Here is a 57,671-nt window from a genome sequence, read left to right as displayed (position 1 = left end):
TCCGATAGATTTAAATAACCATGCCATGGATGATTTTAGATATTCTGTTAATTATTTTGTAAAAAACTATTTGAATTGAGGTGATTAAGTGAAGATCATCGAAAATATAAAAAATTGGTTTAGAAAGGCGGGTGATAGTTTGACTGGAAATAATGAATTACAAAGTATCATTGATCATCCCAAAATAGCAATGTCGAAAGATGAATATGAGCGCATTAGGAAAAACAAAGCTTTCTATAGCAATGATTTCCCTGACGTTGAATATTACAATGCTGAAAGACAAAAGGTCACTCGGAAATATAGTTCAATCAATGCAACTAAAATTATGGCCAGTGAACTTGCAAGCCTAGTATTTAATGAAGGCTGCACGATAACTATTGATGACGAAGGCGCACAAGAATTTCTAAATGATATCTTTAAAAAATCAAAGTTCACTAAGAATTTTCGTGAAGAACTAGAAACCGGCTATGCAATTAGTGGTTTAGCATTAAGACCGTATGTTGATCCAAAAACTAATGAAATAAAAATTTCATATTGTTCTGCTGATACTTTTTATCCGTTAAATAGTAATACCAATGACGTGTCAGAAGCTGCAATCGTTACTGTTTCACAACAAGCAGAAGGTCAAGACACGATTTATTACACATTAATAGAATTTCATGAGTGGATGGATAATGGCAAATATTTGATTACTAATGAGCTGTATCGTTCTAAAAGTTCCAGTACAGTTGGCAAACGTGTACCGTTGACTTCAGTAGATAAGTTTGAAAATTTGCAACCTAATGTTTTTATTGAGGGGTTATCACGGCCTTTGTTTGTTTATATAAAACTTGCCGGAAAGAACAACTTGTCACTAGGCTCACCGTTAGGCATGGGTGTTGCTGATAATGGGAAAGCACAGCTTAATAATCTAAATGATACTTATGATCAGTATATGAACGAAGTAAGAAAATCAGCATCTAAACTACTTGTCAGCGATCATTTCATTCGAACGAGAATTGATGACAAAGGGCATCCGATTAGATACATGGATCCGGATACCGATATTTTCCAACTACTCAAAGGCGATTCTGATGAAGTCAAGATCACCGAATTTGTTCCTACTTTGAGAACAGACGAGTTTATTAAAACAATGAATTTTATTTTACAAATTGCTGAAACTAATGTCGGTTTTTCTCCAGGGACATTTTCTTTTGATATTAAAGAGGGAATTAAGACAGCAACAGAAGTTGTCTTTGAAAATTCAAAAACGTATCGAACGAGAGCAGACAATGTACTTTTAATTGAGGAAGCTTTAAAAGAATTAATCGTCACTATTTTTGAATTAGCTCAAGCTTATGACTTATATAAAGGGAACTTATCCTTTGAAATCAATGTAGATTTTGATGATGGTGTGTTTACTGATAAAGACACGAAGTTAGATTATTATATCAAACTACTGGACAATAAATTGATGTCTAGAAAATCCGCAATGATGAAAGCACTTAGTATGTCTGAAGATGAAGCACTCAAAGAGTTGGAAGAAATTAATTCGGACACTGTTCAATCTGTTATCAAAGAAAGTGGTCTTGGTGAGATTATTCAGGATCAATTAATGTTTGGAAAAACGGAGGTGTGATATTTGAGTGAGTAGAGCTGACCAAGATAGGTTAAACTGGCATTCTGCAGATTTAATTAATCGATATGAAGCAATTGAACTTGAAATATTTAAACAGATAGCCAATCGTTTGAAATCTAGAGGGACTGAAGGTATCAATGAATGGTATCTTGAACGAATGGCTGAAACTAGACTCTTCGATTCAAAGTTATATCAAGAGTTGGCTGAAGTAACAGGGATGTCTGAGGAATTAATAAAAAAGGCTGTCGAAGAAACCGCTAGGCAATCTCATAAAGATATTGATTATTATTTGAAGCAAGCTTTGCCGGTTACAGAAGAAATGAATAATCTTGACCAGATTATGAAGGCTTATCAAGATCAAGTTTTTATTAATTTAAATAATTATGTCAATCAGACACTGATATCTACTATGTTTGGTGAAGGTCCTATCATGAAAATGTATGAGAATGTATTGAATGATACAATGGCATCTTTTGCCAGTGGGAATATTACTTTAAAACAAGCAATCGAAAAATCTATTTTAGATTGGGCAAGTAAAGGCATTCCATCAGCATTTATTGACAGGGGTGGCCATACATGGAGCTTAGAACGATACGTTGATGTTGTCATGAGGTCCACACTTAATCGAGTATATAATCAAGTCAGAACTGATCGAATGGATGAGTTTGGTGTTCATACAGTGAAAATGAGCTCACTTTATGATGCCGCACCTAGATGTGCGCACTGTCAAGGGCAAGTATTGGATATGCGTCCGATAGTTCTTAATGACAGTGAGTATCCATCCATTTACGAATTTGGTTACGGAGAAGCTAGTGGGACTTTGGGGATTAACTGCCGACATTCTATATTTCCATTTATTCCAGGCGTAAATATTGATAGAGAGCCAACTATCAATCCAGAAGAAGCGATTGAACGCTCGAAAGTACGGGACAAGCAACGAGAAATTGAGCGACGTATTCGTAAAACAAAGAAAAATGTCATTGTTTTAAAGGAATTAAATAGTTCTAGCGTAGAAAAGTATCAATTATTGTTAAGGAAGCAGCAGGCTGAAATGCGAAAGTTGCTAGCAGGTGCAGACTGGTTGAGTCGTAATTATGGGCGTGAAAAAGTGATAACACCTAAAGAGGTATTAATGAGAGGTGGGTTTTAACGATGAGCCAAAGGTTTGAGTGCGGTAAGTGTGGAAAGATGACGAGGTTTAAAAAAAGGCAAAGCAGGTTAAAAAATAGAGTAGTTCATACTTATGCGCAGTGTGAATATTGTAAAGCTAAGGCAACAATTTGTTATACGGATCCTAAGGTAAGGGAAATGTTAAAAAAACAAAGAAGCACCAAGGGAGAAATGGAAAAGAAAAGTCTTGCTGAATCAATTACCGTTGCAATGAATCTATTGAAAAATGAGTACGAATAGTTTTGGTAGTAAAGCATAGCAATCGCTAGGCTTTTTATTTTTCGTCTTTTTAGCATTTGTAGACGTTAAAGAACAAAGCTCCAATCGTGGTCGTAGCCACGTAAAACAATCGAAAGGATGTATTGAAATGAAAAGAGAAGAATTAAAAGAATTAGGTTTGACTGATGAGCAATTAGAGTCTGTGATTGCGCTGCATGGCAAGACCACAAATGACTTAAAGACTCAAGTAAATGAGCTGGAGGGGGAGAGGAATCGTTATAAAGAACAACTAGATGCAAATCAAGCAGAGCTTGATACCTTGAAAGAAAAAGCTGAAGGTAACGAAGAGTTAACGACTCAATTAGCTGAGTTGCAAACCAAATATAATGAAGCTGAAACAGAAGCGGAAACTAAACTAGCGAATCAGAAAAAAGACTTTGCTATTCGCTTGGCGCTGAAGGAAGCTAATCCTGCAGATGAAGACATCGTATTGAATCTGTTAAATCAAGAAACAATCCAAGTGACTGACAAAGGCTTGTTAGGGTTAGAAGAGCAGTTGAAGACGTTACAAGAAGAAAAAGCTTTCTTGTTCCAACAAAATGAACCACAGAATACGGATCCTAAGCCGCAAATTTTCACTCCTGGCAATCCTAATGGGGGGGACGACAAGCCATTGGATCCATTTGAAGCAAAATTAGCAAAATATAATTAAGAAAGAAGGAATTAAATATGGCAGGAGAAAATAACAATCAAGCAGTACGTTCATATCAAAAACAATTCAAGGAGTTATTGCAGGCTGTTTACAAAAGACAAGCATACTTTAGTGAGTTTTTCGGTGGAGGATTAGAAGCCCTAGATGGTGTTACTAATAACAAAACAGCATTTTCCATCAAAACTAGCGATATTCCAGTAGTAGTAGGAACAGCGTATAACAAAGATGCAAATGTAGGTTTTGGAACTGGTACAGGAAAGTCCACACGTTTTGGTGATCGTAAAGAGATTATCTATACAGATACCGACGTGCCTTATGATTGGGAGTGGACATTCCATGAGGGGATTGATCGCCACACTGTTAACAACGACTTTGCTGCAACTATCGCAGACCGTTCCGATTTACAAGCTCAAGCCAAGGTTCAATTGTTCGACAATAAGGGTGGCTTGTTTATCTCAAAAGTTGCTGATAAAACAATTGAATTAGCTGAAATTACAAATGATGCAGTTTTAAAGCTATTTAATGATTTGTCAACAGAATATGTCAATATGGAAGCTATTGGAACTAAAATGGCTTGGGTGAAACCAGCATTATATAATGCCATTGTAGATCATCCAATCACAACCACTGCTAAACATTCTGGAGCTAATATTGATACTAATGGTTTGCTAACCTTTAAAGGGTTTGTCATTAAAGAAGTACCAGAAGTTAAGTTTCAAAGCGAAGAATTGGCTTATACGTCCATCGTTGGTGTTGGAAAACAGTTTACTGGGATCAATACGGCACGGACGATTGAATCTGAGGACTTTGATGGGGTAGCTTTCCAAGGAGCCGGTAAAGCTGGAGAATTTATTTTACCAGCGAACAAAAAGGCTGTTTTGAAAGTTAAGCTAACTGGTGGAACGGGGGAGTAGTACCGCCACAGTCAAGAGTGGCGGCAGTAGATTATAACAGCCTGACTAAAGACCAGTTAAAAGCTATTCTTGACGAACAAGGCATCAGTTATAAGTCTACAGACACTAAAGGCGAGTTAGTCGCTTTGTTAGGAGGTTAGATCATGAATACCTATCTAGCAGAAGAAGAATATAAAAAGATGGGGTTTGCTGAGATTAGCGATCCCTTTTCTTTTCGTGATCTACTTTTTAAAGCTGGATTAATTTTGGACAATATTACTCGTGATTATTATCAATTTGTTAGCTTTAATGATGATCACGAGTGGCGTGTGAAGAAGTTTAAACAAGCGGTTGGTTTGCAAATTGAGTATTTTATGCAAAACGAAGCCAATAGTACATCACAACTCAACGATAGGCCGATGAACGTCACTATTGGACGCACGACAATCTCTAGGGGAGGAAAAGCTCAAACTGTTGAAGGAAGTGAAGTCACTCTGCTGTGTCCTGATGTTCAGATGGTTTTAGAAGGTACCGGATTATTATTTCGGGGGGTCAGCTAATGTTAAAAGTAGATCCTAAAATGTTGGTTGACACCATCAAATACAGTGAATATCAAGGAACAGATGATGTTTATCAAGAAGCTAAGTATGCAGAACCAATCATAATTGATTATGTAAGGATTGATAGAAATCAAGTGTTCTCTCGTGATGCTACCCAAACCAAAGTAATAGCTGAAGCGGTGATATTTTGTTTTGCGAGTGCAACAGATCCTCTGCCTGAATTTAAGGAACAATCACTGATTATTTTTGACGGTAAAGAATATATACTCCAAAGAGTTATTACTAATAAAGAACCGTTTCAAAATGTCATCTTTAATTATGAGTTAGAGGTGTTGTGATGGTCAAAATAAAGGTAGACATAGCCAATATCGAACGCAAGCTGAGTGCAGGAAACCTGAAACGTGCAAGGGTTATTATGATGAACCAAATGTTGATGGATATGCAGCCATTTGTACCCAACGACATGGGAACATTGCAACAGACCGGCACGATTGGTGTAGACAGAAAGTCTTTGCATTGGGTGACGCCTTACGCTAAACCTATGTACTATGGCATGATTAAAAATCTGCATGGCGTTTATTTTATTAAAAATTGGACCACTCCAGGGACTGGTCCTTACTGGGATTTAAGAGCCAAGGGATTGTTTATGTCGGATTGGGAAAAAGTGTTCTTGAGGGGGTTAGGTCTATGACACAATCACTTGATTTTATTGAAGTCTTTACACGCAAACTTGGTGAGTTGAATTTAATTGCGAACCCTAAAACCGGTATCGTGAGTGAGACAGATAGTATAGCTACTAGCTTATTACCGGGAAGTCGGACTGTTGTAAAGTATTATGACGGTACCGAAGAAAAACAAATAAATGTTGAAGTTATGATTAAGACTAAAAGCATAAAACGAGCTATTCAAGATTTAAATACAATTTCCGAGTTTGTTGAGGAGTTAAAAAATCTTGAATCAAATAACCGTAGTTTTCAATTTATAAAGTTTATAAATTCAAGCGAACCTTTCCATAAAGCACAAGATGAGAAAGGTTACTGGCTTTTTTCTTTTAATACGCAAGCCCAAATAATTGTAGAGAGGAAGTAAAATAATATGAATGAAGAATTATTGAAGTTTTTTCTAGCTGAGGCTACGAAGTTTAAAGTTGGGAAAGACAAAGAAGAATTGTTCGATTTAGGTGGTGGGGTAGTTAATATCACACCAACTTTCGAGGAAGAAACAGAAGACGTAACTTACTATATCGGAGGGAAAGAGACCTATGTTACTGGTCTGAATTATCAAATTGATATTGAAGGTCATCGCCTTTATTCTGATGAAACGCAAAACTTTGTCCGCGAGAAATTAGTTAAAGTTTCAGATAGAGATTGCTATCTAGAAATTACTGAACCTGACGGACGTATCTTATCTGGACCAGCCACAGTCTTGAATATTGTACCTTTTGGCGGAGAAGCAGGTCAACGTCAGCAGTTTAACTTCTCAATTAAGTTCAAAGGAACACCTACCGACACACCGAAAGAAACGACTCCCTAATGCGCCCGGTCCAGTTGAAACCGGGGCATCAAATGATGAAGTACTAGGAGAGGAGATAACGGATGAACGAGATACTATTACCGATTAAACGAGATTATTTTCCAATTAAGTTGCAATTCGAAGATGGAAGTACTGCCACTGAAGAGTTCCGTTTTAGCTATTCTGATGAAAACATTAAACGGTTCTATAATGGTATCAGTGAAGTTACTGAAAGAATTGATAAAATAAGCGAAAAAGAAGCTGCAGATGTACTTGGAGAAATTAGTAAAGCTGATGAGTGGCTAAAGGAAGGCTATGATTTCATTTTGGGTCAAGGGTCGTATGAAATCATTAAAAAGCATCAGCCATCTATACTCAATCGAAAGGCCCTATATTTAACTTTGGTTGAGTTTATAACGAAAGCAATCAATGATTTCAAAGAAGAGCAAGATCGAAAAGAAGCTGAAATGTTTGAAATTGATAAGTAGGTGATGGAATGTTTTCTCTTTTTAGAGATTTTGACAATACTATCACCATTGATTCCAAAAAATATGAATTTGATTGTAGCTTTAACGTTGTGCTTGCTAATTTAGAACTTTCTCAAAATTCTAATATCAGTGATCAGTCGAAAGCTAGAGTAACCTTAAAAAATTACTTAGGTCTTTCTTATGATGAAATTGATCAATGGGATCTTAATGAACAAGCATTAATTTGTGCAGAAATTTCCAAAAAGTTATTTGGCAAAGCAAATGAAGAAATACAAACTACTGATTCAAACGTAGAAGATAAGTCGGTGTACTCATTCGTTGAGGATGCCGGCTTTATTTTTGCATCTTTTTTGAAAGATTATGGCATCAATTTGTTAAAAGAAAGAAACAAAATGCAATGGCATGAGTTCAAAGCTTTGTTTATCAGTCTTTCAGGAGATACAAAAATTGCAGAAGTGATGCAAATTAGATTGTGGAAACCATCAACAGATACACCAAAAGAACGTATTAAAGAAATGGAAGATCTTAAAAAAATCTACACTTTGAGATCTCCTCAAGACGAATTAGAAAGACAATTGATGGAGACTCAGTTGGAATTTGAAAAACAAAAAATGGCTTTAATGAACGAAGCAGAACGTGTTGCTTATGCTAAAAAAAGACTAAATGAGTTAAGAGAGGGGGTTAACTATGGCTGATGGCAGAGTTGTTATTGAAATAGAAATGGAAGATGGGTCAGTGGTTAAAGGTGTAGCTGATTTAAAAAAGCAGTTAGGCGGCATTCCACAACCAGCTCAAAAAGCCGAAAGCAGTATAAAAAATATGGTGACCTCTCTTGGTTTAGTTAAAGTAGCTGCAGCTGGATTGGGAGTTCTGAAAAATTCTCTAGATGCTGCAATAAGTCGTTTTGATACGATGGAACGTTTTCCTAAGGTGTTAGGAGCACTTGGTTTTTCTGCTGAAGAATCAGGAGTCAGCGTTGATAAATTAGCTGATGGTATTGATGGCTTACCAACAAAGCTTGATGAAGTCGTTTCTACCGCCCAGCGGATGACTGCTATTACTGGAAATCTCAATCGATCAACGGATGCTACTTTAGCATTGAATAATGCCATGTTAGCGAGTGGGGCTAGTACAGCTGATGCAAACAGAGGGATGGAGCAATATATCCAAATGCTATCCACCGGCCAAGTGGATTTACAATCTTGGAAAACTTTGCAAGAAACTATGCCGATTGGTTTACAAAAAACTGCTGAAGCAATGGGTTATGTGGGAGAGACAGCTCAACGAGATTTATATGATGCGTTAAAAGCTGGTGAGATTACATTTAGAGATTTTGAAAGCCAACTGATTAAGCTTGGTACAGGTACCGGTGAACTTGCCGAACTTGCGAAAGTAAACAGTGAAGGTATTGCGACTTCATTTGGTAACCTAAAAAATGCAGTATCTAAAGGCTTGGCTAACATTCTAAAAAGCTTTGATAATCTTTCCAAAGCAGTGACTGGTCAAACAATTGCTAAAAATATTGATGGAATGAAAGTAGTCATAAATGCTGCATTTAAAAGCATGGGAACCGCTATTGAATTAACTACTCCATTATTTAAGGTGTTTGCAAGTGTTGTTAAAGGAACGGTTTCTGTTGGGAAAACCTTATCTCCTGTTTTGATGGGTGTAGCAGTTGCCTACGGTGCTTTGAAAATAATTGATGGGATTAACTCCTTAATATTAGGAAATCATGCTGCTTTACAAATGGCAGCAATGAGTGGAAAGGCTTTGACAATTGTTACCAAAGGAAAAATGGCAGCACAGATTGCGGATACGACAGCGACAAAAGCAGATGTGATTGCTAAATCAGCACAAAATGGAGTCATTAGTATATCAACTGCTTTGATTGGTGTTTTAACTGGAGGGATCAGCGCTCATACGGTGGTTACGACTTTGGCTACTGCTGCGACAACCGCTTTTAGTACCGCTTTAAAAGTGATGACAGGTCCTATCGGTTGGGTAGTTGCAGGTATAGGTACATTAGTTGCTGCTGGAACTGCTTTATTTAAATGGTTAAATAAAGAAACTGAAGCGTCGAAACAACTAAATAAAGAGCAGTCTAAATTGGTTGATTCGACTCAGCAGTTAGCAGATGCCACCAAGCAAAATAGTATTAATAGAAAAGATGAAATAAGCCATTTAGAAAACAGCAAGAAAGCTTATCAAGATGTGGCAAAAAGTGTATCAGATTTGGCATCTAAGGAAAAGCTAACTGCCGGAGAAAAAAAATCTTTAAAGGAGCAGATTGAACAACTAAATCAAGCCTATGGAGATTTAAACTTACAGTATAGTGAAGAAACTGGCAATCTATCAATGTCAACGGAAGCTTTAAAACAAAAGATAGCAGCTTATGGAGATCAAGATAAGTTAATCGAATCACAACAACAACTACTTGATATTTCAAAAGAGCAAAATGAAGTTGACGCCAAAATCAAAGAGATTTCGGAACTGCGTGAGGAATGGAATCAAAAACTTGAAGACGGTGTTGTTAAGAAAAAAGAAGCAAAAGAGGCAACTAAAGAACTAGATGAACAGGAAACTATCTTAAAAGAAAATCAAGCAGCTCTTAAAGATGAATTTACTTCAACACAGGAAACACTAACCAATGCTATGAATTCAGTTACTGAGGCTACTGAAAATGGTGTGTTACGTCAAGTTGTGTCGTATGAATCACTGTCAGAAGCACAAAGAACTGCTGTGGATGGCATGCGAGAGAAGTGGCTTGAATATTCCGAAGCAGCGACTGAGATGTTTGATACTCTTAGCGACAAGCAAGAAATGTCTGTTGCACAGATGACTTCAAATATGGAAGAAAATCAACGTGTTATTAGCGAATGGGCGGATAACATAGCTATTTTGGCTGAACGTGGTGTTGATGAAGGACTTTTGAATAAACTACGTGATGCGGGTCCGGAATCAGCAGGACACGTAGCAGCAATGGTTGGCGCTTCAGATGAAGAGTTACAAAAAATGAATGAAGTATTTAAGAACGGAGGAACAACAGCAACCACTGCATTAAAAACTGCCTTTGACACAGAGGGGCAAGGTGTTAGCGCAAGCGTTGAAAAGATGATTACTGGTGTTTCAAGTTCTTTGAAAACTTCTATAGCCGCCGCTGACTTTAAGAGTTTAGGGAAAGAAGTGCCATCAGGAGTTGCTAAAGGTATTACTGATAGTACATCGGATGCTAAAGATTCGAGTGAAAAACTCGCCAAAGAAACCAGTTCTTCTTTTAAAAATGAATTAGCCATTCATAGTCCATCCAAAAAATTCATGGATTTTGGTAAAAACATCGTTCAAGGATTAACCAATGGAATTAATAATAATAGCTCAAATGCAAAATCAGCTATAACGAAAGTCGCTAATTCATTAAGAACTACATTCAATCCTTTACCAAGTCAGATGAGGTCAATTGGGGCCCAGATCATGTCCGGTCTTGCTAGTGGAATCTATGCCAATTCAGGAGTGGCAATCTCAGCTGCAAATAGTGTTGCTTCAAGAATTAAAGCAACTATTCAACGAGCAATGGATATTAATTCACCATCACGTTGGATGAAAAATTTTATTGGTAAAAACATGATGGTTGGTTGGGGAGATGGTATTGACTTATACTCCAAACTTCCAATTTCATCTATGCAAAAAGCGGTTAGTCAAATAAAATTACCGGCAATTCGAGCAGAGCAGGTCATAGGTAATGCTCCAGTATTTGCAGGTGTTGGACACAGTATTATTAATAACACGAATAATAATTACAATCAAAACCATAAATATCCACCGATATACATCGAGAATGTCTTAGAGGTTGACGGGAAAGAGATAGCACGGTCAACTGCACCATATACAGAAAAAGAATTGGAGAGATTTACAAAAAGGCGTATGCGAAAGGATGGTGATAGATAGTGAGTGATTTTAAAGTATGGTTTGGAGAGCTGGAAATCACTAAATATCTTCAAGTGACCAACCTTGATCGTGGCATTGGAATGACGGTGGAACCTGACCTTCAAAAGGTTGGTAATGCGGCAGGGAAGAAATTCCAGCAAGTGCAATTCCATGAAAAGACGATACCAATGGGGTTTGTCCTACGGTACGATTTGATTGCTAAGCGTAGAGAACTGGCTAAACTACTCATTGTATCTGAGCCAAAACCTTTGATTTTTAGTGATGAGCCTGACAAATATTATTTGGCTGTGCCGACTGGAGACATCAATGTTGCCGAAAAAAGCTTTCTCGGGTTTGGAGATATTGAATGGGTGATTCCAGATGGTTTAGCTCATTCTATTGATGAAACAGAGCTGGTATTACCAAATGATACAGATATTGTTGAAATCAACTATGAAGGTAGTGCGCCGATACCAGTCAGTTTTGAATTTAAGCACTCGACAGAGAACGGCTTTCTTGGAATTGCCGACTCTAACGACAATGCTGTACAAGTTGGGAATGCACTTGAGGTGGACGGTGTGGATGTCAACGCCAGCGAACGCTTGCTTTATGATGATTTTCTACCGCCAACTCGTAATAAATGGCGTGATAACAATGGTTTTATCCGATATGCAGAACATGTCAGCGCAGTTCAAAATGGCGTGCTACGCTTTGGGACAGACGCCAACGGCCGGACTAGAACGATCACTGACTCGTTTGGAGACACAGCGACTCATGATGGCTGGACAGGACCGTCTATCTACCGTGAACTTGATGTTGATACTAACGGATCTAAGACTGCTAAAGATTGGTGGATGAGGGCCTATACTCACTTTTATGCTCACAACAATGTCCGAGGCACTCAGGAGTTGGGATTTCAAGAAATCAACATCACGGACGCTGAGGGGAATTTTTTAGCCGGGATATTGTGGTGGAAACGAGCAAAGGGTACCGTCCGATCAACGTGTGAGTTTTGGGTTAAGCAACAATTAGTTTGGCGAGAAAATTCTGATCGGTGGAATGATTTTATCGGTCAAACCATCATAGAAAAACGGGGAGACACATTCACGTTTGCCATGGATAAACTGGAGCGAGGTAGTAAAAACACCAGTCAACGGTTTACGTACCGTGATCCTAGCTTAGCGGAAGTGGAAGCGGCCGGTGTGACTTATTGGAACGGTGCTTGGAAAACTGACTATCCAACGGATATGGCAATCTACGAGCTAGAACTTAAAAAGCATAACGTTGAGTATTGGCAGGATATTCCTAATATGTTTTCGCCGGGCGATAAAGTCAATGTGGCCTGCACGGATCGTAAGGTAGAAACCTACGTCAATGATGGCTTAAATGTGGATATCCAAGAAATGGCATCTAAACCGATTATGTTGGTTCCGGGAAAAAATGAGATAGGGATTGCCTATTCGGACTTTTCGGCAAGACCCGAAATGAAATTAACCTACAGAGAAAGGTGGTTATAATCATTGAAACCTTTACTGTATTTACAAACCATGAACTCAACATCCATCGGGGTCATGGCTGATTATTACAACGATAGCCATGTTATCAATGTAGAAAGCGGCAGCTCGACCTTTGATTTCGAGGTTGAGAAAACTAAAGAAAACGCTAGATTGCTATCGGAGACACGCTTTATCTCTTTTAGGGATGACAAAGGGAATGCTTGGAAGTTTAGTCTGTTTGGTAATGAGATTGAAGAGGATCACGATCGATACATTATTCGGACGGAAAATCTCGGCTATGAACTGATTAATAAAGTCATGAACAGATGGGAGAAATTTCCACAGCCTAATCCGTTTGAATATTACTTTAATTTATGCGCTCAAGGTACAGGATGGGAGATTGGTATCAATGAGATTTCCCACATGTCTAGAGTGGTGGAGTACGAAGGACGTGCTACTGCCAAAAAGCGAATCAATGAACTGTTGAACGCCTTTGACAATGCAGAGATTGATTATCAAGTCATCATGCATAACTCAAAAGTGATTAAAAAGGTAGCCAATATCTATCGTCAGCGTGGTAGAGAGCGATCAGATGTCCAGCTTGTTTATGGTGACACTGTCACCAATATTACTAAAACCGTAGACACAAGCGACTTAAGGACAGCTATTGCTGGAGTTGGGAAGGCTAAAGAAGGAAATGAAGATGTCTACTTTAGGGATATAGAATATGATGATGGCGACTTTTTTACTACAAAAGGCGCTGTCTTTTTACGCAGTCGCAAGGCTCACCAACAGTACGATGATAATGAGGCAGTGTACAACGAGGACTATTGGGACTATGACACGGACAATCAAGACACGCTGTTTAAACAGACTCTCGCTGAGTTAAAACGTCGAGTGCAGCCAAAAATCAATTATGAGGTTGACTTGGTGGAGGTGGACGAAAATCTAGAAGTCGGGGACTTTGTCAGTGTGATCGACCACGACTACAATCCGCCTCTTTACCTGAAAGCACGAGTGCTGGAGATTGACAAATGCTATTCCGAACCAAGCCGTAGCAAAGCGTTGTTTGGGAATTTTAGGATCGTGGAGTCGAGTATCGATGCCAGAATCAAGAAACTACAGGAGCAGTTAAATAGTCTTAAAATTGAGACTCCCTCCCTTTGGGTTAGATATGCTGACGATGATCAAGGGAACGGTATATCAGCTAGTCCGGCAGGTAAAAAGTATATGGCGGTTAAGACTGTCATCAATCAACCAGTGCCATCAGATGATCCGGCAGATTACGTAGGTTTGTGGATAAAAGTGGAAGGTTCTCAAGGGATTCCCGGTACTAATAAATATATATGGCGTAAGTATGCAGACACGGTCAGCGGTGGCGGTATGTCGGACTATCCGGATGGCAAAGCCTACATCGGTATGGCGTATAACAAGGACACACCAACGGCAAGTAATAATCCAAAAGATTACGAGTGGTTTTTAGCTAAAGGTAATGATGGCCAAGACGGCGCCAAAGGGGATAAAGGTGATCCCGGTGCCACAGGAAACACGGGTCCGAAAGGTGAAGATGGCACTGGCATAGCTGCAAGTAAAGTTACTTACCAAGCATCAATAGGAGGAACTAGTCCGCCAACAGGTGTTTGGACGACCGGTATACCTTCCGTGGGAGCTAATCAATATCTATGGACAAAGACGGAGCTGTCCTACACTGACGGAACTAAGACAGTGTCATATAGTGTTGGGAAAATGGGAGCTGATGGCAAGGATGGAGAAACTGGTCAACCGGGTGCAACAGGTCCGCAAGGGCCCGCAGGAGCAACAGGCAATGGCATCAAATCCATCGTGGAACAGTATTATATTTCAACATCACCCACCACTCAAACGGGGGGTGTGTGGTCTACCACAGTACCTAATAACGCTGATCCAACCAAATTTGTGTGGCGAAGAATATTAACTACTTATACAAATGGCACCACTAGCACATCTGCTCCTGCATTAGTTTTAGGTATGACAGGTAGTTATCCAATTATATCAGTGACAGAACCTGTCGGAGTAAGCGAAGGGCAGCAATGGTGGAGAACTGATGCTGTAGGTAACGTGACTGGATTTTATATCTTAAAGGGTGGCAAATGGCAAGCGCAGACCATAGAACAGTCATTGTTAAATATCGTTGAACTAAACGCAATCAAAATAACAAGTGCGGAGATAATAGCTAGTACCTTATCAGGGTCTAAATTTATCAACTCTGGTGATTATGCAGAGGGAAATGTTACCCTGAATTATGTTTCCGAAGATGTGGGAGTCAAAACGGTGACTTGGAAAATTGCAGGTGATCCGCAAAATGGAAAATTCACACAATCCCCAAGTGGGATGACGTCTATATCCTATTCTGACGCTACTAAAAACACTATATTATGGGATTGGGAAGCAGGTTCAGGTGGGTTCAGGGTATCAAGCGGCAGTGCTGCATCAAACAATCTTGTTCAGTCGGCTGTAAGTCCCATGGGAATTGCTATGCGAGACTACAGAGAGCCTTATGGTATCGTCAATCTAACGTATAAAGATTTGATGACTATCCCAACAACTGCCTTTTCGTCAGGGATGTACAAGTCAGGTTTTACTGAGTATGATTCCGGAGACGCCAACCAGCCAAGGTATAGCAGACAAAATAGAATTGTGCAGCTAACAGGTGCAATTAAACCGACGGTAGAAATAGCCGCAGGAGCGCAGGTGACATTAGCCACATTGCCCGTTGGTGTTAGACCTAAACAGTGGGTTAAGACAATTATGCAGGGATCCGGCATGAACAGATACCTATTGGATATTGATATGTCTGGAAACATGATTTTATCTCGTTATGGAGTAACATCCCAATCTGCAGCTGGCGTAGGGTCTTGGTTAAACATAGCTGTCATGTATGTGGCAGGAGATTAAAGGAGGGAGATAATTATTGGACTTTAAAAAATTTTGTGAAGAATTACTGGAATCTCAAAAAAATAAGAGGCTGTCAGATTACTGCTTGAAGCATTGGCATGGTGCGCTACTAGTTTTGGGAGAAGTCACACTGAAGATGGACCAGTTGGTAGAAATCGCACAAGCTATTGTTAATAATGAATTGTTGGAAGATGAATACTGGCAGTTGGTTAAAAAGTTTATATCTGAGTATGAGTCTACTTAAAAGTAGGCTATTTATTTTTTAATGGGGTGAGACATGTTTAATACGTTGTTAGAGCTAAACGCCTTGGTGCTGATACTTTTAGGAGTACCACTATTGAGCGGCTTATGGCAGATAGCTAAGTTTTTTAAAAATTATTTTGATAAAAAGAAGAAACAAAATCAAGAAATTGTTGATAGTATGACAGCAATTAGACGAATTGTGGAAGATCTTGAATCGAAGAGCAGACGAACGGAACAGATGGAAAAAATAAACTCTGAAGCTAATATCGCTATACTGCACAACAAAATTTACAAGACAGCTAGGGGATATATTGAGCGTGGCTGGGTGACAGTCGAGGAATTAAACGATTTAGAATGTCTACACACGTCATATAAGGAATATGGCGGTAACGGTACAGGAGATCGATTGTATAACAGTGTACTAGAGTTAAAAATTAAAGAATTACATTAGGAGAGTGGAAAAATGGAATTTGAAAATTATATTATTTTGATGTCGTTTTTAGGTAGCTTGGTGGTAGGTTTTGTGATTAAACACACAGCTATTTTTCACAAGCTAGCCAATGACTTTATACCTTTGATAGTAGCAGTTGTAGGGTCGGTTGTAGCGTGTCTGACACAAGGCGTTAACGTTGAGAGTATCATCTTTGGTGCAATCAGCGGATTGGCATCTACAGGGGCGCATCAGGCATTTACGAGGTTTATCAATCGTAATAATGAGGAGGAGCAACTTTAATCGGTTGCTCTTTTATTTTTGGAAAGGAAGTGTACTATGTTACCAATTCAAAGAAAAATATCGGCGTATAATTTTTATACCGGAAACAATATCCAGTATATCGTGATTCATGATGTCGGCACAGTTTCTTCTGCTAAAAATAATGTAGATTACTTCAGTGGAGGAAATAGAAATGCATCAGCTCATTATTTTGTTGATGATATCTCAATTTGGCAATCTGTTGAAGATAAAAATGGAGCATGGCACGTAGGCGATGGGTATGGAAAATACGGAATTACAAATACTAATTCTATTGGCATTGAAATGTGTTTAAAAGCGCCATTAACAGTAACTGATAAAACAGTGACCAATACGCTTGAATTGACAAGGCATTTAATGGGCAAGTACAACATCCCGGCTAGTCGAGTAGTTAGGCACTATGATGCCTCAAGAAAAGCATGCCCAGGATCGTTTAAAGCAAATAATTGGTCTAAGTGGATTGAATTTAAAAACAGACTAACAGGAGGAGAAGGTACAGTGTCTAATGATTACAAGTTAATACCAAGTGAGCCATACATGAACCATGTACCGAATATGGTAGGCGAGCAAAAAGACGGTAAGTATATTAAGGCAGTGATTAAAAAAGTACCTACCGAAAAGATGGCCAGCGGTATGGTTGGCTTTATCCGTGAGCATACTAGGGATTTACTGACCAACGGGAATGTTTTTGGTTTAGACTATCCTAACAAGCGGATGCTTAAGTTTGTTGGATTGACCCGGAAACAAGCTAACGACTGGAAAGCTGAGGTTACTAGGTTGGCTCAAGGGCAATATGTCAATTACTCAGCAAGCAACGTCAAGGTTGTTAATGCAGCTGACGGAAAGTCTGCTTGGATTGAGGTTGATAATATATCCAAAGATAACGCAGCCTTTAATCGTTTGAGAAACAACTTGCGTGCCAAGTATGCCCAAGAGCTGTTGGCAACAAGGATCAGCTACAAGAAAGAGTCTGATGGCACCTACACGGTGAGCGTGATCAACATTGAGACAATGGATCGAGCCACGGAAATTGTCCGCAGACTTAGAAGATGGCATCCGGGAGCGACTAACGCCTACAACGATGCCATCGCAATTTTGCAGTATTAAAACCAAAAGCCTATCTCTCACGAGGTAGGCTTGTTTTCAATTAAAATTTATTTATAACTTTCTATTAATGGATCTTGATAGAATATGGAATAATCATTGTATAAAACATTAATACTTTGATATTGAGGCATATCACCGCTAAAAGTTCCAAATATTTGAGAAAAAGTTGTTGATTCGCTGGGACCTAGCTCTAAATCCGATTCATAAAGTGGCAGATTGGTTTCACTACCCGAAATTTTCGAAGTATTAATAAGCGTTAAATTATTAGTTGAAATTTTTAATAGTTTATTTGAAATATTTGTTATGGTTATTCCAAAATACATACCACCTTTTCCGTTATCACCATCAGCAGCTATTTCAGCAATTAGATCACCTTCAGCAGGAATGCTAAGTTCTGGTGATTTGTTGATTGCTTCCTGAGTATTTGTGTTCCCCTTATATTTTTCATTTTCACTATTTAGTTTTTCATTTTCATCTTCTAATTTTTTAATATTTTCCTGCAATTTATCAACTTTTTTTTCAATCTTTTCCAGTTGTTGCATCTCTTTTTTTAAGGATTCAGTAGCTTTAATGTAATTAAATCCAAAAAATAGAGAAATACCGCTGAAAATTGCAACTATAAGCAATGTAAATATGTTTCTCCTATTCATGACTACGCTCCTTTGGGTTTTTGAATTAATTATAGCATGGTTGAGGAAATCTTTTGTGCTATACTTTTTATGGAGGTAGTAAAATGATCGAAAATAAGTATATATTACTATTGGAACAATTAGTCTTGGGGAAAATTGAAGAAATTCATGTCAATTAAACAGAAATGATGGTGTTTCTTGAAGCGTGGAAAGTACGTCCCGATAGAAAATCTATTGTGGGAGAAGCTGGACTAGGCGGAAACATCATTTACAGGTTCAAAAAAGAATAGTTAAAAAATATATCTCTAATTTTTAGATGTAACTTTGTTTTTTTTGTATTTTCTATGTTTTAATTTTAAAATAAAAAAACCACTCTTTCGAGTGGCTGATGAGCAATGGAAATAAGTTTAGCGTGAGTTGGGTTATTTTTTAAACTCATCGTAATAGTATACGTAAAATATTAAGATATATTTTTAAACATTGGATCTATGGTGCAAAATTTTCGTTGCACCACCAGTTGCACCCATAGGATACTATCTATTACTATCTAATACTATCAACGTTAAAAATTATTCTGTTAAACCAATTAAATACAGGTTAATACTATTTATCCAACTTTTATAACTCACTGGAAGGCAGTGTGGGCTAGACATTTTGTATAGGCTAGGAAAGGCTTAGTAAAGCCAATCCTAGCTTTTTTGTTTGCCTTCTTATAGAAAAACCTATCTGAAAACCTATCTATTTGTTAGAAACCTAAATAGTTTGCCAATTTTTGACTCGTGTTTTCAGCTTGTTGCGGTGTAACATGGCTATAAATGTTCATAGTCGTTTTCACATCTTTATGGCCAAGTCGTTTCTGAACTTCGTTAATCGTTGCCCCAGACTCAAACATTAGAGAGCAAGCTGTGTGTCGGAAACCATGAGGTGTGATAACTTCAAAGTCATGACCGGATTCCTTTGCTTTCTTGTATATCCAATCCAGCCAATCGTTAGCGACTTGCGGATAATACAAATTATTTGAAAGATTAGGAAAGAGCAGCTGTTTCTTTTTTGACGTGTTAATACCTAGCTTTAAAAAGTCTTGTTGCATGATATTAATCCATCTACGCATGATCTTAAGTGTTTCATCATCAAGACTAATCGTGCGGTAAGAACTCCTTGTCTTAGGGGTCTGTAAAATAATTTGATCATGCTCGTCTATGGCAATTGTTTTTCCAATCGTTATTGTTTTGTTGAAACTATCAATGTCTGAGACGTACAACGCAAGAGCTTCCGATTTTCTCATTCCGGTAATAGCAAGCAATCGAAAGAATGCCAGGTATCTGTAATTATCCAATGTTTCAACAAATTGAAGAAAATCTTTCAGCTGATCTTTATTATAAAAGTTCGGCTTTTTTTCTTGTTCTTTTCTTCTTGGTAAAATAGTTTTTTTCATAGGATTGGAGTCCATAAGTTCCATAGAAACGCCATAACTCATGACTTGAGCTGTTGCCCGGCGAATATAATGATATTGTTTATACTTGTCATGCCATTCATTCACACACTTTTGACAGTAGGCAACGGTGATTTTATCTAGTTTTAACTTACCAAACTTAGGGATAACATGACCTTCTATAAATCGCCTGTTAGTTGCTACTGTGGAAGGCTTCACGCTCTTTCGATGTTGCAGTAACCAATCATCATATAGTTCTTGAAAAGTGATACTACGCCTGTTTCTTGAAGCTTTAAGAATGCTTGCTTTCAGCTTGTCAAATTCTTGTGTAGCAACTGCTTTTGTATCAAAGCCTTTTCTAGTTGTTACAACTTTCTTTTCTGTAATCGGATCCGTTGCAATGTATCCGCTGAACTGCCATTTTCTCTTATTGTCTTTATCTTTGTATTGTTTAAATGTTGCCATTGTTTTTTTCCTCCTTGTTACTAGCTGGGGGCAAGTATCTAAGAGGTTTATTCCGTATAATCCGATATTTTAGATAAGTTTATTACTTGTTTTAAAGCTTCATTTTTTCCTACACTATTCAGTTTGTCAAAATACTCAATGAGCTTTTGTTTTGTTTCACTTTCAGTTAGAAAAATATTTGAATTATTATGGGAATTCATTTTTGAAGCAAGTTCATCCCAAGTTTTGGCATAGTCACCGTTATTTAAACCTAATCTTGAGTCACTTTCACCAGTAATATATGGGATTGAGGCGGTAAAAATCTCAGACATTTTTTCAAGCTTATCAACTTTGGGATTTCTCTCATTGTTTTCGTATCTCGACAAAGTGACGGGATTTACTCCAATCAATTTTGCTAGTTCATTTTGAGTTAACTTCGCTTCTTTCCTTAATTCTTGAATTCTATTCATAGTCATTAAACCTCCTTACAAAATATACTTTACCATTTTTTTAACCATTTGGCTATAAAACAGTTGACAATTTAACCAAAAGGCTATATAATCTTATTCAAGACAGCCAAAAGGCTAAAAAGAGAGGTGTGAATATGTTTGAAATATCTAAAGATTTATCATGGCAGGTAAGAAAAAAGCGGGCACTATTACGATTAACGATTTCAGAAGTTGCTTCTGAAATGGGCATATCTCGTCAAACTTTAAGGAAAATAGAATCAGAAGAATTAAAGAAAACAACCAAAACTGTTTTTGTAAAAGTTACCAATTGGTTATTAGAAGAACAAGAGGTGATCTAAATGAAACTTGAAGTCGATCTATCGGCAACGGTCGAGCAACAGCTTTCTAGGGTTGCTACAAGAGTTTGGCAACAAGCAATGAAAGAAGAATTTAGAAAATTATATTTTCCTGAATGGATGGATTTAGAAACGACAGCAAAATATTTGAATGTCTCACGATCTAATCTATCAAAATTTATCAAAGAATTAGATTTCCCGGTCAGTGTGATAGCAGGAACAAAACGATGTAACAAATACAAAGTTAATGAATGGATGGAACAGTTTGAATTATGAAAACGATGCTGGGGGCAAGTATTTAGGTGGGAATGCGGATGAGACAAAGATTGAAAGGAGTAGAAAATGCTAGATTTAGTTTTTACAGAAAGTAATAAGTTAGATGAAGAACCGTTTACTACTAGCTTAATCATTTCTCAATATGCAGAAGTTGAGCATAGGGCAATAAGACAACTGGCTAACAAGTACAAAGAGAAGTTAATTGAAATGGGTAGGATAACATTTGAAATGCAACCCTTAGAAACCAATGGTGGATTACAGAAAATCAAAAATTTCAAACTCAATGAAATACAGGCAACTTTTATCATTACTTTATTAAAAAATACAGAACCAGTCGTTCATTTTAAAGCAGAGCTAGCTAAACAGTTTTATCTCATGAAACAAGAACTTATAGAACGTCAACTGCAGCGTAAGAGTGGGAAAGTGGTTAGATTATCCATGACGGATGAAATTAAGCGTGCAGGCTTCACTAAGCCTTATCATTATTCAAACTTCACTCGATTGGCGTATAAGTCTGCAATTGGCTTTTCTTCCACAGAGATCAAGAAGGCAAGGAATATTCCAAAGGGTGGGATTATCGTTGATTTTCTGACAGCTGACGAACTGCAGGCAGTGAATGAGCGTGAGCAGCAGATTGCTACGTTATTGAGTTTAGGATTGGACTACAGGCAGATTCAAAAGATACTTGATAATCAAGGCGTGATTTATCAAACAACGCTAACCATCAAAAAGAAGGAGGAAATGCTTTGTTGAAACTTGTATGGGTCCCAAAGGAGTACAAGAACTTTTCTTTTAGAAAGTTACACCAAGAAATGGAAGAAACACTTGCAGAAGTCAAACGTCAGCAGAAAGCGAATGGCAAAATATATGCTGATTTGATGATACTTCAAAATAAGATTGCCAATTTAACAGAACAAGAAGCAAGACACAATTTATCGGTATTAATTCCATTTTTAGAATCACAATTATCTGATTTGAAAGAGGGTGATTAAATGTTTCGAGTGAGAAGAGTAGGGGCATTGTTAGGAGCATTTTTAGTCGGCGGGTGTATTGGTCATGTATCATCGATTGCTTTACTGATTTTAGCAACAATTTTAAGCGTGAGTTGGTTCATTGTTTATGACGATACGAGTTATCAAATGAAACGGGGTAGTTAAGGTGAAAAAAGGGTATAAAAAAAGTCTTTCCATTACTTTGGCGAGTTGGAAAGACAAGGCTGTTAGAATCCACATTCTACAAGCTATTTATGCCTTTATTATAGCGAAAGTATGATGTTTTTGCAAACTCAAATAAAGGAAAGAGGTTTTATATAGTGAAATTAGAAGGAAAAACAATCAGTAGCGAAAATTTACAGGATCAGTGTACCTCATTAACAAGCTGTTCCCATCAATTAAGTTTAATAAATAATTATTTATCTTGTTTAGCACTTCAACATATTCAAAGTAAAGATAGTCGGGAAGGTCATGCATATATTCTTCATTCATTATTCAATGAAAAAGGCTTAGACAACTTGATGGAAGTAATAGAATCAATTGATACAAAGATTGTTGAAATAGGTAATTATCTTTGTGATGTGGAGGAAATTATTAATGACTGATACAGGAAAAATTATTAAGGAATACGAACAAAAAGAAATAGACTTAATAAATAATTTGAATGGTGAATTAATTTCTATTATTCACTTATGGCAATTTATTGAAAATAGCACCTATCGCTTGGTAGATAAAAAAGATGCCTATGAAAAATGCGAAAGAAATTCTCAAAGTCTGTTAGCGTATGAAGCTTCTGTTTTAGCCGAGCCTTTAAGTGCCTTAGCATTTGAAATAAATTTGAAAATAAAACACTGTAAAGAAATCGTAGATCAATTTGATAAAGTGAGGTGCGAACATTGAAAAACAATCAATTATCTGTCATAGAAAAAGCGGTTTTATCAATGATTCCTCATGGTAAGAATAACCGAAAGCCATTAAAAGAAATTTCTGCAGGCATTGATTTAGATACACGTAGCATTCAAAGCATTATCAATCGTCTTGTGATGGTCTACCACATCCCTATATGTGCTTTAAGAGAAACAGGGGGTGTTTATATCCCATTGACGGAGGAAGAACGTCAAGAAGGTTTAAAGGGACTAAAAAGCCAAGCAAGTGATATGAACCGCCGAATTGAAATTGTAGAGAGTGTAGATTTGAATAAAAGGGTAATGGAAACAGAAAGAGAAGTGATTTCATGATTTACATTGGTAAGGTTAGGCCGTCTATTATGTGTGAGCCATTAGATCAAGAAATTATAGATTTTTTTAGTGGGTATCAACCACTTCAAATAAAAGTCTCTAATAATCAAGAAGAACAGACAAAAATTAAAACCATGAAAATAGATGGATTCATAGCTGGTGAAATGAGTTCTCTAATACGCAAGAATGACAATTTAATCAATCGGGATTGTTTGATTTTAGATTTAGATGATGTCATTCAATCAGAAGAAGGACTTGTCAAAGTTATCTTAGAAAAACTTAGCAAATATGAATACGTGCTTTATCCAAGCATGACCCATGGTATTAATGGGGTGCGGTATCGCTTAGTGATTCCTTTGGATAAGCCAGTAACAGAACAAGATTATAAGTTATTAGTTTACTTTTTTACTAATAAGGTGCTGGATGGGGTGATCCATAAAGCCGACCAATCCAATTTAACTTGGTCGCAAATTATGTTGTTACCCGTTTTAACGCAACATATCACTGTAGAACAGATACACATTCATAAAAGCGAAAGTAAGTTATCGGTTGAAAAAATCCTTAAAGCAGCCAAACGTTGGGAGAAAGATTATACTCCCGATACCGGAGGGGTACGCTCTTTTCGTCTTTATAAAAACGTTGGTCAATTCAAAAAAGGCGGTTCGAGATATCGCAACACTACGACTGAATTATTTGAAAGCCTAGTGAATGGATGTGATGTCGGCAATCGTAACAATCGTATTGCACAACTCACAGGCGGACTACTTGCTAGGGCGGTGGATGTGACAGCGGTCTTGGAATTAGTGAGGGTGGCTAATCAGTATTTTAATGAGCCGTTATCAGATAAAGAAGTGGAGGACACCTTTTATTCGATAGCGAAAAAGGAGTTGGGGGCTAGTTGAGCAAATTAATTGATTTACAAGAACTACAAAAACAACGTCAAAAATCTAATGATAGCCTTCCAGTTTGGGTGTTCTATGATGATAACCGCAATATGAAGGTGAGTGCTTCAAAGCTAGGCTATGAAATTATGAAGGAAATCCCAATGATCCGATCTAATGAACTATCACAAGGTGCTAGATTCGATAAAAAAACAGGGTCTTGGCGCATGGATAGTTTGAGTGATTTTTTGGATGGCTATATCACGACTAAATTGGAAAGCGTTGGTAAATGGTCGCAACAGAAATTAAATGAAACTAAGAAATTTATATTCATTAAAATTTTTGATAGCACTATGAGAGGTAATCCCTTCAATCATAGCAAACCATATCTAACTAATTTTAAAAACGGTACTTACAATATTAAAACTGGTGAATTGAAGGCCCATAACACCAAGGATTATATTATGCAAAGCCATGACTATGATATAGACCTGGTAACAAAAGAGACTCCGATAAAGACTATACAGTGGTTGCATGAGCTGACGGGTGATAGTGACAGTGTCAAACATTTAATGGAGATTATTGGTTATTGTTTTTATAGAAGTTATGAGCCGTTTCAAACAATCACTATTCTACAAGGAACAGGAGCCAATGGAAAATCTACGTTTTTGAACATACTTAATAAGATTTTAGGAGTGGAAAATGTAAGCAACATGACTCTACAAGATTTAGGCAACAAAAACAATCGGTTTGCCAGTGCAAATTTATTTCAGAAGGAAGCGAATTTGTTTGCCGATATTGATTCCGAATTTTTAAAATCAACTGGTTTGTTAAAAGCATTGACGGGCGGAGATAGGTTGTCGGCTGAATTTAAAGGGAAGGATCACTTTATGTTTGTAAACTTTGCCAAACTGATATTTTCAGCCAATGAGTTGCCAGCGTTTAGCGACTTTACACGAGGATTTGAACGTAGATTGTATGTTATCCCCTTTGATTGTGTAATAGATGATGATTTTAAGACTAGGCATGATTTAAAAGCTATTGAGGAAGAAATACCGTTGTTTGCTTATCATTGCATAGAAATATTTCGTGAAGCATTAGAACGAGGAGAATTGACTGTATCAGCAAAAATGAAAACTGCCAAAGACAAATGGTTGAAAGAGTCTAATCATGTATTGCGGTTTATCGAGGAAGAATGTGTTATCAATGACGGAACTAAGTTAGGTGATCCATCAAAAAATATTTATGAGGAATATCAGAACTTTTGTTACCGTGAAAGTTTGCGTGAATTGTCTCAACCTAAATTCACTAAACAATTAGAAAAGATGGGGATATTTAAAAAGAACCCTCGAACCAATGCCCCACGAGTACAAAGATATATTCATTTATTTATTAAAAAAAATTATGACGCAAGTAAGATTGACTAAACGTTGAACCACTTGAACCGCTAAAGCAGAACGTCATTATATCAATGTTTAGGAATGTTTAAATGGTTTCAACACTTGAACCATTTACTTGAACCAAGTTAAACCACTTCATTTGGGTCAAGGTGGTTTAAGTAGTGGTTCAGGTTAATATAAAATGAGTGTCACTGAAAACGTTGATATATCAATGATTAAAGCGTTGGTTCAGACGGTTCAAGAGTTTAGCACTTCCTACAGGGGTCAGCATTAAAAAAAGGAGGTGAGAGATTGATAAATACAACCGCAACAAAACAAAGAGCCAAAGAAGTTTTGTCACAGTATAGACGATTCCAAAGGATTGCCGGAAAAACGAGCATTGATTTAACTGCTAAAACAATAGACACACCTTATCAGGCAGATATTAAAAAAGAAGATGAAAATACACTCCGCAGTAGGGCGCTAGTGGAAAGAAACAAAATAGATCAAGCAATCGTAGATTTGGAATATTCGCAAAGGTTAATACTCTATTATTCCTTTTGCTCGATTGAAAAGTACACGATTCCGGCCATTGCTGCAAAGTTGAACCATTACTATTCAACTGCAAGGATATCATCAATCAAGTCAGAAGCTTTAGTTCATTTTGCAGAAGCTTATGACAATGGGAAGTTACTCGTCATGGAGTGATAGGCTTTGACTGAACTATATAGGCCATGATTGAAAGTAGGAAAACGAATGAAATCTACTGTTAAATTTTAGATGTTTTCAGGAAAAAGAGCAATAAAAATAGGCAATTCAATACCTTTAAGAAAAAGTGTTGTCAGCCTTACAGCTACAAAGGTTTAGAAGGTGTCGGAATAGGTTGCGATTATCTTAGGTATTTGAAACTAATCGAAGGGGTTATTTCAATGAGCAGAAGGGCGAAAATAAGAAGCGAGACAATCAACAAGTAAGCCAGTATTAATACAAATTATAATTTAAAGGAGAATAATCAATGAAAACATTAAATGAAATTGACGAATTACTGAAAGCGAAATTACACGAGAACAAAGCCGAGATTCAAGAGTACGAAGAAAAGATTCAAGAAGCACAAGAAGCATTGAAACAAGCAGATACTGAATTATTAGCCGCAGAAGCAGAAGTTGATGTAGATAAATATAACAAAGCTAAGAACAATATTTGGTCTGCTAAACATGCAAAAGAATTGTATTTAAAACAACAAGCCAAACTGAAACAAGAACAGCTGGTTACAAAAGAGGAGTACAATCAGTTGCTAACTGAAATTACTCAAATAGCCGATGCAAGTCATGAAGAACAAAATGAACGAGCAGTAGCTTTGATTTCTGAATTAAGAGAAATTTCAGAAGAGTCTATTCAAACATCAAATCAAGCCAATGAGTTGATGCATTTATTGCAACGTAAGGTATACAAAGAACCAGAAGGGAAGATTCCATTAGGGGATGGGACTACGACTTGGTCGTCTGATAAAAATTATAGGTACCAAGAAACAGTTCATGGTTTTTATAATCTTACAATAAAAGGAACCGAGTTTTCAAAACGAGCAGGAGAAGAACCGGAACAACCTAGAATGAGATTTTTGAAATAGCAATTCAAATAAATGTATGATAGGAGAATAAGAATGTCTGATAAAAATATATTTGATACAAAGGACGGGTACATTGATTTAAAAGGAATGCAAGAACGTGTTGATAAGAAAAATGCGGAACAGGCAGAACAGGTTCGAAAAAATTGGGAAAGCATTAGAGTTAAGGCAGAAAAGAAACGGCGTGATTCCACACAACTTTTCATGAAAGCATTGAAATCAGAGCGTGAAGAGAATGAAAAAAAGCGAGCGATTGAAATAGAAGCTGAGAAAGAAAAGGCTATTGCCGAGGTAGAAGCCAAGTATGAGAGTAAGGGCGTTAAGTCAGAGCATACAAAACAAATGGACAATGCTTATAGAAGTTTGTTAGATGGTCTGGGATTAACTAAAAAATGAAAGAGTTTAAGAGTAGTCAGCAGAGTGATGGGAATTTATTTAGGGACTATTCTAGGTAAGAGTCAAGTGCAATATAATCTTGATACAAAAATACATTGTTGAACTAAACATAGGGAAGTGTATTACTTTATCAGCTTCAAACATTGATCGACACATTGAAGAAATAAAATAAGAATTAATAAAATACTTTTTTTAGGTAAGTAAAGAAGCTGTGGACAAAGCAAGGTATAAAAAAAGAAGAGGGGGCTATCCCCCTCCCCGTCCTCGCAGCCGGACTTCAAGCAGTCACTGTACATTTTTTCTCACGCCCCCTATTTTAACATGACACCAAGGACAATACAAAGGCTGTGAGGTGAGGCTATGAGCCGTAAAAAGTGCGCTGTATGCGGTCTTTTATTCCATACGGTTGTCAGTTCAAAACGCTATTGTAGCGATGAATGCAGACGTGTTGCAAGACGTGACAAACAACGACAATGGCAGTCAGACAATCCGGATTACATGAAAAAGTATATGCAGCAGTACAGGAGTAAAGAGTAGGGTGATATTAAAATATCTCATTCTAGATGCTTTTTTGGTATACTGATATTGAGGTGATGAAATGGACAGAATAGACAAGTTGTTCAAAGAAGTTGAACGGTTAGAAAAAGCTTATAAGGATCATTTCAACGCAGACATACCTGATAAAATAATCGGTTGGTGGGACCCAGTCACCATAATTGGCAACCCGGATGAGTTAGAAGCGGGTGTGAAAGCCATGACTCGAGATGTCCAAGAGGCTATTGATACCAATACGCCTATCGAAGAAATATCAGATGAAATGTGGAAGGGTATTATGTTTTAAAGGTTTAGATCGGCTTTTAAGTAAGAAGAGATTATAAAGTCCATGTTTGGTTATGAATAGAATAGATAATTATTAATGAAAGCGTCTCTTTTCGAGGTGCTTTTTTGGTATACTTTATTAAAGCAAGAAAGGACTGGTCTGAATGCTACATTGTGAGCAGGGTGCAATGGAATTAGTTGAAAAAGCAATATTAAAATACAAAGAGTATTTTAAACAGCCATTTCCTTTTTATGAATATACTCATATTACTGAAAACAATGAATATGATGTTTCAGTTGAGGGAGCCAAACGATTGACTCGATTTATTCATGATCTAATTGAAAAAAATACGCCTGTAGAAATTCCAGACGGTTATTTTGAAAGAAAGTATTAAGTGAAATTTTAGCATGGTGCTTCTTACGTATAAGTTTATCTAACTATATCGTGGAACGGACTCAAAATATGGTGGCGCAACTCTGCGCTATCAAACAGTGAAAGAATGTTGAAGATTTTCGTTGTTACATCTTTTTTAGGACTGCACATTTTTGTGCATGCCTAGACGGGGCTGCTGAATTTCCGATCATCCGCATTTATTCTGTGAGGTGATAGATTATTGCGCTGCGTAATTGAATGCAATACTATCTAAAATATTGTGAGTTACGCATATTGTGGCTTTGTGCGGCAGAATGGATAGAAGAGACATCTAGTAAGAAAAGCCTTGATATTCTTGAAGAACAGACACCTTTGAATATCTATGATTAACTAAGTATAAGGGTTAACACAGCATCGGAAATTTCTATGCTGTTGCCAGTAGTGGCAATGTTCCCGGTTAGAATTTTCCCCAAAAGTGGAAAATGAAGATCATAAATGCTTACTTTGAACTAACTTATGAGACTCAAAAATATCACACTTCTAACGGAGTGTTTTTTTTGTGTATAATATATAAGAAAAAGGAGTGATTATATTGGATTTTTATTCAAAAGAAATTTATGAGGAGTATAAAAAAATAATTAGTAAATACACTGTTAGAGGTTTGTTTAAAGGAGCAAAGCTGTATTTAAAAATTTTATTAATATTAACAATAAGTATGTATGCTTTGACAGTTATAGCCTTATTGTATAAACCACTAACCGATTATTTAGTTGAAATTTTGGCTATATTTGTTATTGTATTTTTGATAACAGCTTGTGTTATTAGTAAACAAAGTAATTCTAATACAAAAGAAGACGACATAAAAGAATTGGATACGAAAGTTGCTGAAATGGGATATGATGATGAAATGATTCAACAAATTATTAAAAAAAATGTTGAGTTAGATAGTGAATTTAAAGAGGAAAAAAACAAAAAATTTGATTGGTTTTTTAAATTATTCACAACGTTTTACCTTTCATTATTTTTGTTTTTTTCAAAAGAGATATGGGATTTATTCAAAAATAATTTACAAAAAAATTTAGAAAGAAATAGTTATGTAATGGCAACGATAGCTTTCTTATTAATCGTAGTTGGTGTATGTATTATTTATTACGCATTGACATTATTTTTTGTAGAACCAAAACTAAGTAAAATAAAATATTTTAATAATGCATTATATGAGGTTTTAGTTTATAGGAAGAAAAAAGATATAATGTACATAAAAGTAAGTTTCAATACTACTTTGCCCCCAGCTAAATAATACTATCTTTATGCTATCTATTTGTTTAAATTGTTGATAATACTTGATTATTTAAAAGTGAAAAAACTGTTCAAAGTCGCTATATAACAATGATTAGGATTGTTCGTAAATCATTTCTCTAAATGGAAGGGTCAGTGGGGTAAAGTAGAATATATGCTCCGAATGCTGTTGAATCAGCATTCGGAGCCTTTTTGTTTCTTAGAAAATATACTTAAATTACGACTTAGAAATTTACATAATCAGCAAATAGATTGTGCACTTTATTTATGTCAATCTCAGTAATATGTGTGTAAATACTCATTATCATCTCTATTTTTTTATCTCGCCAATTTTAAATCTACCTCGCTATCTCTGGATTGACGATAGACTAATCCTCTGCTCACCAGTATCACAGATGGTTTTCAATGCATACAAAAAAAGAGAGTGAATTTTCTTCTCTCTCATTTCTTAAATCATAAAATTAAAACGATGGAATCAACGAAACTCCCTCTTCTTCTACCAGAAACTTGCGTACTGCTTCAGAAGCGATTGACTTGGCCAATACGTTGATTTTTTCAGAATCAATGTTGTCTTCTCCGGCGGCAACGCTGATGGCAAAATGATTATCATTCGGTGTTTCCAAGAATATTGCATCTGCTGGCGTCAGACCAATTTTTGTCAAGTAAGTAGGATAGTTGTAAACCAGTACCATACCTTCTTCATTATAAGCTGATGCTAAATTCAATAAGTCTAGTTCTACAAACTCAAACTGATTAGGATTGTCGATAATATCTTTGACTGTCCCGTTAAAGCCAACGCCATCCTTTAATTTGATCAAGCCTTTGTCATCTAAAATGGCTAAAGCACGGCCTTGATTCGAAGCATCATTAGGAACAGCGACGTTGCCTCCTTCTGGTAATTCTTCAATCGTTTTGTAGTCTTTCGAATAAAATCCGACTTTCGCATCATAAACTTTCTGTGCGATTACCAAGTTTCCATCGTGAGCTTTATTAAAATCATTCATGAAAGGTTCATGCTGAGAGAAATTCGCATCTACTTCCTTATTGTTTAACAGAGTATTATATTGCACATTGTCGTTGACGCGAACCATCTTAATTGTATAGCCTTCTTTTTCAGCTTCCTCATTGGCAATTTTTAGGATTTTTTCAGCAGAGTCTAGTGCTGAGGCAACTGTGATCACTTTGTCTTCTTTTACGCTACTGCCGGAGTCATTCGTGCTTTTATCAGCTTTAGATGCCGCACCACACGCCCCCAAAAATAAAACCATTCCTGTTAATCCTAGGCCTACTAACCATTTTTTCATTTGAATTCTCCTTAAAATATTTTTCGTTTATCTAAATGACTGGCTAAAAGCGTCCCCATCGTTTGGATCATGACGACGCTGACAATCATCACTACAATTGTTGTATACATTAATTCGTACTCATAGGATTGATAACCATAGCGGATGGCAAAATCTCCGATTCCTCCACCGCCAACCACTCCCATGATAGTTGAATATGAAATCATCCCAATAGTAACCGTCGTAAACCCTAATACTAAACCCGACCTTGCTTCCACGTACAAAAAGTGAAAAATTAATTGCCAAGTAGTGGCACACAATGATTTAGAAAGTTCCAGTGTTTCACGCGGCACATCTAATAAAGCTTGCTCAGACATTCGCGCGTAATTAGCGGTGGCAACGAAACACAGTGGGAATGCCGCTGCCATCGTTCCAAAAGAAGTACCTAAAACAAAACGTGTAAAAGGGATAATCGACACCACAAAAAGCAAAAAAGGAAAAGAGCGCACAATATCTACATAGAGATTAACCAGACGACTGAGTATCAGCAGCGGCTTGCTATGGAAAAAGTGAATCGTCCGCAAATATAAAACGGTCCCCATGGGCAGCCCAATCAACAACGCTACACTCATTGAAATCACGATCATCATCAGTGTTTGACCTAGAGCCAATGCCATCTCTCCTTGATAGGCTTCCAAAATTGCCAAATAACTACTCATGTCAAATAGTCCATCGCTTTCTGGTAGTAGGACGTTTCTGAGTTTACTACCTGATTTTTCGACACATCTACAATAGCTAAAAGCCGACCTTCTTCCAAAATTGCTGCCCGATTGCACCACTGTTTAATCAATTCTAGTTCATGACTGACAAAAACAATGGTTGTACCAAATTCTTCTTGTGTTTTTTTCAACAGTTTCATCACTTCATGACCATTATGTTCATCCAATGCAGAAGTTGGCTCATCACATAATAAAATGCTCGGTGCTGTCGTTAAAGCTCTGGCAATCGCCACCCGTTGTTTTTGTCCGCCGCTTAATTGACTGGGATAGTTATTGATGTGTTCCTCCATTCCCACAAAAGCCAACATCTCTTTGACTTTCTGCGGATTTTTTTTCCCTTGAACTTTTAAAGGCAATCCGACATTTTGTCTAACCGTTAAGTTTTGCAATAAATTAAACTGCTGAAAGATCATTCCAATTGTTTGTATCTTTCGACGACGCTCTTTTTTATTGATATCTTTTAAAGAATCGCCATCAATCAAGATTTCTCCTGCAGTTAAATCATCCAAACCATTGATTAGTTTTAATAGAGTGGACTTTCCTGAGCCGCTAGCTCCTACAATTCCAAAAAATTCAAGCCGCCGGATTTCCATAGAAACTGCTCTCAACGCTTGAATTTTTATTTTCTTTTGCTTAAATTCTTTACTAACTCCTTTTATTTTAATCATACTTATCACCCCAGGGCTTTTTACGTTCAGGGCGTCCCCTGTAACATGCTCTATATTAATAGATTTCACAAATTTAGCAAAATTCGTTGACTAAATATCAGTTTTTTCTTAGTTTGTTTTTTGATTTGGGGTACGCGAAATGGTGATACCAAGCTTTTATACCACTTATACACATTCAATAAATATGAACAATATTGTACGAATATATTATCTGTGTGAAATAGCATGGGGGAAATTAACAGGGGGAGTTTATATGAGAATGGTACATTTGAAAATATTTAAGGATTTAATAAACAAGAATTGTCTTTATTACTGATAGAAATAATACAGTAATTCCTTTTTTGACAGTTATTATAAGGTGTTGTGAAGGTACTTAATCAATGTTCATGACAGGAAGTGGATCGGGCAAGGGAGGAAGCTGGATGATTCAAAATCAAGGGCATGCGGAATTCAACTCCGTATATATGCTTTCCCCGAACGTAGGACCTGTATACCCACATCCGAAAGCCGAGTTTCCTTTTAATATTGGCGGAGGCAACTCGCATATTGTCGATTATCGGGGAGAAATCATGTCCTACCAAGCTAACAATGCCAACAGTATTGTTTACGCAGTTATTGATATCGAAGCTCTTCGTCAATTCAGAACAATGAATCTCAATAGTAACTGGTTAAAAGATTTGAGGACGGAATTGTTTAAGAAGATGTATGAAAAACCGATACATCCTAAAAATTTGTGGTTAGACAGAGGACCTGCGCAGCATGAGGAAGCTGATGACATTTATCGTGGCAACATTGATTTCTTAATTGCCAGAGGAACTTATACCCGACCTTCCCATGAGTTTGAGGGTGCGCGGTACAAAGGTGAGAAAGCAACGGTTGAGAGTTGGCAGGAAATCAAAAAATTATGGGATGGATTTTTGGATTAATCACTGTAATTTTATTGATGTTTTTTCTTTTTAAAGAGTATGATTTGTTAAATGCGAAACAATAATTGATAATACTAGAGCCTCTTCTTTGGTGTAACTATTATCTTTTGAGCCGGACGGTTTATTGTAGGTGGAGTAGACAAGTGGATCAAGAATTAAATCTTGAAAGATATTGTCTATGCATCTTACCGTCTGGTTCTATTATTTTTGTTTTTTTAATAACTTGATGTTTATTGGTTCTCTAATTTTCGATCAAAACTTCATGTCAGTCACTCCTAATATCACAATGTTTTTTAAAAATATAGATTGATGGAAGGGAAATCTGATTTTGCTACTTATATAGAAACTACAACTTGATAAAAAATATTTTTTTTTCAGCAATCATTTTTGATATTGCTTGAATTAAATGGTTATGTTAGGATAATCATAGAAATTTTATATTTATACGCAGCGAGTGTCAACAGACTTGTTCTCTTAATATAAAGGGATTATAATACACAGGTACCGGCAGGTAAGTATATAGATATTGTCTGTTTTGTATTCACTTTGGATTTTCATTTTAATTTTTTATTTAGCTTTTAGGCTATTAATACGGAAAGTTACCCAAGCTTGGCTGAAGGGGACGGTCTCGAAAACCGTTAGGTCGGGAAACCGGCGCAAGGGTTCGAATCCCTTACTTTCCATTTGATTATATTATAGAAGTTGTTTAAGCGTTGGCAAAGATGAAGTCGCCTGATGTTTAACAACTTTTTTATATCGAATTTATCTTAATTGTATTTATTTTATGGCCAATTTAATGTTTAAAAATAATGACTGTCATACATATTACATATATGGAGATTTCATTATTTGCAGATAAAGTCATTTCATCCTTAGTTTTTCAGCAAAGTACAATTAATCAGCTTAAGGTAAAGTGATAAATATTATGAACCATAATAAAATAACCTGAGATGTATGAGCACGCATCTCAGGTTGTTTTATTTTTAATGGTTAAAAGCAAAAAAACATATTCGAAACCTTAAGACATATTTTAAAAACCCACCACTTTTATTGTTTTTGATTAAAAACACGTAACAAATTCGATTAAATATAAAATAACTATACAAATAATTAATATTATTTGTTTTTTTTGTATTTCTACTACATAAAAAACCTTTATATAATAGCGTTTAATCGTATATAATTACAGAAAACGCATTATTTGTAAAAACGAAAAACAAGTGATAAAATAACGTAAAGAATTTAAAATGAATGTTTGTTGTACGTCAAGATAGTTAATAGTCATAGTTGCTGAAAAATTTGCTACGCCATAGAATTCATCTGAAAATGATGAAATAAGTCTGATATTGAAGTTTGAAGGACGGGAAGTTTGCTGATATTGCAGATATGTTCTTATTTATAAACTCATCATTTTGAAATGGCAATAAATTTTTGGCATTCAATTTTATTATGAAGTCTTTCATAACTTAGATTGGTTGATATAATCTCTGTCAATAAGCTTTGGGGATAGAAAGGAGGGGAGTGGTGAATATTCCCAACAGATTTTGTTAGTGTTGCTCATACTCACGAAGAAAAGACGCAAGTCCATTTCTAAAGGAGAAATAAAAAATGAAGAAAGACGACTACAAACAAATTATGAATCTGAAGCATAAGAAACGTGACCGGAAAAAGAAAACTATCCTAAAAAATGTTGCGTTGACTGGTATCATAATGACGGGTACTGCAACAGTACCTGTAACCATGTTATTGTCCCCGAAGGCAGTGGAAGCTTCCATTGTTTCGGGAGAATTATTTAGTGATATCGACAGTTTCAACGATTCGGGAACTTCCGCTGAAACACCTTATGTTCAGGGGACGAGTAACTCGGTAATCTTTACGATTACAGGAACGACTGCGTTAACAATAGATGTTTTGAATGGTAATAAAATTGCTGTGGTGGGCATTACTCCAGACTTAAGAGGCTACGTCCAACCTGAGGGCAACGCAATGATACATACAAACGTCACTTTGCAGTTAGAAAATATCGCTGCTATTGGTACAGTGGCAGAAGTATTATTATCATCGGTAGGTCTTCTTGTGGCGGACATAGATGAAATTCTTGATGGAAATTTAGCAGAATTATTAGATATTCCAGAGACGATTCAGGGATTACCTAATCCAGTTTATCCCGTTGCTGCGGCTTTATCATTGAGCAGTATCGTTTCGGTGAATTTAGATGAAATTTATGCACAACTGGATTTATTGAATGAGTTAGGTCAATTTGGAGAAGCAGATTTTGAAGTCCCTGCTGAGTTGACAGACGACGAGCAGGCGATTATTGCAGATGTAGACAACGGTCTAGCTATCGTCGTGGCCCAACGAGTAAATCAAATCTTAGATAACTTACAAGCAGCTCAGATCGAGGTAAGTCTATTGGACGGAGCCGCTGAGCTTCCCCTTGTTGGTGAATACGTAGAGGCGGCAAATTCAGCCATTCAAGATTTAGTCAATAACTTAAAAAACGGAACAAATGAAACGATTGAAGCAGCACAAATAGTTTTTAATGAGACAGCTGATTTCACAGATCAAGTTGCAAGTGCTTCTGTTCTAGGCGCAACAACAGTAACGATTCCGGCCGTGGTAGAAACACCTACACGGGCAGGATTAACTGCAAATGGTGCGACGAATCTAGGTGAAGTTTATCAAGGAAACTTCGAGGGAACATTATCCCAGATTGATTTAATAGATATCAATTTGTTTACAGATGAAGAGAGCAACAGCGCTATCTGGTTCCAGTTAGATGAAGTAGTTGAGCAGACGGCTGCTCCAGTGATTGATCCGGCAGCTGCCGGAGATACTACTATCAGTGGAACAGCGGAACCTGGTGCGACAGTGACAATAACAGTCAATGGTGGAGAACCGATAATCGTTACGGCAGATGAAGATGGGATATGGGAAACGGATGTTTCTGAGTTGTCTGAAGACGATATCATTTCCGCAACAGCCCAAGTCGAAGGTGAAAGCACTAGTGAGCCAACTGAAAGCATTGTTGCTGGAATCGTTGTTGAAGCACCGACAGCGACCATTGAGGGAAATAGTGTTGATGGCTACACTGTGACCGGCGAATCGGTTCCTGGTGCAATAGTTTTGGTTAGGGATTTGGATGGGAATGTTGTTGGACAAGGCAGAGCAGATGAAACAGGTGCTTATATTATTGAGATTGCGCCGGGGTTGGTGGCAGAAGGTGAAGAGTTAGCAGTCACTGCTGTTGTCTTAGCTGGCGAAAAAGAATATGTCAGTGATTCAGTGTCCATTATCGTTCCAGAAGATGTCGAAACTGATAGTGATGCGGACGGTGATGCAGATGGAGACGCGGACGGTGATGCTGATGGAGATGCAGACGGTGATGCTGATGGAGACGCAGACGGCGATGCTGATGGAGACGCGGACGGTGATGCTGATGGAGACGCAGACGGTGATGCTGATGGAGACGCAGACGGCGATGCTGATGGAGACGCGGACGGTGATGCTGACGCTGACGCAGATGGTGATGCTGATAGCGATGGTGGTAAAAAACCGATCATCTCTAAATCTGGTATAAAACCATTACCGAAAACCGGAGAAATACTAAAAAATACAGCATCCATTTACGGAAGTATATTGGCATTCCTTTCTGGTCTTGGGTTATGGAAATTTAGAAAAAATAAAAAAAGTAAAAAATAAGGCTTAATACTTCGATGAGGGAATACTCCCTCATCGTTTTTAAATGGGAGGGAAAAAATGAAACGTTTATCTGAGAGTGCTTTGACTGAACTGTTTGCGCCTTTTGCTAACAAAAGCCTCGAAACAAGTATCATTATTTTAAGTTATGGAAAAACTTCAAAACGCTGCTCGGTAAAAGAGTTTTATGGAAAAACCTTAAATAAAAGTTTAGAAAATTTTTTCACATTTTATCGTACACTGGTTGGCATGGATTATGTCCGAATAGACTTAATCGTTAAGGAAAAGCTTGTCACCTACGAGGAACTGAATGAAAAAATAGGTGAGATAAACCGAAATAATTATCTGACATTTGGGATTCGGATAGACGGATTGAAAAAAAGGCTGTTCTTGAAAGAGGAGATGGTTGCCAATGCCCTTCTAGTACCAGATAAAAATCATAAGATTGGCATAAATCCACCTAACCTTTCTTTTGATTTATCAAATTTTAAAAGTTATGTGAATAAAAAATATCATTCATGGGATTATTCTTTAAAGTATCTCTCGAAATCAAAAATTTACCTCTTTGAGACAAAAGCATTTTTCATTGAAAATGATAGCATTTATGAATTGAAGGAGTACGGTTTTGGGAATCATTTTAGAGTTATTGACAAAGCTGATTTTGAGGACACTCTAGATTTGGTGGTTACAAAAGGGGCGGAATTTTTGTCGCATCAGTTATCAGATAAGGGCAAATTTATTTATGGTTATTTCCCATGCTATGATAAAATCATCAAGAATTATAATGCGATTCGTCATTTTTCTTCTTTGTATGCACTTTTTGAAACAGGAGAATCATTATCTGATCAAAAGCTGATTGCTAAAGCTCTACAGGGCCTTCATTGGGGATTTGAAAATCTTTCTGATACTGTGGCTGGGGACTTAATTATCAAAGACCACTTAGGAAGAGAAATAGAATACAAACTAGGAGCGCAAGCACTAGCGATATTAGCCGCTGCTAAATACACACAAATTACTGGAGACACACAGTTTTTTGACAAGATGCGTTCTCTTATCAAAACAGTAGAAAAACAATTTATTACTGAAAATGCTGAGACGATCCATGTGTTTGATGAAAATTTAGAGGTCAAAGACAAATTTAGAATCATTTACTACGATGGGGAGATACTTTTTTCGTTGTTGCGAGCCTATGAACTGATGAAAGAAGAAGAAATTTTTATTCTATCCAAGGGTTTGATGACACGATTTGTGGAAAATAATTATGAAAAGTATCATGATCATTGGCTGAGTTACGCTGTCAATGAGTTTTTGAAGCATGAACAAAAAAAAGAATATTTTATTTTTGGGATGAAAAATGCTCTGAATAGAATTGATTTCATTGAAAAAAGAGATACTGCTTATCCAACCATGCTAGAATTATTAGTTGCCGCTGCTAAAATGATGTTAAAACTTGAAACCTATGAGCATCGGCAGGAAGTAATTTCTGATGAAGAATTTTATAAGAGAAAAAAGAGGATTGTTAGTGTCATGCATCACCGGGCCTTTCACGAGATGGTGACGGGGACGATGTTTCCAGAATTTGCGATGTTTTTCAAAGCACCTTATAAAATTACTTATGGATTTTTTGCCAGACATGACCGTTTCAGAATGCGAATTGATGATGCTGAACATTTTTTGTCTGGTTTTGTTAATTATCGGGGAATCGTTGAGGCTTTATCAGAAGATTAATCGTGAGAGGAATAGTTTCCTTTTTTGAGTCAGAAACAGAAAGGAGCCTCCAGCAATACACTGCACTGGAGGCAAGAGGAGATTTTTTATTTACTTTGGAGGAGTAAATAATGAAAAGTTTTAATAGGGTTTTTGTTGGTATGTTTATAATATACTGGACGAATAAGAATTAAGTGTGATGCTTTTTCAAAAAAAAGATGAAAAACATTTAAATTAAAATTTTTTCAATTTTTGAAAGAAGGTATCGAGTATCATCTATGACTCAGTGGATAACTGCCTTTTTAAATTATCAAAAAATCAGGATCTAACAATCTTTCTTGTGTCATTTAACCAGAATGAATATAAACTTGAAGGACTTGTAAATATTTTCTTGTTACTAAATGCAGGTTATCTATGATAGAATAAGGAGATAAAATATTTTCTTTTTTTATAAAAGCATAAGTGATTTTATTCACATGAAAGGAAGTTGTTAAGTATGGCAAACAGGATGATTTTAAATGAAACCTCTTACTTTGGGGCTGGAGCGATTACCCACATCCCTGAGGAGGTAAAAGCTCGAGGATTTGAAAAAGCTTTTATTGTCACAGACGAAGGATTAGTTAAAGCAGGTCTAGTAGAAAAAATTACTAAATTGTTGAAGGATAATGCGTTATCCTATGAAATTTTTGACAAAACTGTTCCTAATCCAACTGTTGCAGTCGTTAAAGATGGAATAGAGGCTTACAAGGCTTCTGGCGCAGACTATATTTTAGCTGTTGGCGGAGGATCACCGATCGACACAGCAAAAGCTATTGGTATTGTGGTTGCGAATCCAGAATTTAGCGATATTGTAAGTCTTGAAGGGGTTGCACCTACTAAAAATCCTTCTGTTCCGCTTTTGGCTGTGCCCACCACATCTGGTACTGCTGCTGAGGTTACAATCAACTACGTCATCACAGATGAAGTAAAAAAACGTAAATTTGTGTGTGTGGATGTCCATGATATTCCAGTTGTAGCATTTGTAGACAGCGAAATGATGCTGGGTATGCCTAAAGATTTAGCAGCAGCTACAGGAATGGATGCTTTGACCCATGCGATTGAAGGCTATATAACTAAAGGTGCTTGGGAAATGTCTGACATGCTTCATATCAAAGCTATCGAAATCATCGCACGTTCTCTAAGAGATTCTGTCAATGGCGACTTAACAGGCAGAGAAGATATGGCCTTGGGACAATATATTGCCGGTATGGGATTCTCTAACGTAGGTTTAGGCTTGGTTCACGGCATGGCTCACCCGCTAGGCGCATGGTATGATACTCCTCATGGTGTGGCAAATGCTATTTTATTGCCAACAGTCATGGATTACAATAAAGAATTTACTGGTGACAAATATCGTAATATTGCCACAGCAATGGGTGTTTCCGGTGTGGAGGAGATGTCACTAGAAGAAGCCAGAGATGCAGCAGTCAATGCAGTTCGTCAGTTAGGCATTGATGTTGGCATTCCCAAAACATTGACTGAAGTAGGTTTTAAAGCTGAAGATGTAGAACAAATTGCAAAAGATGCTTTAGTAGATGTGACTACTGGTGGGAATCCAAGAGATACAAACGTGGAAGAAATCGTTGAACTTTATCGTTCATTACTTTAAAATTTAGAAGTTCACGAAAAGATGCTTTATTTGCATCTGTGACATGCTAATGAGCTAGGGGATGAGATGTTTCCCCTAGTTTTTTTGTATTTTAAAAATAATGAGCGCTCCACGAATGAAACTACTCAATCAGTATCTTCAAAAACTATCATAATTATCAAAATAGTATAAAATAAACAGTATAGAAAAATATATTTTTGAACTTTAATTCAAAATGATTATTGGAGGTTATTTAGATGGTGTTATGTGAGAAAGACATTTTAACAGAAGCTAAAGCGATGAAAGATGAAATGATTCACAATAGAAGATATCTTCATGAAAATCCTGAACTTGGCCTTGACTTGCTGGAGACACGAGAGTTTGTTGAAAACAAGTTGCAAGAGATGGGATATACTGATATCCGGCGTGTAGGGCAGGCGGGATTAACAACTACCGTTGGGACAGGAAAAGGCAAAGTTTTTATGCTTCGCGCAGACATGGATGCACTGCCAATATTGGAAGACAATGATTTGTCATACAAATCTAAAATTGAAGGCAGGATGCATGCATGCGGTCATGATATGCATACGACCATGTTGCTGGCTGCCGCTAAAATTTTGAAAATTCATGAGGAAGAGATACCGGGAACAGTAAAATTGATGTTCCAGCCGGGAGAAGAAATTATGGAAGGTGCTCATGATATGATGACTCACGGGGTTCTGGAAAACCCCAAGCCTGATGCGGCGGTGATGATTCATGTGATGCCTGCGGTTCCCTTTGATGTAGGAACCGTGCTTGTGTCAGAAGGCGGTCCGACGATGGCTTCTGTAGACTGGTTTAAAATCACTATTCAGGGAAAAGGCGGACATGGTTCAACGCCATATTTGACATCTGACCCGTTAGTTCCTATGAGTGCGATTCACAGTGCATTGAATACGATTCAATCAAGAGACTTGCCTCCAAACGCTGTGGTTTCCATAACCGTTGGAGAGATAAGCGGTGGTGAAACATCCAATGTCATTCCTGATAAGATTTCTATGGGCGGAACGATTCGAACTTATGATGAGGTCCATAGAAAATTAATCAAAGAACGAATCAGTGAAATTTCTGAAAATATAGCGAAAGCTTTTCGATGTACTGCAACAGCGGATTTTCCAGTAGGTGCTCCGTATTTTGAAACAAATGCGGAATTATCAAAACATCTTCAAAATGTTCTGCCTAAATATCTGGAAGGTAAATATATTCCGCCAATAAAGCAGGAAATACCTGTTATGGGTTCAGAGGATTTTGCCTACATTTCTCATAAAATACCGACCGCTTTGATGATGTTGGCAGCCAGTGACTTGCGAAAAGGTGAGACATATAGTGTCCATCATCCAAAATTAGTATTGGATGAAGAGTGTTTGCCTTACGGTGCGGCTGCCTATGTTGGGGCGGCACTTAGCTGGTTGGAGAGCAATTAAAAAAAGAAGTACCCAATTTATAAAGGGTACTTCTTTTTTATTGCCTCCAGCGTTTACGAAATTTTTAGGAGATATTTTTTATAAAGGTTACTTTTGCAAAAGGTATTCTTTTAGTTACTAGATTAAGATTTTATATTAGCTCACGAGTTGTTAAAAATCATCCTTGACAGATTTTTGAAATCTGTATATACTGTACTTGTTGACTAAGTACAGTTCAGGCTTAAATTAGGGGGGAACTAAGTTGGAAATAATTATCAGCAGCACCATCGATAAACCAATTTATGAGCAAATCAGTTCTCAAATCAAAGAGATGATCATGACTGGAAAGTTAAAGGCGGGGGATGCTTTACCGTCCATGAGGAAATTAGCAAAAAGTTTGCATATCAGCGTCATTACAACTCAAAAGGCTTATGAAGTCCTTTTACATGATGGATTCATTGAAACCATTCCTGCCAAAGGAACTTTTGTAGCAGAAACGAACAAAGATTTCATCAGGGAGGAAAATCTCAGGAGAATCGAATCGCTGCTGGAAAATACAGCGACTCTCGCAAAAGAAAATGGCATTTCGATGGATAGTCTCATTGAGATATTAAAATTATTATATTTGGAGGAAGTGGAATGAGTAACGCAGTTATCGTAAAAAATCTAAAAAAATCCTATAAAGATTTTTCATTAAAGGGTATCGATTTAGAGATTCCTAAGGGGAGCGTCTTTGGTTTGATTGGCGAAAACGGTGCTGGGAAGTCCACGTTGATCAATTCCCTATTAGGGCTCACCAATGCCAGTTACGATACTTTAAATTTTTTTGGCAAGGGATTTAATCAATACCAAAAGGAAATCAAAGAAAATATCGCAGTAATTTTCGATCAAACTCATTTTGATTTGGAGTTTACTCCAGCAATTATTGCTAAAATTATGAGTAAAGTTTATAAAAGCTGGGGTTCCGAAAAGTACTTTCAGTTGTTGGAGGAATTCAATCTTCCGAAAAACAAAAAGCTGAAAGATTTTTCCCGGGGGATGAAAATGAAACTTGAATTTGCCGTTGCTTTTAGTCATGATACAAAATTACTTATTCTAGATGAAGCGACAAGTGGACTTGATCCGGTATTCCGTAATGAAATATTAGATATTCTTCAAGACTATAGCGAAAATGAAGAAAACACCATCTTGATATCTAGCCATATTACCAGTGATTTAGATAAAATAGCGGATTACATAGGGTTTATCCATGAGGGAGAGATAATGTTTGTTAAGAGTTATGAGGATATTAGAGAGAATTATGGAATAGTCAGGTGTGGCAAACGGATGTTTGAATCACTCCATGAAAATGATGTGGTCGCTTATCGTGAAGATGATTATGCCTATAATATTCTGGTGAATAATAAATATGATATTAGAAGGAATATTGAGGGGTTGGTTGTTGAAAATGCGACGTTAGAAGATATTATGCTTTTTATGGTGAAAGGAGAGAAATTATAATGACTGGTGTGATGACAAAGGATTTGTGCCAAAATTTACTGATTCGTAAAAATCGTTTGAGTTTGATATTAAATTTTTCAGTCTGTGTTTTATCAATGTTATTAATGAAAAATGTTTATGGCCTTGTTCTGCCAGCATTTGTTTATATCCCATTTATCATATCTCCCAGCTTGCTCCAAATGTCTTCCGAGAGAGACAGGATAAGTCATTATGATAAGAGTCAGCTTGCCATGCCTGTAACTAAACGGGAAATTATTTTTGCAAAGTATAGTTTAGGGGTTTTATATTGTCTGTTCAATACGGCAGTCCTGTTTGTAGGTATTTTTATTCATACTTACATTTATCATTCAATCACGATAACTCAAGGCCTCTATATGGGAGGTGCCTGTCTCTTATTATCTTTACTTTCGGTGGCAATCAACTATCTATCTTATATTGTTTTAGGGGACAAAGGTATTTTCGTGACCGTGGGGATTATTAGTATTATGCTGATAAGCTATTTCTGGAATTTTTCTTTTTTGAATTTTGATCGGATGCTGGAGACATTATTAAATTTGAACGATTATACTTTATTTAGTCTAGGAGGTCTGGGAGTGATAGCTGCTTTATTTTTGAGTTATGTATGTGCCACTGTATACTATTCAAAAAAAGAAATCAGTTAGCAATTCTTTTTAACTTAGTCTGGCAAGTACGAGCTTGATAGATAAGTTGCGTGTTTTAACGAAAAAAGTTTTTGCATGTATAAATTTTTCAGAGATCAGAAAAAATGAAAACCTCCAAAGTTGCTTGGAGGTTTTTGTGTGTCAGATGTCTTTTTCCAGATCTGGACCCATGATATCCAGAAGATAGTTAATCGTTCGCAACTCCATCTTGCTATCTCCTAGATTTGGTGCTTTTTCTTTTAAACTGATGCCTTTGTTCAAAAGGGAGACAGCTTTCTGTTTATCATTTGCAATAAAGTAATAGTAGGCAGCTTCAATCCGCCGATTTCCCATCAATGATTGTTTTAAACTGGCTTTTACAATTTTATCTTCCCATAAATCAGGAATTCTTGGGTTTTGAGGGTCCTGCAAGCATAAAGCAAAGAGCAATTCTTTTTTTAGTTCGGTTTGATAAAGACTGATTAAATTTTCTCGTTCTTTCCATAAATCTTCTAGTTTATTTCTGAAATCGTCCCAATCTTGTTTGTCAAAAGCCAATCCAATTTGCAAGAAAATCTGGTAGTCATTGAAATAAGTTCTTTCTGGAATCGCAGGGACGGTGCGTAGATATTCTTCAGGCATTTCTTGATAGGTTTGTCCTTTAGTTAAGCGTGAATTTACTTCCATTTGGAGATAGAGTAAATATTGCTGTTCAGGACTTGAAGATGCAATTTTGTAGGTCATCCCATCATTAAACCCCATAGGAATCGCATTAGTGATAGCAATGAAAAGCCCCGCAAGAACAAAAAGGACTGCAAAGACAGAACTTGGGATAAAGAGTAATCCGATGAGCAAACTGCTAAATAAATTTGCTAAAACACCTCCCATTATATATAGCCTATAAGGATAATTTTCGTCTTGAAATTTTGGCGGACTCATTAAACATTGGCCCAATGTCCCGGGGACTTTCAGACGGCGAAAAACGATTTTTCCATCCTCTTGCCACAGCCACATGAAAGAAAAAATGCGATAGCTGAGCATTTTATGACCTGTGAGAGAGCCAAAAAACCCATGTCCAGCTTCATGGATGAAGATATGCATGATATAAAAAAGAACAACTGAAAATGAGTAAATTATTATTTTTGGTGTGGTCACGCCGGCCTTTCCTATAGTAATCCCTAAAACGAATCCGAAACAGGCACAAACTAAAATAAAGATGATTTGTTTAACCCTTGTTTTTGTTTTTTTTCTCATCTATTTACCTCCGTGAGTATTATTTTAACTTATTTTTGTTTAAAAAGGGAGAGATAAATATTTTTTACTTTTATTCATTAAGAAGATGCTCGTCTTAATAATATTTTGAGGATAAAAATGAAGAAGAAAGGGTATCAATTCTCCTCTGAATGGACAGTTATTCATTAGTTAAGGAAAATTTGTGTTCTCCAAGGTACCCCTTTTTGAAGAAGCACTGACGGGGTGCGAAGTTGGTAAAATGTATTCATGTTTTCCTACACAGAAAGAACCAAAGGAGATATGTTGTCATATTACAGAAATCAATATAAGTAGTACAAACAAGAGGAGTTGACCAGTCATCAAACAACAAAACCGCCCATTAGTATAAAGGGCGGTTATTAGTGTAGATAAAATTTATGGTAAGTTGTCTATTATTTCAGATAGAGAAGGCTGATTATAAAATTGATATCTGTCCTTATAGCCTTCGATTTGTTCTTTGCTGAATCTTTTTGGATCTAAAGTTACCAGACTAGTATCCACGGGATCCGAGTAATAGACTTTGGCATCAATGACAATAGGTTTTTTATTTCCGTGTTTTTGTAAGAGTTCGATTTCTTCCATACATTCATAAAGCTCGTTGAGAGATGTTACAGTAAAACTTAACGCACCCATGCCTTTCGTCGTCATCGCCCAGTCAACGTCTGTGATATCCACTCCGTAAAGAAATTCGCTATTGAGTTGCGCGTGTTTGATGAAGCCATAAGATTGATTGCTCAAAATGATATTGATGATAGGCAGTTCGTAGCGAGCCTGAGTGATGATTTCTTGAATGTTCATTGCCACACCGCCATCTCCTGAAATACTCCATACTTGACGTTCAGGTTTTGCCAATTTTGCGGCAATACTGTAAGGCAATCCCACTCCTAATGTCGCAAAAATCCCACTGACAGAATATTGCCGTTGCTGGTTTAGAGGCAGCATGCGAACAGAGTACATGGTATTATTTCCTACATCAAGCCCATAATAAGCATCTGCTGTCGAATGATCACCAACGGCTTTAATGACTGCTTCAGCAGATAAACCGTTTGCTTCATCAGCCGCAAGCTCGGTCAAATATCGGTCCCAATTTTCTTTTGAAATCCGTGCTGCTTTCAAGAAATCTGTTTCCTCACGTGACACACCGCTCTTAATCAACCGGTCAATAAAGGCTCCGGCATCAGCTACAATGCCCATTTCTACAGGAGCCTGTTTTGCAATATCTTCAATCCGGTGATTGATTTGGATGATTTTTGCATCGGTCGGCCAAGCTCTCACAAACGGATGATTGCTCCCTACAAAGAGAATCAAGTCAGCCTCTTGAAGTACGTCAAAAGCTGGTTTAGTTCCAAGCCTGCCAAAAGCTCCCATGAAATTTTTATGATTGTTAGACGCAGCTACGCCAATAGATATGGCACTTGTCACAATCGGCATGGCAAACTGTGTGGCAAATTCCTCCACAGTATCTCTAGCACCCTTGAGTCCTAGTCCCCCATAAAAAACTGGTCGTTTAGCTTCCTGTATCATGGCAAGCACTTGATTGACCTCCACTTCATCAATCGGAAAATGCGGTGGAAGAGGTGGGGTCTTTTTTTCCTTTCCTAATGAGAAATCAATTTCTTTTTCCACCAAATCATTAGGAAGAATGACGACAGAAACACCTTTTTGTATATAGGCAGTTCTGATAGCTTCATCAATGACATGGGGGATTTGCTTTGCAGTGGTCACCATTTTATTAAATACGCTCACATCTGTATAAATCGGAACTTCGTCCATTTCTTGGAAAAAATTAGTATTGATATTTTCTGTGGCAGATTGTCCGATGATTGCCAGCATCGGGACTCGGTCCATCTTTGCATCGTAAAGACCATTAAAAAGATTAGTTCCTCCAGGAGCGGCAGATCCAAAGCACACGCCGATTTCATCAGTTGTTTTTGCGTGGCCGGCTGCTGCCATTGCTCCAGCTGATTCGTGACGAACTTGAATGTAATTTATCGTCTCCCGTTCTTTGTATAACGCTTCCATTAAGCCGTTAACAGAGCTTCCAACAATGCCATAAATATGCTTCACATTCCATGATTCCAGTACCTTTACAAGAGAATCTCCAGCGGTCATCTTCATAAAAATTCCTCCATTTCTTATAAATAATTATACCACAGCAAGATTAGATTGGTGTTTGATAGTCATAGTTTCATTAATAGTATATTAGAAATAATTAATGTGAAATAAATATCTTATCTATTGAAAATAATTGGAGAGCTTCAGCTGATATTTATATAATTTCATTTGTCAAATTAAAAAAATTTGTCTATACTTATCACATGGACTCACATGGACGGATTGTTTAAAAACAGTACGCTCCATCGGCTATTGTTTCAAATAATGCTCTAAAAAAATAACCGACAAAAGCCCATCATACTTAAATTTGGAGGAATGAAACTATGTCAACAGGAAGATTAGAAGCTTTTTCTGATGGGGTTATCGCCATTGTCATCACTATTTTAGTTCTAAATTTGACGCCACCTAAAGGAGATTCACTAAAAGATTTGCTGGGGATTGAGCATGGTGTGTTTATTTATCTTTTAAGTTTTAGTCTAGTAGCGATTTACTGGCTGAATCATCATCATCTTTTTCAGGTAGCAAAAAAAATCAACAGTAAAGTTCTTTGGGCCAATATTTTTTTCTTATTCAGTTTGACATTATTCCCTTTTTCCACCGCTTGGATCAGTGAACATCTGTTTAGTCTGTTTCCCCAACTACTGTACGGTTTGGTCATTTGTTTGGCAGATTGTGCCTTCTTGTTGATGGTAATCACACTTTCCAAGAGCAACGAAGAGCCGATTATTAAAGCGGATTTTCGGAAGACGGTTTTTTCCATTTTATTGAATATCGTGGCATTGATTCTAGGGATAGTAATCAATCCTATCATGGTTTGTCTGGTGAATCTTTTGATGATCCTTTTGTGGATTTCCCCTAACAAAAAAATCGAACATTTTTTGGGCTAAAGAGTTATAATCACTGGCAGCTGTGAATGTTTTTAATATATGAATAGAATTTACTGAAAAGATTATCAAAAAGCTTGTCTTGAAGGTATGTTGAGATGGCTTTACGGGTTTTAGTTGATTTTGTTAAAATTATAGCAAGGGATTTTTATTTTTCATTCTTTCTAAGTCTTTTTTAAAGGGCTTAGGAAGAATTTTTTATAAGCTTATCAAGAGGCGGTTTTTTAGGAAAAAGAGAAGGGTAAACCGCTGATAATAGTTAATCTCTCATACGTCTTCTTGTGGAATTGTTCACTAATATGGAGTATAATGGGCAATGTAATAATGATTTAATAGGAGGAACTTATGCATAATACAAGAAAAATCACCGATGACATCATTTGGGTCGGAGCGACAGATCGACAGGTACAGTTATTTGAAAACCTTTTCCCTCTAGCTCATGGGATGTCCTATAATTCCTACGTTCTCTTAGATGAAAAGACTGCTTTGCTTGATACTGTGGACTCTTCGATCAGTGATATTTACATGGAAAATATCCTTCATGCTTTAGGCGGCAGAGAACTTGACTATCTAATCATCCATCACATGGAGCCGGATCACTGTGCGAACATCGAAGCAGTTTTGCGACGTTTCCCTGACGTTAAGTTAGTCGGGAATAAAACCACCTTCAAGTTTTTGGAACAGTTTTACGATGTGCATGTGAAAGATAATTATCATCCAGTAAAAGGGGGAGACACCTTAGAATTAGGAAAACGGACACTGAAATTTATTATGGCGCCAAATGTTCACTGGCCGGAAGTTATGTTCAGCTATGATATCAGTGACGGCTTTCTATTTTCAGCTGATGGTTTTGGTTCTTTCTCACCGCTTGACGGAAACCTGTTTTCTGATGAATTGGACTTTGATGGACGAATTAAAGAAGAAAGTCGCCGCTATTTTGTCAATATCATTGGTAAATTTGGATCTAACGTACTAAAAGTCCTCAAAAAGCTGAATGGCTTGCCTATCAATATGATTCTTCCTCTTCATGGGCCGATTTTCCGTGACAAAGAGCATATTTCATATATGATTGATCGTTATCGCCAATGGGCAAGTTATGAGCCGGAACAAGAAAGTGTGCTAATCCTTTTTGGTTCTATGTATGGCAATACGGAAAATGCAGTGGGAAATTTAGCAACAATGCTTGCTGAAAAAGGCGTGAAAAATCTGCGTCTGTACGATATCTCTAACACTGACCCGTCATTATTGATGTCGGAGATGTGGAGCTACTCCCATATTGTTTTGGCATCGCCTAACTATAATGGAGATTTGATGTATAAGATGGATACAGTTATCAGAGAGGCTTTGCGTTTGAATTTGCAAAACCGCAAGATTTCCTTTATGACCAATGCGACTTGGGGCGGCGCAGCTTTGAAAACGATGGAAAGTTACTTCGAAGATCCAAAACATTTTGAAATTGTGGGTGAACCTGTAAAAATTTCATCCTCAGTTAAAGTTGATAACGTGCCGGAGATTGAAGCACTGGCAGATGCGATTGTCGCGTCACTCAACGCGTAATTCAACAAGAGAAATGAAAAATAAATAAGCTGAACCACCCAACCACTTGGGAGTTCAGCTTATTTTTATGTTATTGGACTTTAGAAGCAATTTCTTTGGCGAATTTTTCCAATGCTTCCACATCGTCATCCTCAGGTGCTAATTCTACTTTTACAGAGTCAGCCCCTTTGATTCCGCCGATTTCTAAAAAGACTTCTTCAAATTCATCAATCGCTTGACCAAAATGATCGTACGAAGTGTCGCCAGATCCTACGACACCAAAAATTTTATTGCTGAAGTCTTGTTCTTTCAAATCATCAAAGAAATCTTCAAATTCATCTGGTACACCATCACTATAAGTGAAAGTTGCCACGATGAAAAGGTCGCCGTCTTCGAAAAAGTCGATATCTACATCATCTACCTCTTCTTTTTCGACCTCTAGTCCATTTTCTTCTAGAGCTCTTTCAACGATTTCAGCTACTTCTTCAGTGTTGCCGCCTTGACTTGCATATACTAATTTTGCTATTGCCATAATATTTCTCCTTTCAATTGTTTACAATTATTATAACAGATGTTGAGATTTTGAGGTAGAGTGAGACTGAAAAGGTTTGTAAGAACTTGAAAAAAATTAAGATAATAGACATTTTTAGGGCCTGAGGCTTTGTTAAGTGAATTGTAGAAAAATCCTTTAAAATAGCTGAAATAAAATATTTTTCACAAATAATAGAGAAAAAAATTTAATCTGAAAGTTGTTTTACGTTAAGAAAAAATATTTTTAATTCATCATAAAATGTCTTAGACCAGCGTAATCTTATCATCTGTTCATTCGATTGGGGGTATAAACAATATGAAGCAGCTTTTGTAACGCCGCATTTACCACAAAACTGTCGCACTGATTAAACGGCAACAAATGAATAAAATTCACAAACTATTTAAAGGTAAATCGAAACCATTAAAATGTGAATCGTTATATGAGAGTAATCAAGTGATAGGAATTCGTTGTTTAAAAACGTGTTATGACGATGTTTTAAGATGTTTATCTTAATAAATTTAAAATGACTCTCGTTTTTTTATAATTATCTTATCATATTCAAGGTAAATCTTTGAGAAAAAAATATATCATGTTACTATGGAAACATGATGGTTTTAGGTAAGAGAAGCAGGTACGAAATTGTTCAAAACAAGTGACCTTTCCAGAAAACAACATCACATTTCAAGATGATCGTTTCCATGAATGTATAATTTTTTGAACAAAAAGCTAAAAACATTAAATTTAGCCCTGCTCAAATGAATTTAACTGACTTAAACAGTCAGGGCTGATGTACTGGTGCCAAGAGAGAAGTTAACGGAGATAAAGTTGAAGATATTAACGATATAATTCTATTTTTTTTGAAATTATGATCATTTGCATTGATTGATTCTTATTAAGGAGTATGAGCTGATGAAGGTTGACCAATTGTTGGAAAAGAAAGAACAATTACAAGTGAAAATTTTACGCAGTCTAATATTAAATGGAGGAAGCATGCCGCTTAATCTCTTGAGGGCTGAAATTGGATTGTCTAAAAGCGGATTTGATCAATACATCGAAGAAATTAATCACTTGCATGTGTTTCGAGTACGAGGAGGCATCACGGTAGATGCTGTTAAAATAACTTTGCACTTGCCGGAAGAAGTAAATTTTGAGAGTATACTGGCCTTTTTCTTAGAAGATGCGATAAAATTTAACATCTTAGATTACTTGCTGTCCTATCAGGAGTTTACAACAGTTAAATTGGTTACCACCCTCTCCCTGAGTGAATCCACATTATTCCGTAAGATAAAAGAATTAAACGGATCACTGTCAGAATTTGATATTCAAATAAAAAATGGCTGTCTTCAAGGAGAGGAACTTCAAGTCAGATATTTTTATTTTCAGCTGTATCGTTTTTTAATAAAAAATAAGGCGAACGACTATTCATTTGCTGATTCTCAAAATCAAAGATTTATTAGAGAATTGGAAAAAAAGTTAAAAACAACTTTCAATGAAAGTGCTGAGAAAAAAATTAATTGCTGGCTCACCATTACAAAAAAACGTTTGAATAATAAAAAAACAAATACAGTCAAATTACAAGAGAAGATGACGTCCTATCTTGCTGATTCGTTGTATCAGCAAGTGTCGAGTTTGATGCAAGATTACTTTAGTTATTTGCCGACTGAGAGCATCCAAGCAGAAAGTATGATGTTTTATGTGTTCCTAGTTTCTTTTTCACTATTTGATGAAGAAAGATTTTATGAGTATGATATCTCTCGCAGCAAGAAACTTCCAACTGCCATGATGGATGTTTTTGTTCGCGAAACTATTTTGCTTCATTATCGTCCTCGCCGGTTATCAATCCAGCTGGAAAAAAAGGTGGGCTATCAAGTGTCACATATCAATAGTCAGCTTTATTTTTTCAAAGGAAAGCTTGAAGTCTATCATCGCCAAAATATGCTGGAGAGGCAAAAGTTGCTGCTTGGAAATACTTTAGTAACGCTGCTGGATCGTTTGTTGAATCTGGCTTTGGACCAGATTCACCAGCCTTACCACTCTCAGAATACACTGCATGACACCACGTTACTCAGATACGCCAGTGTGTTGTCAATGATAGATTTTCTAATGACTAAAACAATCAAAGTGGCGATTGATTTTGAAGAGAAGGCGTCATATTGTGAACCTTTCTATCAGTTGTTGCTGATAGAGCTGCGTCCGATGATTGGTGTAGAACTGGAATTGTACCAAAAAAATAAAAGCTATGATTTGATTTTAACGACTTCCCTTGTTGAGAAAAAATATTCCGGACTGCCTCAAACATATTGTTTGTCTGAATTTTATTCTGAATATGATATTTACCAAGTAAAAGAAGTTTTGAAAAAAATGAGAATCAGTAAAAACTGACTGTGATATATAATTTATCACAGTCAGTTTTTGGTTACTGTCAAAAAAACGCAGGAGATGTTATTTTTTGATTGTACGTCATTTCAAAAATAAGGTACTATGGAGATGCAACGCAGAAAGCGATTACAGATGGAGGTAATGTTGATGACAGAAAATACTTACATTATGGCAATTGACCAAGGCACCACAAGTTCGCGAGCAATTATTTATGACAAGCGGGGAAATCAGGTTGGGAGTTCTCAAAAAGAATTCACCCAAATTTTTCCTCAAGAAGGATGGGTAGAACACAATCCTAATGAAATTTGGAATTCTGTTCAATCCGTGATTGCAGGAGCGTTCATCGAGTCTGGAATCAAACCAGAACAAGTAGTAGGAATCGGCATCACCAACCAGCGTGAAACAACAGTCATTTGGGATAGAGAAACTGGCAAACCTGTCTATAATGCCATTGTTTGGCAGTCAAGACAATCAGCTCCGATTGCAGAAAAATTAAAAACAGAAGGCCATGGTGATTTTTTCCATAAAAAAACCGGATTGATTATCGATTCTTATTTTTCTGCAACAAAAATTCGCTGGATATTGGATAATGTGGCAGGCATGCAGGAAAAAGCTGACAAGGGTGAATTGATGTTTGGTACGATTGACACTTGGCTGACATGGAAACTGACAGACGGCGGTGCACATGTGACCGATTATTCCAATGCCAGCAGAACGATGCTGTTTAATATTGAAAAATTAGATTGGGATCAGGAAATTTTAGATCTTTTAAATATTCCTCGTTCAATGCTGCCAAAAGTATGTTCCAACTCTGAAGTTTATGGTCATACTAAGAGTTTTCATTTTTATGGCAGTGAAGTTCCTATCTGCGGTATGGCAGGAGATCAGCAGGCTGCTTTATTTGGACAAATGGCTTTTGAACCGGGGATGGTAAAAAATACTTATGGAACCGGTGCGTTTATAGTGATGAATACTGGTGAAAAACCGCAATTATCACATAATAATCTACTGACAACTATAGGCTATGGCATCAATGGCAAGATTTATTATGCGCTTGAAGGAAGTATTTTTGTTGCCGGCTCCTCAATCCAGTGGTTGCGTGACGGTCTTCAGCTGATGGAGAAATCCGGGGATTCGGAAGAGATGGCAAGAAAATCGGATAATGAGGATGAAGTCTATGTAGTGCCGGCTTTTGTCGGACTAGGGGCTCCATACTGGGATCAAGACGTCCGCGGGGCAATGTTTGGTATTACTCGTGGGACCAACCGCAATGATGTGGCAAAAGCAACTCTTCAATCCATCGCTTATCAAGTGCGTGACATTATCGACACCATGGAAGCTGATACGGGAATTAAAATACCTGTTTTGAAAGTAGATGGCGGTGCGGCTAATAATGACTATCTGATGCAATTTCAAGCAGATATCATCAATACTCCGATTCAAAAGGCTGCCAATCTTGAAACAACTGCTTTAGGTGCGGCTTTCTTAGCTGGTTTGGCTGTAGGATACTGGAAAGATATTGATGAAATCAAAGAATCCTACGAAGCCGGCAAGATTTTTGAGCCTAACATGGATGATGAACATAGAGAGAAACTATATTCTGGGTGGCAACAAGCAGTAACTGCTGCTCGTACATTTAAGCCAAAGCAGTAAGGAGCTGTTGTTATGAGTTTTTCAATTAAAACAAGGCAGGAAACAATTAAAAAATTACAGACTGAAGAGCTGGATTTATTGATTATCGGCGGGGGAATTACCGGTGCCGGAGTTGCAGTGCAAGCTGCAGCTTCCGGTATAAAAACCGGACTGATTGAGATGCAGGATTTTTCAGAAGGAACATCTTCCCGCTCAACAAAACTGGTTCATGGGGGCATCCGATATTTAAAGAATTTTGATGTAGAGGTCGTTGCCGATACGGTTACAGAACGTGCGGTGGTACAACACTTGGCACCTCATATACCAAAACCGGATCCCATGCTGCTTCCGATTTATGAGGGCGAGGGAGCAACAACCTTTAATATGTTCTCTGTAAAAATTGCTATGGATTTGTACGATCAACTGGCTGGGGTCAAAGGGACCAGTTATGAGAATTATATGTTGACACCTGAAGAAGTGATCGAGCGTGAGCCCTATATTAAAAAAGAGGGGCTGTTAGGTGCCGGGGTCTATTTGGATTTTCGAAATAACGATGCCCGTCTAGTCATTGAGAACATCAAACAAGCCAATGAAGATGGTGCATACTTGGCGAGCAAAATGGAAGCAGTTGATTTTTTGTATGATAATCAAAGACAAATTATCGGGGTGAAAGCTAAGGATTTGCTGACTGATGACATCATTGAGATTCGGTCAAAACTTGTCATCAATACAAGCGGTCCATGGGTAGACAAAGTCCGCAGCTTGAATCGACAAGGTTCCATCGTTCCTTACCTCAGACCGACCAAAGGCGTGCATCTTGTTGTAGACAGTAAAAAGCTGCCTGTGCCTCAACCAACGTATTTCGATACGGGCAAACAAGATGGCAGAATGGTTTTCGTTATTCCTCGTGAAAGTAAAACATACTTTGGCACGACTGACACAGACTATCAGGGGGATTACCGGACACCTAAAGTGACAGATGAAGATGTTGACTATTTGTTGGAAGTCATTAATTTCCGTTTTCCTGAAGCAACTATCGGTATCGAGGATATTGAGGCAAGTTGGGCAGGTCTGCGTCCGCTGATTTCCGGCAATTCAGGCTCAGATTACAATGGAGGAAATAGCGGTAAAATTTCTGATGAAAGCTTTGCACGTGTTATAGAAGTAGTTGCTGATTATCAAATGAAAAAAGCTAGCCGAGAAGATGTGGAAACAGTTTTGAGTCGTTTGAAAAACAGCTTGGCAGAAAAGGATTCTAATCCATCAGCTGTCTCTCGCGGGAGTTCTCTTGAGCAGGAAGAAGATGGACTGATTACTTTATCCGGCGGTAAAATTACAGATTATCGGAAGATGGCAGAGGGAGCGTTGACACTAATCCGACAATTGCTGCTTGATAACTACGGTTTGTCATTTAGAGAAATCGACTCCAAAAACTATCAAATTTCCGGAGGCCATTTTGATTCGGAAAAAGTGGAAGAAACAATCGAAGAATATACAAACAAGGGAATGCTTCGAGGACTGTCAAGGGGAGACGCAAGATATATTTCGGACTTTTATGGTTCTAATGCCGGGGAATTGTTTGATTTGATTGGAAAAGTGAATCCGTTTGACAATTTAACTCTGACCGAATCCATTCGCCTGTACTACGGATTGGAAGAAGAAATGGTGTTGACGCCAACAGATTATTTACTTCGTAGAACCAACCATATGCTATTTGGTCGTGATACGTTGGATGAACTCAAACAACCTGTTGTTGATGCCATGTCCAATTACTTTAATTGGACGAAAGAGCAGAAGACGAGCTATTTTGAAGAGTTGAATGAAGCAATTGCAGAATCAGATTTAAGGGAGCTAAAGGAAGGGAGAAACTGACATGACAGGGGATATGGCACAAATTTTTGGGGAATTTATTGGGACATTATTATTAATCTTATTAGGAGATGGCGTTTGTGCAGCCGTTAATTTGAATAAAAGCAAGGCTCAAGGATCGGGTTGGATTGTGATTACTTTTGGATGGGCAATGGCAGTGGCGATGGCAGCTTACATATCTGGTTTCATGGGACCAGCCCATCTAAATCCAGCGTTAACGATCGCGATGGCAATAGAAGGCAGCCTTAGCTGGCACTTAGTTCTTCCTTTTATTATCGCTCAAATGTTAGGGGCGATTGTCGGTGCCGTTTTGGTCTGGATTGCGTATCTTCCCCACTGGGCGGAAACGAAAGATCAAGGTGCCATATTGGGGAGTTTTGCCACCGGTCCCGCTGTAAGGAACTCACCATCAAATTTAGCGACTGAAGCTATCGGCACATTTGTACTAGTTTTAGGTATTTTGTCATTCTCGCAACATGAGTTTGCCGGAGGGGTCAATGTTTTGGCAGTAGGATTTCTGATTTTATCCATCGGACTTTCGTTAGGAGGACCTACAGGTTATGCTATCAACCCTGCCCGTGATTTAGGACCGCGTATCGCTCATGAGATTTTGCCGATTGCTAATAAAGGCACTTCTGACTGGACTTATTCATGGATTCCTGTTGTAGGACCGATTATTGGCGGGATAATTGCTGTACTGGTTTATAATGTGATGGTTTAGAAATTTTCATATAATCACAGACTACTGATTCAGGTAATGGAATCAGTAGTTTTTTGACTTTTTCTTATTGAATAAAAAAAGAGGCTGACCCATAAGTCCTCATTTAAAACAAAAAAGGAATGAAATCTTTTTATGATTTTGTTCCTTTTTTTAGCGATAAAAATAGCACTTCCTTGTATAATTAAAGTACCAACCATAACCAAAAGGGAGTGCTATCTATGTACAAAGATTATAACATGAATCAGGTC

General features: G+C 37.2%; 60 protein-coding genes and 1 tRNA gene (1 of these 61 running past the window's edge). 52 read left to right on the top strand and 9 right to left on the bottom strand.

The window, feature by feature from the left end:
• The 21 genes from CBF29_RS07815 to CBF29_RS07715 all read left to right on the top strand — a co-directional run.
• On the top strand, positions 1 to 79 hold the final stretch of the coding sequence (locus CBF29_RS07815) for a PBSX family phage terminase large subunit (RefSeq protein WP_211334260.1). It extends 1,244 nt beyond the left edge of the window; the window shows 79 of its 1,323 coding nt (coding positions 1,245-1,323); its start codon lies beyond the left edge, outside the window; the stop codon is at positions 77 to 79.
• Between the two features lie 9 nt (positions 80 to 88).
• On the top strand, positions 89 to 1,618 hold the full coding sequence (locus CBF29_RS07810; RefSeq protein ID WP_245987307.1) for a phage portal protein: 1,530 nt from the start codon (positions 89 to 91) through the stop codon (positions 1,616 to 1,618).
• 7 nt (positions 1,619 to 1,625) lie between these two features.
• On the top strand, positions 1,626 to 2,768 hold the full coding sequence (locus tag CBF29_RS07805; RefSeq protein WP_126809201.1) for a phage minor capsid protein: 1,143 nt from the start codon (positions 1,626 to 1,628) through the stop codon (positions 2,766 to 2,768).
• A gap of 2 nt (positions 2,769 to 2,770) precedes the next feature.
• Positions 2,771 to 3,028, top strand: coding sequence for a hypothetical protein (locus CBF29_RS07800; protein WP_126809200.1), 258 nt, complete (start codon positions 2,771 to 2,773; stop codon positions 3,026 to 3,028).
• A 127-nt stretch (positions 3,029 to 3,155) separates the two neighbouring features.
• Positions 3,156 to 3,719: a phage scaffolding protein gene (locus CBF29_RS07795; protein WP_126809199.1), complete on the top strand. Its 564-nt coding sequence runs from the start codon at positions 3,156 to 3,158 to the stop codon at positions 3,717 to 3,719.
• Positions 3,720 to 3,736: 17 nt separating this feature from the next.
• A complete protein-coding gene (locus CBF29_RS07790) occupies positions 3,737 to 4,633 on the top strand; it encodes a phage capsid protein (RefSeq protein ID WP_126809198.1) in 897 nt (298 codons plus the stop codon).
• Positions 4,634 to 4,650: 17 nt separating this feature from the next.
• Positions 4,651 to 4,773, top strand: a complete 123-nt coding sequence (locus CBF29_RS07785) for a HeH/LEM domain-containing protein (RefSeq protein ID WP_126809197.1) — start codon at positions 4,651 to 4,653, stop codon at positions 4,771 to 4,773.
• Between the two features lie 3 nt (positions 4,774 to 4,776).
• On the top strand, positions 4,777 to 5,172 hold the full coding sequence (locus CBF29_RS07780) for a head-tail connector protein (protein WP_126809196.1): 396 nt from the start codon (positions 4,777 to 4,779) through the stop codon (positions 5,170 to 5,172).
• A complete protein-coding gene (locus CBF29_RS07775) occupies positions 5,172 to 5,510 on the top strand; it encodes a putative minor capsid protein (RefSeq protein ID WP_126809195.1) in 339 nt (112 codons plus the stop codon). Before CBF29_RS07780 ends, CBF29_RS07775 begins: the two co-directional genes overlap by 1 nt.
• Entirely contained in the window at positions 5,510 to 5,863 is a 354-nt protein-coding gene (locus tag CBF29_RS07770; protein WP_126809194.1) for a minor capsid protein, read from the top strand. Before CBF29_RS07775 ends, CBF29_RS07770 begins: the two co-directional genes overlap by 1 nt.
• The gene (locus CBF29_RS07765; RefSeq protein ID WP_126809193.1) at positions 5,860 to 6,261 is read left to right on the top strand and encodes a phage tail terminator protein; all 402 of its coding nucleotides are present in this window, start codon (positions 5,860 to 5,862) and stop codon (positions 6,259 to 6,261) included. The genes CBF29_RS07770 and CBF29_RS07765 overlap by 4 nt, the downstream gene beginning before the upstream one ends.
• Positions 6,262 to 6,267: 6 nt before the next feature.
• Positions 6,268 to 6,705: a phage tail tube protein gene (locus CBF29_RS07760; protein ID WP_126809192.1), complete on the top strand. Its 438-nt coding sequence runs from the start codon at positions 6,268 to 6,270 to the stop codon at positions 6,703 to 6,705.
• Positions 6,706 to 6,767: 62 nt separating this feature from the next.
• On the top strand, positions 6,768 to 7,172 hold the full coding sequence (locus CBF29_RS07755) for a hypothetical protein (RefSeq protein WP_126809191.1): 405 nt from the start codon (positions 6,768 to 6,770) through the stop codon (positions 7,170 to 7,172).
• Positions 7,173 to 7,180: 8 nt separating this feature from the next.
• On the top strand, positions 7,181 to 7,867 hold the full coding sequence (locus CBF29_RS07750; RefSeq protein ID WP_126809190.1) for a Gp15 family bacteriophage protein: 687 nt from the start codon (positions 7,181 to 7,183) through the stop codon (positions 7,865 to 7,867).
• Complete coding sequence (locus CBF29_RS07745; protein ID WP_126809189.1) at positions 7,860 to 11,114, top strand: tape measure protein; 3,255 nt, start codon at positions 7,860 to 7,862, stop codon at positions 11,112 to 11,114. Before CBF29_RS07750 ends, CBF29_RS07745 begins: the two co-directional genes overlap by 8 nt.
• The gene (locus tag CBF29_RS07740) at positions 11,114 to 12,610 is read left to right on the top strand and encodes a distal tail protein Dit (protein ID WP_170170022.1); all 1,497 of its coding nucleotides are present in this window, start codon (positions 11,114 to 11,116) and stop codon (positions 12,608 to 12,610) included. Before CBF29_RS07745 ends, CBF29_RS07740 begins: the two co-directional genes overlap by 1 nt.
• Positions 12,611 to 12,613: 3 nt before the next feature.
• Positions 12,614 to 15,523: a phage tail spike protein gene (locus CBF29_RS07735; protein ID WP_126809187.1), complete on the top strand. Its 2,910-nt coding sequence runs from the start codon at positions 12,614 to 12,616 to the stop codon at positions 15,521 to 15,523.
• 16 nt (positions 15,524 to 15,539) lie between these two features.
• The gene (locus CBF29_RS07730; RefSeq protein ID WP_126809186.1) at positions 15,540 to 15,767 is read left to right on the top strand and encodes a hypothetical protein; all 228 of its coding nucleotides are present in this window, start codon (positions 15,540 to 15,542) and stop codon (positions 15,765 to 15,767) included.
• Positions 15,768 to 15,800: 33 nt separating this feature from the next.
• Positions 15,801 to 16,217: a hypothetical protein gene (locus CBF29_RS07725; protein ID WP_126809185.1), complete on the top strand. Its 417-nt coding sequence runs from the start codon at positions 15,801 to 15,803 to the stop codon at positions 16,215 to 16,217.
• Positions 16,218 to 16,229: 12 nt separating this feature from the next.
• Positions 16,230 to 16,499 carry a phage holin family protein gene (locus CBF29_RS07720; protein WP_126809184.1) on the top strand — a complete coding sequence of 90 codons (270 nt, stop codon included), beginning with the start codon at positions 16,230 to 16,232 and terminating at the stop codon, positions 16,497 to 16,499.
• A gap of 18 nt (positions 16,500 to 16,517) precedes the next feature.
• Positions 16,518 to 17,624 (top strand): peptidoglycan recognition protein family protein, encoded by a 1,107-nt coding sequence (locus CBF29_RS07715; protein ID WP_211334259.1) that lies wholly within the window; start codon positions 16,518 to 16,520, stop codon positions 17,622 to 17,624.
• Positions 17,625 to 17,671: 47 nt separating this feature from the next.
• On the opposite strand, the gene CBF29_RS07710 is transcribed toward CBF29_RS07715, so the two are convergent.
• The 3 genes from CBF29_RS07710 to CBF29_RS07695 form a co-directional block, all read right to left on the bottom strand.
• On the bottom strand, positions 17,672 to 18,274 hold the full coding sequence (locus CBF29_RS07710) for a hypothetical protein (protein WP_126809183.1): 603 nt from the start codon (positions 18,272 to 18,274) through the stop codon (positions 17,672 to 17,674).
• A 724-nt stretch (positions 18,275 to 18,998) separates the two neighbouring features.
• Positions 18,999 to 20,150: a tyrosine-type recombinase/integrase gene (locus CBF29_RS07700; protein ID WP_126809182.1), complete on the bottom strand. Its 1,152-nt coding sequence runs from the start codon at positions 20,148 to 20,150 to the stop codon at positions 18,999 to 19,001.
• Positions 20,151 to 20,197: 47 nt separating this feature from the next.
• The gene (locus CBF29_RS07695) at positions 20,198 to 20,599 is read right to left on the bottom strand and encodes a helix-turn-helix domain-containing protein (protein ID WP_170170021.1); all 402 of its coding nucleotides are present in this window, start codon (positions 20,597 to 20,599) and stop codon (positions 20,198 to 20,200) included.
• Between the two features lie 134 nt (positions 20,600 to 20,733).
• Here CBF29_RS07695 and CBF29_RS07690 point away from each other — a divergent pair, with 134 nt between their 5' ends.
• The 16 genes from CBF29_RS07690 (at position 20,734) to CBF29_RS07620 (ending at position 30,212) form a co-directional block, all read left to right on the top strand.
• A complete protein-coding gene (locus CBF29_RS07690; RefSeq protein WP_126809180.1) occupies positions 20,734 to 20,937 on the top strand; it encodes a helix-turn-helix domain-containing protein in 204 nt (67 codons plus the stop codon).
• The gene (locus CBF29_RS07685) at positions 20,938 to 21,210 is read left to right on the top strand and encodes a hypothetical protein (RefSeq protein WP_126809179.1); all 273 of its coding nucleotides are present in this window, start codon (positions 20,938 to 20,940) and stop codon (positions 21,208 to 21,210) included.
• A gap of 66 nt (positions 21,211 to 21,276) precedes the next feature.
• Positions 21,277 to 21,963, top strand: a complete 687-nt coding sequence (locus CBF29_RS07680; protein WP_126809178.1) for a Rha family transcriptional regulator — start codon at positions 21,277 to 21,279, stop codon at positions 21,961 to 21,963.
• Positions 21,957 to 22,202 (top strand): hypothetical protein, encoded by a 246-nt coding sequence (locus tag CBF29_RS07675; RefSeq protein WP_126809177.1) that lies wholly within the window; start codon positions 21,957 to 21,959, stop codon positions 22,200 to 22,202. The genes CBF29_RS07680 and CBF29_RS07675 overlap by 7 nt, the downstream gene beginning before the upstream one ends.
• Positions 22,203 to 22,367 carry a hypothetical protein gene (locus tag CBF29_RS13760; protein WP_170170020.1) on the top strand — a complete coding sequence of 55 codons (165 nt, stop codon included), beginning with the start codon at positions 22,203 to 22,205 and terminating at the stop codon, positions 22,365 to 22,367.
• A 155-nt stretch (positions 22,368 to 22,522) separates the two neighbouring features.
• A complete protein-coding gene (locus CBF29_RS07670; protein ID WP_126809176.1) occupies positions 22,523 to 22,807 on the top strand; it encodes a hypothetical protein in 285 nt (94 codons plus the stop codon).
• Entirely contained in the window at positions 22,800 to 23,102 is a 303-nt protein-coding gene (locus tag CBF29_RS07665) for a hypothetical protein (protein WP_126809175.1), read from the top strand. Before CBF29_RS07670 ends, CBF29_RS07665 begins: the two co-directional genes overlap by 8 nt.
• Positions 23,099 to 23,440, top strand: a complete 342-nt coding sequence (locus CBF29_RS07660; protein ID WP_126809174.1) for a DNA-binding protein — start codon at positions 23,099 to 23,101, stop codon at positions 23,438 to 23,440. Before CBF29_RS07665 ends, CBF29_RS07660 begins: the two co-directional genes overlap by 4 nt.
• Before the next feature lie 29 nt (positions 23,441 to 23,469).
• Positions 23,470 to 24,342, top strand: coding sequence for a primase alpha helix C-terminal domain-containing protein (locus CBF29_RS07655; RefSeq protein ID WP_245987305.1), 873 nt, complete (start codon positions 23,470 to 23,472; stop codon positions 24,340 to 24,342).
• A complete protein-coding gene (locus CBF29_RS07650) occupies positions 24,339 to 25,748 on the top strand; it encodes a DNA primase family protein (protein ID WP_126809172.1) in 1,410 nt (469 codons plus the stop codon). The genes CBF29_RS07655 and CBF29_RS07650 overlap by 4 nt, the downstream gene beginning before the upstream one ends.
• A 264-nt stretch (positions 25,749 to 26,012) precedes the next feature.
• Complete coding sequence (locus CBF29_RS07645) at positions 26,013 to 26,408, top strand: ArpU family phage packaging/lysis transcriptional regulator (protein ID WP_126809171.1); 396 nt, start codon at positions 26,013 to 26,015, stop codon at positions 26,406 to 26,408.
• Between the two features lie 307 nt (positions 26,409 to 26,715).
• Positions 26,716 to 27,327 (top strand): hypothetical protein, encoded by a 612-nt coding sequence (locus tag CBF29_RS07640; RefSeq protein ID WP_245987303.1) that lies wholly within the window; start codon positions 26,716 to 26,718, stop codon positions 27,325 to 27,327.
• A 33-nt stretch (positions 27,328 to 27,360) separates the two neighbouring features.
• Positions 27,361 to 27,720, top strand: coding sequence for a hypothetical protein (locus tag CBF29_RS07635; protein ID WP_126809170.1), 360 nt, complete (start codon positions 27,361 to 27,363; stop codon positions 27,718 to 27,720).
• Positions 27,721 to 28,318: 598 nt separating this feature from the next.
• Entirely contained in the window at positions 28,319 to 28,561 is a 243-nt protein-coding gene (locus CBF29_RS07630; RefSeq protein ID WP_126809169.1) for a hypothetical protein, read from the top strand.
• A 166-nt stretch (positions 28,562 to 28,727) separates the two neighbouring features.
• A complete protein-coding gene (locus CBF29_RS07625) occupies positions 28,728 to 28,934 on the top strand; it encodes a hypothetical protein (RefSeq protein WP_126809168.1) in 207 nt (68 codons plus the stop codon).
• Positions 28,935 to 29,504: 570 nt separating this feature from the next.
• Complete coding sequence (locus CBF29_RS07620; RefSeq protein ID WP_126809167.1) at positions 29,505 to 30,212, top strand: hypothetical protein; 708 nt, start codon at positions 29,505 to 29,507, stop codon at positions 30,210 to 30,212.
• Between the two features lie 460 nt (positions 30,213 to 30,672).
• Here CBF29_RS07620 and CBF29_RS07615 read toward each other — a convergent pair whose 3' ends face one another.
• Genes CBF29_RS07615 through CBF29_RS07605 form a run of 3 tightly spaced genes read right to left on the bottom strand, consistent with a single transcriptional unit; the run spans position 30,673 to position 32,941 of the window.
• Positions 30,673 to 31,515: a MetQ/NlpA family ABC transporter substrate-binding protein gene (locus tag CBF29_RS07615; RefSeq protein WP_126809166.1), complete on the bottom strand. Its 843-nt coding sequence runs from the start codon at positions 31,513 to 31,515 to the stop codon at positions 30,673 to 30,675.
• An 11-nt stretch (positions 31,516 to 31,526) separates the two neighbouring features.
• Complete coding sequence (locus CBF29_RS07610; RefSeq protein ID WP_126809165.1) at positions 31,527 to 32,213, bottom strand: methionine ABC transporter permease; 687 nt, start codon at positions 32,211 to 32,213, stop codon at positions 31,527 to 31,529.
• Positions 32,210 to 32,941 (bottom strand): methionine ABC transporter ATP-binding protein, encoded by a 732-nt coding sequence (locus CBF29_RS07605; RefSeq protein WP_126809164.1) that lies wholly within the window; start codon positions 32,939 to 32,941, stop codon positions 32,210 to 32,212. Before CBF29_RS07605 ends, CBF29_RS07610 begins: the two co-directional genes overlap by 4 nt.
• Before the next feature lie 422 nt (positions 32,942 to 33,363).
• Between CBF29_RS07605 and CBF29_RS07600 the strand changes: the two genes are divergently transcribed.
• The 9 genes from CBF29_RS07600 (at position 33,364) to CBF29_RS07560 (ending at position 44,504) form a co-directional block, all read left to right on the top strand.
• Complete coding sequence (locus CBF29_RS07600; protein ID WP_126809163.1) at positions 33,364 to 33,867, top strand: carbon-nitrogen hydrolase family protein; 504 nt, start codon at positions 33,364 to 33,366, stop codon at positions 33,865 to 33,867.
• A gap of 593 nt (positions 33,868 to 34,460) precedes the next feature.
• Positions 34,461 to 34,550 (top strand) — tRNA-Ser (locus CBF29_RS07595).
• 925 nt (positions 34,551 to 35,475) lie between these two features.
• Entirely contained in the window at positions 35,476 to 37,569 is a 2,094-nt protein-coding gene (locus tag CBF29_RS07590) for an adhesive domain-containing protein (RefSeq protein WP_126809162.1), read from the top strand.
• Between the two features lie 57 nt (positions 37,570 to 37,626).
• On the top strand, positions 37,627 to 39,294 hold the full coding sequence (locus CBF29_RS07585) for a hypothetical protein (protein ID WP_126809161.1): 1,668 nt from the start codon (positions 37,627 to 37,629) through the stop codon (positions 39,292 to 39,294).
• A gap of 475 nt (positions 39,295 to 39,769) precedes the next feature.
• Positions 39,770 to 40,921 carry a lactaldehyde reductase gene (fucO, locus tag CBF29_RS07580; RefSeq protein ID WP_126809160.1) on the top strand — a complete coding sequence of 384 codons (1,152 nt, stop codon included), beginning with the start codon at positions 39,770 to 39,772 and terminating at the stop codon, positions 40,919 to 40,921.
• 236 nt (positions 40,922 to 41,157) lie between these two features.
• Positions 41,158 to 42,363 (top strand): M20 metallopeptidase family protein, encoded by a 1,206-nt coding sequence (locus CBF29_RS07575; RefSeq protein WP_126809159.1) that lies wholly within the window; start codon positions 41,158 to 41,160, stop codon positions 42,361 to 42,363.
• Between the two features lie 241 nt (positions 42,364 to 42,604).
• Positions 42,605 to 42,985 (top strand): GntR family transcriptional regulator, encoded by a 381-nt coding sequence (locus tag CBF29_RS07570; protein WP_126809158.1) that lies wholly within the window; start codon positions 42,605 to 42,607, stop codon positions 42,983 to 42,985.
• Entirely contained in the window at positions 42,982 to 43,842 is an 861-nt protein-coding gene (locus CBF29_RS07565) for an ABC transporter ATP-binding protein (RefSeq protein WP_126809157.1), read from the top strand. Before CBF29_RS07570 ends, CBF29_RS07565 begins: the two co-directional genes overlap by 4 nt.
• Complete coding sequence (locus CBF29_RS07560) at positions 43,842 to 44,504, top strand: ABC-2 transporter permease (protein WP_126809156.1); 663 nt, start codon at positions 43,842 to 43,844, stop codon at positions 44,502 to 44,504. The genes CBF29_RS07565 and CBF29_RS07560 overlap by 1 nt, the downstream gene beginning before the upstream one ends.
• Before the next feature lie 141 nt (positions 44,505 to 44,645).
• Here CBF29_RS07560 and CBF29_RS07555 read toward each other — a convergent pair whose 3' ends face one another.
• Positions 44,646 to 45,737 carry a hypothetical protein gene (locus tag CBF29_RS07555; RefSeq protein WP_126809155.1) on the bottom strand — a complete coding sequence of 364 codons (1,092 nt, stop codon included), beginning with the start codon at positions 45,735 to 45,737 and terminating at the stop codon, positions 44,646 to 44,648.
• A gap of 393 nt (positions 45,738 to 46,130) precedes the next feature.
• A complete protein-coding gene (locus CBF29_RS07550) occupies positions 46,131 to 47,873 on the bottom strand; it encodes a thiamine pyrophosphate-dependent enzyme (RefSeq protein ID WP_126809154.1) in 1,743 nt (580 codons plus the stop codon).
• Positions 47,874 to 48,193: 320 nt separating this feature from the next.
• On the opposite strand from CBF29_RS07550, the gene CBF29_RS07545 reads away from it, so the two are divergent.
• A complete protein-coding gene (locus tag CBF29_RS07545; protein WP_126809153.1) occupies positions 48,194 to 48,757 on the top strand; it encodes a TMEM175 family protein in 564 nt (187 codons plus the stop codon).
• 342 nt (positions 48,758 to 49,099) lie between these two features.
• A complete protein-coding gene (locus CBF29_RS07540; RefSeq protein WP_126809152.1) occupies positions 49,100 to 50,311 on the top strand; it encodes an FprA family A-type flavoprotein in 1,212 nt (403 codons plus the stop codon).
• 70 nt (positions 50,312 to 50,381) lie between these two features.
• Here CBF29_RS07540 and CBF29_RS07535 read toward each other — a convergent pair whose 3' ends face one another.
• Positions 50,382 to 50,822: a flavodoxin gene (locus CBF29_RS07535; protein ID WP_126809151.1), complete on the bottom strand. Its 441-nt coding sequence runs from the start codon at positions 50,820 to 50,822 to the stop codon at positions 50,382 to 50,384.
• A 909-nt stretch (positions 50,823 to 51,731) separates the two neighbouring features.
• Here CBF29_RS07535 and CBF29_RS07530 point away from each other — a divergent pair.
• From CBF29_RS07530 to CBF29_RS07515, 4 genes are all read left to right on the top strand, one after another.
• A complete protein-coding gene (locus CBF29_RS07530) occupies positions 51,732 to 53,204 on the top strand; it encodes an AcpB/EbpR/MafR family transcriptional regulator (RefSeq protein WP_126809150.1) in 1,473 nt (490 codons plus the stop codon).
• Between the two features lie 144 nt (positions 53,205 to 53,348).
• On the top strand, positions 53,349 to 54,854 hold the full coding sequence (gene glpK, locus CBF29_RS07525) for a glycerol kinase GlpK (protein ID WP_126809149.1): 1,506 nt from the start codon (positions 53,349 to 53,351) through the stop codon (positions 54,852 to 54,854).
• Positions 54,855 to 54,866: 12 nt separating this feature from the next.
• Positions 54,867 to 56,705: a type 1 glycerol-3-phosphate oxidase gene (gene glpO, locus CBF29_RS07520; protein WP_126809148.1), complete on the top strand. Its 1,839-nt coding sequence runs from the start codon at positions 54,867 to 54,869 to the stop codon at positions 56,703 to 56,705.
• Position 56,706: 1 nt separating this feature from the next.
• A complete protein-coding gene (locus tag CBF29_RS07515) occupies positions 56,707 to 57,423 on the top strand; it encodes an MIP/aquaporin family protein (protein WP_126809147.1) in 717 nt (238 codons plus the stop codon).
• The last annotated feature ends 248 nt before the right edge of the window (positions 57,424 to 57,671 follow it).

This window comes from Vagococcus elongatus (genome assembly GCF_003987645.1).
GTDB lineage: Bacteria > Bacillota > Bacilli > Lactobacillales > Vagococcaceae > Vagococcus_A > Vagococcus_A elongatus.
The sequence above is the reverse complement of the archived record's forward strand: the minus strand, read 5'-3'. Positions and strand labels throughout refer to the sequence as shown.

Excerpts from the sequence above, each read along its gene's own strand:
- CBF29_RS07800 (WP_126809200.1), top strand. The coding sequence starts at position 2,771 with ATGAGCCAAAGGTTTGAGTGCGGTAAGTGTGGAAAGATGACGAGGTTT.
- CBF29_RS07795 (WP_126809199.1), top strand. The coding sequence starts at position 3,156 with ATGAAAAGAGAAGAATTAAAAGAATTAGGTTTGACTGATGAGCAATTA.
- CBF29_RS07790 (WP_126809198.1), top strand. The coding sequence starts at position 3,737 with ATGGCAGGAGAAAATAACAATCAAGCAGTACGTTCATATCAAAAACAA.
- CBF29_RS07780 (WP_126809196.1), top strand. The coding sequence starts at position 4,777 with ATGAATACCTATCTAGCAGAAGAAGAATATAAAAAGATGGGGTTTGCT.
- CBF29_RS07775 (WP_126809195.1), top strand. The coding sequence starts at position 5,172 with ATGTTAAAAGTAGATCCTAAAATGTTGGTTGACACCATCAAATACAGT.
- CBF29_RS07770 (WP_126809194.1), top strand. The coding sequence starts at position 5,510 with ATGGTCAAAATAAAGGTAGACATAGCCAATATCGAACGCAAGCTGAGT.
- CBF29_RS07765 (WP_126809193.1), top strand. The coding sequence starts at position 5,860 with ATGACACAATCACTTGATTTTATTGAAGTCTTTACACGCAAACTTGGT.
- CBF29_RS07760 (WP_126809192.1), top strand. The coding sequence starts at position 6,268 with ATGAATGAAGAATTATTGAAGTTTTTTCTAGCTGAGGCTACGAAGTTT.
- CBF29_RS07755 (WP_126809191.1), top strand. The coding sequence starts at position 6,768 with ATGAACGAGATACTATTACCGATTAAACGAGATTATTTTCCAATTAAG.
- CBF29_RS07750 (WP_126809190.1), top strand. The coding sequence starts at position 7,181 with ATGTTTTCTCTTTTTAGAGATTTTGACAATACTATCACCATTGATTCC.
- CBF29_RS07745 (WP_126809189.1), top strand. The coding sequence starts at position 7,860 with ATGGCTGATGGCAGAGTTGTTATTGAAATAGAAATGGAAGATGGGTCA.
- CBF29_RS07725 (WP_126809185.1), top strand. The coding sequence starts at position 15,801 with ATGTTTAATACGTTGTTAGAGCTAAACGCCTTGGTGCTGATACTTTTA.
- CBF29_RS07720 (WP_126809184.1), top strand. The coding sequence starts at position 16,230 with ATGGAATTTGAAAATTATATTATTTTGATGTCGTTTTTAGGTAGCTTG.
- CBF29_RS07710 (WP_126809183.1), bottom strand. The coding sequence starts at position 18,274 with ATGAATAGGAGAAACATATTTACATTGCTTATAGTTGCAATTTTCAGC.
- CBF29_RS07700 (WP_126809182.1), bottom strand. The coding sequence starts at position 20,150 with ATGGCAACATTTAAACAATACAAAGATAAAGACAATAAGAGAAAATGG.
- CBF29_RS07695 (WP_170170021.1), bottom strand. The coding sequence starts at position 20,599 with ATGAATAGAATTCAAGAATTAAGGAAAGAAGCGAAGTTAACTCAAAAT.
- CBF29_RS07690 (WP_126809180.1), top strand. The coding sequence starts at position 20,734 with ATGTTTGAAATATCTAAAGATTTATCATGGCAGGTAAGAAAAAAGCGG.
- CBF29_RS07685 (WP_126809179.1), top strand. The coding sequence starts at position 20,938 with ATGAAACTTGAAGTCGATCTATCGGCAACGGTCGAGCAACAGCTTTCT.
- CBF29_RS07680 (WP_126809178.1), top strand. The coding sequence starts at position 21,277 with ATGCTAGATTTAGTTTTTACAGAAAGTAATAAGTTAGATGAAGAACCG.
- CBF29_RS13760 (WP_170170020.1), top strand. The coding sequence starts at position 22,203 with ATGTTTCGAGTGAGAAGAGTAGGGGCATTGTTAGGAGCATTTTTAGTC.
- CBF29_RS07665 (WP_126809175.1), top strand. The coding sequence starts at position 22,800 with ATGACTGATACAGGAAAAATTATTAAGGAATACGAACAAAAAGAAATA.
- CBF29_RS07655 (WP_245987305.1), top strand. The coding sequence starts at position 23,470 with ATGTGTGAGCCATTAGATCAAGAAATTATAGATTTTTTTAGTGGGTAT.
- CBF29_RS07640 (WP_245987303.1), top strand. The coding sequence starts at position 26,716 with ATGAAAACATTAAATGAAATTGACGAATTACTGAAAGCGAAATTACAC.
- CBF29_RS07635 (WP_126809170.1), top strand. The coding sequence starts at position 27,361 with ATGTCTGATAAAAATATATTTGATACAAAGGACGGGTACATTGATTTA.
- CBF29_RS07630 (WP_126809169.1), top strand. The coding sequence starts at position 28,319 with ATGGACAGAATAGACAAGTTGTTCAAAGAAGTTGAACGGTTAGAAAAA.
- CBF29_RS07625 (WP_126809168.1), top strand. The coding sequence starts at position 28,728 with ATGGAATTAGTTGAAAAAGCAATATTAAAATACAAAGAGTATTTTAAA.
- CBF29_RS07615 (WP_126809166.1), bottom strand. The coding sequence starts at position 31,515 with ATGAAAAAATGGTTAGTAGGCCTAGGATTAACAGGAATGGTTTTATTT.
- CBF29_RS07610 (WP_126809165.1), bottom strand. The coding sequence starts at position 32,213 with ATGAGTAGTTATTTGGCAATTTTGGAAGCCTATCAAGGAGAGATGGCA.
- CBF29_RS07605 (WP_126809164.1), bottom strand. The coding sequence starts at position 32,941 with ATGATTAAAATAAAAGGAGTTAGTAAAGAATTTAAGCAAAAGAAAATA.
- CBF29_RS07600 (WP_126809163.1), top strand. The coding sequence starts at position 33,364 with ATGATTCAAAATCAAGGGCATGCGGAATTCAACTCCGTATATATGCTT.
- CBF29_RS07590 (WP_126809162.1), top strand. The coding sequence starts at position 35,476 with ATGAAGAAAGACGACTACAAACAAATTATGAATCTGAAGCATAAGAAA.
- CBF29_RS07585 (WP_126809161.1), top strand. The coding sequence starts at position 37,627 with ATGAAACGTTTATCTGAGAGTGCTTTGACTGAACTGTTTGCGCCTTTT.
- fucO (WP_126809160.1), top strand. The coding sequence starts at position 39,770 with ATGGCAAACAGGATGATTTTAAATGAAACCTCTTACTTTGGGGCTGGA.
- CBF29_RS07575 (WP_126809159.1), top strand. The coding sequence starts at position 41,158 with ATGGTGTTATGTGAGAAAGACATTTTAACAGAAGCTAAAGCGATGAAA.
- CBF29_RS07565 (WP_126809157.1), top strand. The coding sequence starts at position 42,982 with ATGAGTAACGCAGTTATCGTAAAAAATCTAAAAAAATCCTATAAAGAT.
- CBF29_RS07560 (WP_126809156.1), top strand. The coding sequence starts at position 43,842 with ATGACTGGTGTGATGACAAAGGATTTGTGCCAAAATTTACTGATTCGT.
- CBF29_RS07555 (WP_126809155.1), bottom strand. The coding sequence starts at position 45,737 with ATGAGAAAAAAAACAAAAACAAGGGTTAAACAAATCATCTTTATTTTA.
- CBF29_RS07550 (WP_126809154.1), bottom strand. The coding sequence starts at position 47,873 with ATGAAGATGACCGCTGGAGATTCTCTTGTAAAGGTACTGGAATCATGG.
- CBF29_RS07545 (WP_126809153.1), top strand. The coding sequence starts at position 48,194 with ATGTCAACAGGAAGATTAGAAGCTTTTTCTGATGGGGTTATCGCCATT.
- CBF29_RS07540 (WP_126809152.1), top strand. The coding sequence starts at position 49,100 with ATGCATAATACAAGAAAAATCACCGATGACATCATTTGGGTCGGAGCG.
- CBF29_RS07535 (WP_126809151.1), bottom strand. The coding sequence starts at position 50,822 with ATGGCAATAGCAAAATTAGTATATGCAAGTCAAGGCGGCAACACTGAA.
- CBF29_RS07530 (WP_126809150.1), top strand. The coding sequence starts at position 51,732 with ATGAAGGTTGACCAATTGTTGGAAAAGAAAGAACAATTACAAGTGAAA.
- glpK (WP_126809149.1), top strand. The coding sequence starts at position 53,349 with ATGACAGAAAATACTTACATTATGGCAATTGACCAAGGCACCACAAGT.
- glpO (WP_126809148.1), top strand. The coding sequence starts at position 54,867 with ATGAGTTTTTCAATTAAAACAAGGCAGGAAACAATTAAAAAATTACAG.
- CBF29_RS07515 (WP_126809147.1), top strand. The coding sequence starts at position 56,707 with ATGACAGGGGATATGGCACAAATTTTTGGGGAATTTATTGGGACATTA.